The sequence below is a fragment of the Parasutterella muris genome (assembly GCF_943193095.1).
In the GTDB taxonomy this organism is placed as follows: Bacteria; Pseudomonadota; Gammaproteobacteria; order Burkholderiales; family Burkholderiaceae_F; genus Parasutterella; species Parasutterella muris.
Genome location: NZ_CALPCV010000005.1, coordinates 57672 through 112708, shown reverse-complemented (window position 1 = coordinate 112708; position 55037 = coordinate 57672). Strand labels below are relative to the sequence as shown.

Genomic DNA, 55037 nt, shown 5'->3' with positions numbered 1-55037 from the left:
TCCGATTCCGTCCCTCCGTGCGGAGTTTCTCTAACTCTGGAAAGAAGCCTTGCCCTCAGACTCTCGTCCGCTTCAGCCTCACTTCCTCCGCCAAGCTTAATAATTGTGACCTCGCTGTAGACACCGCTAATAGGCGAAACTAAGGTCAAAACATCGTCCTCCAGCTGATTGCCGGATATACCTTCATTTAACGCTTCTACAGATGTGCTTCCATTGGAGGCTGTCGGCCCTGTGGTCTTGTACTGGATGCCGTCATCGGACTGAAGTATGGTACCTTCAGGTATATTGACAAGGTCCGCGGAAAAACGAAAGATAACCTCGCCGGAAGCTTTTGTCGCCTTCTTTCTGGTCAATCCATAAATAGAAGCCCAGCGATCCAAATAATCACTCTCAGCCGTATCAAAAAACTGCTGTCGGTTCAAGTACTCGATATAGCCATAGAGTGAGTGGGCCGCACCAGCCAGTACTCGATCAAAGACTTTGGCATTAGAGCGCCTCATCTGCGGAACCGATAACCGGCTTTGGGTGTCTCCGTCAAGCCTTTCAATGATCTCTTTTAGTGTTGGTCTCTCAAAACTCATAACTTACTCCATACGTCAACAAAGCGAGCGGTAAGTGTTTTCTGGTTAGGACGAACAATTTCAATGAGCAGGTTAAGACGATCGATCCCGTCAAGCTCAGCCTTTGCGATCACTTCACTTGCAATATTGTCTTCAATCATCCACTGAAGCGCCTCCTGAGCGTATTCTTCTGCCAGGGCCAACGTTTCAGTGGTAAGGCTTGAGCGCATCAGCAGCCAAAGCCGTGAACCGAACTTATCTCCCTCTTCAGAAAAAGAATCCGCCCACCAACCCATCTTGGATTCAGTCGGTCTTTCGTCATCGTCCTCTGCTCTCGCCCAAGAAAAAAGGCTGTTCACCACAGCCCTCGCTAAATCATCCTTGGCAAAATCCGTTAGAGTTGCCTCGGCTCCGTTTAAATAAAATTGCATTGCCCCTCACTTAAAGGCATCTCTTATCGCCTTTACCGCTTTTGCTATTGTCCACACCGCCAGCCCATAACCAATTAAGTAAAGAGGCAGTGCGGCATACCAACTTAATGAGTCCGCCATCTTCAACATTCTCGCTAAATCTTGTAAAATATCCATATTGCTATAGTTTTCACGTTGTGAAAGAGCCCGCCTGAGTTCGCTGCTCAAACGGGCTTAATTTTTTGTTCTGCATTACATCTTTTGGTCCGGAGTTGCTCCGCCGTTATGCGTATGACCGTTGTAAGTTCCTCTCATACCGGCCATAGAGTAAGCGCCTCCTTTATCTTTGATGTCGCCTTTTGCAACGATATTGCCTCCGACTTCAAGATTTCCCGTGCATTTTGTCAAAGGAGCATCTACTGTCACCGAGGCCGAAGTGTTTACCAAGACCGGACTGGAAACGCCCTCTACCCTTATCCCGTCGCGAGAGAGATAGATTTTTCTTCCAAGATCATCAAAAACACAAACCTCTCCATCTTTCAGATCAGTCGGGCGATAGCGGCGATCCGTAACAACGACGGCAAGAGTTTGATCACGATCCCCGCCTAAAGCTAATCCAATAGCTTCAGCTCCGACATGAGGCTCAGAAGTAAAACCGTATGGTTCAAAATGCTCTACCGACTCTCTGATATCTCCACCCAGAAGCTGAATCTGCAGTGTTCGAAGTTTTCGAGCTCCGTTCTTGGCTGAGAGCGTCGCTCTGTTTATTAAAGCTTTTAAATTCATTTTCGTTAGGCAAAAATAAACCCGCCGAATTGGGCGGGTGAGTCTATAAAAGATGCAATTAGAATCTGCGCGGTTTACCAGCCAAGATTTCAGCAAGGGCTCCTGCATCGTCTAATCTAAAATCTTGGGACTTACGTATGGTTATCTCTGCTTGCAGTTTTTCGCGGAAAATCTTTTCTTCCATCTTTCGTTTTTGCTCCGGGCTGACGTAGACCATACCCTTCATATCTTCTTCAGTGGCATACAAGGCCGGATCCTTCCATCCTGGAATATGTACACAATTAGTTTCGTAGCCTTCAGGAGTGCGATCGCATTTAGTACCCGCAAAAGAAGGCAGTACGAAACAAAGAGGAACTAAAGCAAAAAGAATCTTTTTCATATCTACCACCTCGACTTTTAAGTCTTTCCACTGTCTTTCTTTATATCACTATTCTCCTCAATTCTAATCTTTTTTGCGTCAGGTTCAGAAAATAAATTAAAGCGAGATTTTGTACTTAATGTCATTACTGACGTTGTTCCACTACTACTCAGAGAGTATGTGATTTGTGTTGTGATCCACGAAGCGTTCTCAAATGGTCCCAGCATCGGATCTTTAAACCCAATAACTGAGTTAACCCTCCACAACTCTCCATTGCTCTGTCTCCAGCCCTGAACCTTGTAAGTTAGAGTATCCGACTCTCCCGCATTCACTTCTTTGATAATCTCCGCCTTTTTCTGAAGAATCTCCGTCGAAGCGTTCCAGGCTCTTGCTTTACAAACCACCTTGCACGCTTAACCCACCCATCTTAAGCTGTTCCTTTAAGATGATTAGCTGATACCGGAAGCTCGCTTGTCGGATTAGCGGTTTGGCAAAAACAAAACCCGCCGAATTAGGCGGGCGACGTGCATTTTTCAACTCAGCGGACTTTCCTAGGAACGCCAGAAAGAATATCTTTGATAGCCTGTTCTCTTGTTGCAACTCGATCCTGATACATTCGAGCGGTGATCTCATTCTCCAGAGCTTCTTTGAAAATCTTTTCATCCATCTTTCGTTTTTGCTCGGGACTAACGTGCACCATACCTTTCATATCTTCTTCGGTGATATGAAGCGCTGGATCTTTGTAATCCGGGTCGAAGACCCAGTCTTGCTGTCCTTTTTCATTAATGAAATAACGAACATCAGCTGATGCACTGCTCGCGACTGTCAGTAAGAAAAACACGAACAACAACCGAATCGACATATCAACCTCCGAAAGATAAATTAAATTTTACCAGAGCCAATCTTTATTTCGGACAAGTTCGATGTTTCTCCAATAGTCTTACTGTCCTTCTCTTCCAGCAGTCGAAATGCTTGAGGTGAAATGCACGTGAGTTCGACGGTTGATCCTGCAGACGACAAACTGTATCCAATTTTGCTAATCAATAACGGTATATTTTTTATTTCCAGTAAAGAATCGAAAATACTAACCTTGGTATTAACCTTCCACAGCTCGCCGTTGTTCTGCCGCCAACCCTGAACTTTGTAGGTTAATGTATCGGACTCCCCTGCGTTCATATCTTTGATAATCTCCGCCTTTTTCTGAAGAATCTCCGTCGAAGCGTTCCCAGGCTCTTGCTTTACAAACCACCTTGCACGCCGAACCTCTGGATCTCGGGCCGTCGCTTTGAGATGATTAGCCGACACCGGAAGCTCACTGGTCGGGTTGGCGGCCTGTCCTAAGGTAACGTAATCACTAAACCTCTTCGACGCATCCTGAGTACGTTTACCTTCAAGAATATTCTTCCCTAGTTCCAGAGTGTCGTGTGCATTACCTCCGGATCCGGCTTGAGCAATAACCAAGTTACCCGCCTCATCATCCGTAAGCAGAATTCCGTTCTTCTGAAGATATCGGGTCACGGCAGCACCTACAGTTTCCGTCGGGGAAAACTCTAAATTTCTCCTATCCACCGATTTCACTTGATCCACAACGCCAATTCCAAACGGAGCGCACACCGCCTTTAAGTTCTGCTCATGCGTCTGATTCTTGTAGGAGTTCGCCATCCCGTGCGGCATGCAGCAGTCCTGTAAGTCGACCGTCTTACTCGCGCCCGAGATAGTAATGCTGATTCCGGAGGCAGAATAACTTACCTCCCGCTTAGTAACGTAACCGGTCAGAACAAGATCGTCCCCAATAAATACCTTCACCTCATCCTGAGGCTGAATACCTATAGTCAGGTCTTCTTTACTTCTGGTTGACCTAACGGAGAAGACTCTGGCCAAGCTTTGAAGCGTGCAGGTAATACTCACATCCAACCAGTTCTCGTATTTTCTGCCGTTGACAAAAAGAGTTACGGTGTTATCTGAGATTTTCTTTGGCATGTCGCTCCTTCTCCCAAACCGCTATTTTGTGCTCCCAATACATTTGAGATTCGATCTCCTCCAGCACATCATTTCCTTTCCATGTAAGATTCGGACCTTCTATTAACTTTTCCCTGCAAATAAGATCCAAGTGGTATTTAAATTCTTCTTCTGAATAGCCTCGCCCGGGGTAATACGTTGACCACTCATACCCTTGTGCGCATACATTCAGAATATCGTACAGAATATTCCGATCTCTCCTCACTTAGCTTTCCTCATTACTCATTCAACAATTTCAGCGGCACCGACGGCACAAAACCTGAGTGCCGGATCTTATTTCTCCCGACAATCTCCGGCTCTCTGGTTGAGTCTCCGTAATAGTCATAAGCTAAAACCAGCGCCGGAGTCACCGCCGAAGGCGTAAACGTTACGAGCCTTGCCTGATTCTCCGCTCTTTGCGTAATTGCCTCATACACTGCGGAATGAGCCTGATTTAACGCTTCATAGACCGCATCGTTTCGGGTTCTAAACATCTCGGAATCAATCGCCTCAAGAATGTTGTCCCGAACCAAAATCAAATCGTCGTACGGAGCTGTTTGAACCGCCACAGATGTATCTGCTCTATCGTTTTCGGAGCCTACTTCAGAAGCGGCGAGCACCGCGTTTGAAATAGCGGACTGCCTTACAAGCGTTTGGATTGCCGCGTTGGCCGCCTCAATTCTCTCGCTTGTTGTCCTGGAAGCAGCTACTGCAGACTCCGCGCTGCTCAAAGATGACTCCTTCGTAAGCAGGCTGAATCTATTGGCGACATCGCTCCAGGCATGAACAGTAGAGGCAAAGCCCTGAAGTCCAAGAACATCCATAAGCCTTTGCCCCAATGAGCCCGGAGAGCCGCTAACTAATGTAATCGCATCGTTAGCTAAATCAGCCAAGTCATCAGCCAAATCGAACGCTTGATAGATTCGATTCAAACTTTCTGCTGAAAGAAGCTTTGTAAAATCCTCTCCCACCGTCTTCTTAACAAAGTCCTGAGCTCCGGCAATATCAAATTCTTTGATAAATTCGTCAAAGGCGGAATTGCTTAACGCGGATGCGGCCTTTAAACAGCGCGAACCCGCGTCAACAATCGAATTCGGAAACTCTAACTTGCCGCTTTCAACAAAGTTAAGTGTGACGGTGGAGAGGCGGTTGGATTCAAACTTCGGGGAGGTAAGATCAACGGCCACCACCTCCATGGTACCAAGCCACGGATGAATAAGCCTGCCCGACCCTTGTTTTTCACAAGCCGCAATCAGACGCTTCATCCGGGTAATATAGTCGGCTCCTATCACATACGCAGTCAGCGTAATAGTCCTTTTAGAGCGTCCCAAATCTTCGGTAAACGGCGTATCTCTTTGCGGATACTCAAAAGTCTGAGTCCGCCTGCCCACCTTAAAATCTGAACTTGTAACCTCAAAGGGCACCCCTCTAAAGGAGGCGCGTCTTAATTCCGGCGCGTTCATCAGTCAGCTCCCACAAAAGCATAATTTCCGGTCTCTGCTCTCATATTTCCTCCATTGGAGTCTGTTTTTTCTACCTGAGCGTTCAATCCCTGCGGAACCTCGACTCTGACAGTCAGCTGGTTATCAATCTCAGTCCTAGGCCCCATCAAACCTTGAGTCATAGAAGAGACTTGAGAGGAGTCCAGCATCGGAGCCTGCGCCTGATGATTCTCCTGAGCAGAAAATCCGAGCATTTTCTTTGCCGAGCCTTTGATTCCTTCCCATGAAAAAGTGTTTTTAATACTGTCCCATGTCGCGCAAAGACCGTCCCAAAGTGCGCGGATGTTCTTACAAGCATTGTCCCAGGCGATAGAAAACCCTTCAGGCAAACCGCTTAAAACCTTTGATAAGTCCGGGAAGGTTTTCTCAAACCAAGCCGTGATTTCATCCCAGTTCTTCCATAAAGCCACACCGGCAGCGACTGCACCGGCAAGAATCACGCCCCATGGACCGAACGCGGAGACGAACGAAGCCCCCACGCCGTAAAGCGATTGACCGAGGCTAATCATATTCCCGGCAAGCATTAGACCGATGGCAGCGCCAAATCCCTTGATAATCGTGTCCCATCCGCCGATCGAGTCCACAAACTTCATGAATCCGTCGATACAGTTGAAAATACCGTTTACCACTGCCTCAAAGTTAATTTGAGCGATGGCCGAAGAGATCTTTTCAAAGATCTTTTCCAGCCTCTGAGCAATTAAATCTTTATTGGCAACTATCCAATCCTGAAGCCTCTTGACAATGCTCTCGATGATCGGAGCAAGCGAAGCGCCGATGGTGGCCGATACACCGTCTAAAACCTGAGAAAACTTACTCAGTGTGTCCGTAAGATGGGCAGAATCAGCCACCATCTTATCGGACATGACAATGCCAAGCTTCTCTGCCTCGCCGCCCATGTCATCGAGCCCTGCCGCTCCGCTCTCCAATACCGGTATCAGCTGTTTAGCCAAATCATCGCCGACAGCGGCCGTTAGAATTCTGAGCCTTACCGCAGGAGATTCATTGTTCTTAACCGCCTGAGCAAGATTGCGCATGACATCGGCCGCATCGCGAATGTTTCCCTTAGAATCCTTGAGAGAGACACCCAAGCGCTTAAAAATAGCTGCGAGCTCCTTATTTTCTCCTCTGGCTGCTTTCCCCATGTTGTAAGTCAGCTTAACCAGAGCTTGATCCATCTGCTCAGCTGACATACCTCCGAGTCCGGCAGCATAGCGAAGTTTCTGTAAAGAAGCGGCGCTCACGCCGGCTCTTTTACTGGCCTTATCGATAGAATCGCCCAGAGAGGTGAACTTATCCATTGCCGACTTTAGACTGAAGCCGCCAACTCCGCCTAAGACTGTCAGGGGCAAAGCGAACTTACCGGCCAAAGCGGCCGAGGATTTGCCTAAGGCGGAAAAGGAGCGCCCGAGCTTTCCGAAATTAGAGTCTATCTTCTTGAGCGCGGGGCTTATCTTATCCGTCGCGGAAAGGATGGCCTTGAGGCTGTACTCTTTTCCCGCCATTTTTTATCTTCCTCCATAATGCGAAGAGCCTCCTTCGCAAGCTCAATCACTCTTGAAAAAGGCTCTCTTGAGAGCTCCGTGGGTCGTTCTCCCCAGAAGCGGGCCGTGTTGTAAAAAACTTTCACGGCCGTTTTCTTCCGCGCTAGTCCGTACTTGTAAAAAAATCAGACACCTTACCGATTAGGGCCATGGCGTCCCTAATCCCCAGTGCGCCGACAGCTTCCTCCGGAAGACCTGAACAGACCACAAGGTATTTGCGAAGCAATTTAAGCTTTCCATCCGGCTCGGTTTGATCACCGGGCAGGCCAAGATCGCAAATTTCATTAAAGGTCGGTTCACGCAGATCCACTTTTTCTATCCTGTTGCCTGAAACAGTGATAGGCGTCTTCAGTACGTACGAAGCCATTACGACCACCTCCCGTTAGTTCCCACAAATTTCATTGCGACAGTTCCCGCGTCACTGTCATAGTTCATCTCTCCTTCAATGAAGGCCTCTGAGAGCGTATAGCTCTTGCCGTTAGCCAATTCAGCCACCACCGTTGCCGTGTCCATAGTGGACAGTTCTTCAATCGGGAAGTCTTCATCCATTAGGAACGTTCCGTCAATGTACGGCGCGATCGGCGTCTCCTTGTAATTAACGGAGCCGTTGGTCGACACAATGCTCTCTTTTGTGGTTTTCGAAAGCGGAATGGTCAGCCCTCCGGAGATATCCATCGTTCTGCCGTTGACAGTAATGTGGCAGATTCCTGCAATTCTTGACATTAAATCACCTCTTATTCGTTAAACTGAAGACGGAACTGAGCCAATACAGCAAAGACTCTTAACTGGTTAACCAGGTCAGGCGGCAGCAATACGTCGATTCTGTTGGGGTCATCTGCGTTTCTCTCCACGACAAGATACTTAGCAAACAAATCAGCGTTTTCTACAATCGCCTTGTCCTCGAGCTTGGTATACATAGCGATAAGTTCGCCGCGGATAATGGATGGTGTAACCACTGCCTGACCGGCTCCGAACCGCGTACCGTCACTTGCGAGCTTATGACGCGGGTATTTACTTGTAATACAGCTTCTCAAAGCTCGAATGATGTAGGCAAGCGTGTGCAGAGTCTCGGAATCCAGATACGAGTTATCCTCATCACCAAAACGATTCTTTTGATACGTCGTGACGGCTCTTTCCACTCTCATGTAGCCGGATTCCGTGTACTCGGTGGCGATACCGTTTGTGAGAAGTACTTGGCGCTCACTCATGGTAAAGCGCTTGCCGTGAGGCGCTGAAGTGATGCCGATCAGCTCTAACGTTTGAGTGGGACGAGCCGGATCAATAGACAATTTAGCCGCGTTCTGCGCCCCGTAGGCCGCTAAGACCTCAATTGCCATAGAAGGAACATCCGGCTCAATACCAATAATCGTAGCGTGCTGATCATTGCGGGCCGCTCCAAACTTCTGCAGCTCGTTAATCGAACCTCGTCTGCAGGTATAAACATGACCGTACATCTGCTTGTCATACGCCCACCTGCCGCTCGTATCATTCATGACCTCTCTAAAATAGTCCAGAGATACGGTATCTGAGTACGGCATCAGGATGAAGTCGTACTGATCATCTCCCATGATGCGGGCAATATCCAGCGTCTCGAAATCAGGAGCGCCTACACCTCCTGCCATCGGAGTGATCTTTACGCTTAATCCTTCAGGCGTCTCTTCGCCTGCTCCGTAGCCCTGAATGTTCAAGCCTAAAGCGATGTCATTGCCGTTTGCGCCCTTATTCTTAGCGCTGACGGTTACATATCCTTCTTCGACTTCCGCGTCCTCTGCGCTGGAAGATGCTTCTGCCGTAACCGGAAGATCCGGCTTGCCGTTAATGACCGAAGCAATAGCCGAAGCGACATCAGCCGGAGAATCATCTACACCAACCGGAACCTGAACGCGGTCAGCTCCGATATAAACACTCAAAATGCCGGCTAAAGTAGGAAGACCCGATATCGTATACGTGCCCGAAGCCGCAGCGGCCGCTTCCGGATCACTTAACGGAATCGCCCAGACTTGGCCCGCAGGGTCGTTTTTGCGATAAACGGTATTCATTCGGGCTAATTCAGAACCGCGGCCGAATAAATCCTTACCCTGACTTTCTCCGGTAACCAGAACCGGCACAAGCGGCTCTGCCTTACCTTCGGTCATTTGACCAATAAGAAGGGTCGTTTGAGTCGAAGTGGCTAAGTTAGCCATCGAATTATCGACTTCCGCATAAAAAAGCGGCGTTCTCACGTCGCTCGGAATGTTGTTAAATGAAATGCTCATTTAGTTTTCTCCAAATCAATTAAAACTTTTGCTTCAATTCTGCCGTCGGGATGTCCCTTCTCGGCAATCACGTCAATATCGGTGTACATCCTCAGGAATCTGCCCAAGCGGTCAATATCTGCACCATGACGAGTCTGCTCATCCTTGATTTCATACTCGCAGGAAAAATCAAGCTGAAGGGTCAGAGCCGCCCGGTTTATCTCCGCAATCGACAGCCCTTCAAACTGAATCCAGTCTTTGCCCGCCTTAATGTCATCGGAACCCAGAATCGCTCTGAAGACTTCCTTTTTTAAGTCATCGGCCGCTTCCCACGCCGTCAGACCCTGCTCGTCTTCCGTATTGGAGACCATGACGAGAACGGCAAACCTGAATCTCACAACCTGCCGATATCTTGAAGATGTCGCAGGATCTTGCGGATCCTCTGAAACAGGAAGAACAAACGCGGCTGGCATCGCCTCGGTTGACACTGATTCGCTTAACTGAGAAAAAGCCCCTATTCCGTAGACCCTTTGCTCAAAAGACGGGCAGTAATTTCTGAGTTCCTCAATAATGGGTTTTAACTTCACTTCAATAAGCTCCCTATAGGTCCGGGCTTGAAAGCGTTCTGCAGAATCTTTGAGACTTCGCTTTGAAACTGAACTCTGCCGTAGGATTCAACCGCTGCCGGAATCGGGTTTGCTCTTGGCTTGACGAGCTTTCCCGCAGGAGACTGCTTAGCATGCCCCTTCCCGCGCTTGGATTTTTTCGGGGCGGCATGCCCATAAACGACAAAAGCCGGATAAAAACCCCGACTTTTGAATGCTGCGGACACCTGCTTGCCCTTTAAATATGGTTTGATCGCCACCGAAAAACCCGATCGCGACACCTTGTAGCTTAGCGACTTCTGAAAAATCCCCGTTTGCTTTCCCGGATACTGGCCCGGCAGAGACACTCCTTTCTCTGCGGATAATTTCTTCGCAATTTTTGAAACGTCCTGCCCGATCTTTCTAAACCCCTTGCGCATTGCCTTCTTATCAAAGTCAGCAAAATTCAAGGGCCTGGCAAACTCGGCTTCAATTCTTAACGGCTGCATTGAGCACCTCGCATTCAAAAAGAGTAAAGCGACCTGCGCTATTGCAGTCAGTCACTCGTTTTGCTCGATACCAAACTCCCTCGCACTCGATTTCGATCAATCTCGGAAGATCCTGCGGGCGAGTCTTTCCCTTGACATATCGAACAAAAATGCGATGAGTAATCGACTCTTCTGTTTGAACGTTGTCCCAATAGACCGATCCGCCTATCACTTCAACTTTGCACCAGCACCGCCAAAGCGGTGTGCGTTCGGTTAAGTGATCGGACTTGCCGTTTGGAAGAAGCTTGGATGAGTAAATTGAGCAGCGCCGGTTCAGATCTCCGGATAAAGGTTCAATCATTTATAAGCTCTCCACGGATCTATTAACCTTTCGAAATAGGGTGTACTCGTGAAGGACTTCTCGCTGTCAGACTCTCGGTTTGTATAAGCAAAAGCAACACTGGCGCCCACCCAAACGCGAAGAGCTGCCGGAACACTTTCTTTATCCGTACATACGGCCTCGGAATCGGATGAGTTGCGAGCGATGACATGTCGTTTCAAACGATGCTCCAGATTCTCTGTTGCAGCTCGTCCCAATTCTTCCAAGAATGCATCTTCTGAGTCGTCATCAATCCGTAAGTACCGCCGAAGATAGTCTGCATCGACAATTGATACTATTGCCTTTGATTCATACATGAGCTTACGAGCGGCCTTTCGGTCGCCCGCCTCAAAGATAACAATCTGTTATTCGGTCGTATTTGTCTTTGTTAAGACAAGGTCACCTCCGACGATACCGCTCGGACGTTCGATCGCAAAAGCCAAACGGCGGTCAGCTTTGATCGTTACCAGCCCCTTTCTAAAGTTATTGCCGTCTTCATATCCAAACTCCACGACTGTTTCCTTACGGTCATAGATCATGCAGGCCATGTTGGTATCCAGCGTCAGAAACTTACCCTTGGGCATTGCGGAGCTTTCAACAACATAGGTATCCCAGACCGGACGGTTAGACGGACCCATCGGATCGCTAAACAGATAGCGGCCGTTCGAATCCTTCAGACAGCGAAGCTTGAAGTAGTCCACCGGATTCATGATCGTCACATTTGGAGTCAGACCAACAGACTTAACTGCCAGAGCCGCAAAACCGATCAAATCAACCTGATTCGTAATTTCCGGATTAGCTGCCGGATCAAAGCCGTGTGGCGTGTAGTTTCCGGTCATCAGAAGACCGCTTAAGTTAGCATTAGTACCATCACCATTCAGAAGCTGACTTTCAACGCGCTGCTTAACGCCGTACTGGACTCGGAAGTTAATGTAATCAGCAAGAGCCTGAGAATCCTCCATGAGGTCCTTAGTCACAATGAAGCAATTCCCAATATCCTTCACGTTAGCCGTCTGGGTATCGAACTCGATTTCAGACTGCGGAATTAAATCAACGCCGTTAATTACTTCTGCAGCATTGTTGACATATTTCTTCTCACGAGAGTAGACAATCGCCTTAGAACTCGTCGGAGTATGGTGAATTGTATCTTCGAGCGTTAAAGGAGCCGCTCCGATACCAATAATGCCCTGAATACGCTGATCCGGATAAACCTTTGAATCAACCGTACTGCCCGTGCCGACAGGATTCGGATCCGTCAGTGTGACAGAAAAACCTTTACCTTTGCCAGCCGCAAACTCCAGATAGCCAGCGTCGGCTACCACTCTGGCTCCGAGAGTAAGAGGCGCTTTAACAGAATCAGAGCCTCCCGGCTGCTGTTGTTTGAGGCGACGGATTTCTTCTGCAAGACCAAGCTGCTTTTTACCAAGTTCAGCAAGCTCTGCCTTGACTTTTTCGGTTTCTTCGGTCGTAGACAGCTGTCCTAATCTGTCCTCAATATTGGTCATTGCGGACAAGAGTTTTTCAATTTCTTCGTTCATTTAAATTTTCCCACTGAGTACTTTATCGATTCGCTCGGCAACCCCGAGCACCTTGTTTAATGCTTCAGCCAAAGCAGCGTCCCGCCGCTCTTCGCTCAGCACCTTCTTCACGCGAGAAACAAGCGACAAGGCTTGTTTCCGGCTAAAGCCGCAAGAATCCCTCAAGCAGGCTTCAAAATCTCTTAGCGTCTTGATCTTCTCGATGGTTTCGTCTAGAGAATCCTTCGAGAGAGTTTCTGCAATCCTTGCCTGGCCGTCAGCAGGGAAGCTGCAGATTGAAATTTCGTAGAGCGCTGCAATGCTCAAAACCTTGATATTGCCGTTGTCATCCTCGACGTATTCACCCAAACGAATGCCGACGGATAAACCGTCTAAAGTTCCGGCTTTGAGCGCCTCATAAATATCGGCGGCAGCTCCGACTCCGAGTGTGAGTTCTCCTTCAACATAAAGACCTTTATCGTCTTCTTTGAGAGAAGTCCAATGACCAACCGGAACTGCAGAATAGTCGTGATTGAAGAACATCTTCGGGGTAGAAGTCAAGCTTTTCAGTGCTGAACTATAAGCTCCTTGAGCTATATAGAACCCATAGCAATTCAAGTTGTCATAGACTGAGGCGTAGCCCTTGATCACTCCGATCTTCTTGTCATCGGATAGTTTTACCTCCACGCCTTCTAATCTTACGGATAAGGTCTGATCCTTTTTCAGCTCTTTAGACACTATCTGGCTCCTTAGTTTTTTGGTCAACCGTTGCTTTGGCCAATGCTGAAATAGGCCTCAGCGCCGACTGCGCAAAATTGACATCGCCACCTTCCACTGGCGGCAAGTTTTCGTATTGACGTGCTTCATTAACGGTTTCAACACCGTACTGAATGGCTTTCCCGTGGATTTCCATGCGCTCCTTCATGGTTGCTCGAAGCAAGTTATCCATAGAAATTTCCACTGTGTAGAGCGTGAATTCCTCCGGCGTCATGATGCGAGCTCTCACCGCCTGCTCAATTCGCCGGCATAACGGCAACAAAGTGAACTTTTGGAAACCCAAGATAATCTGCTCAATACCGCTGCCCCATGTCGTAGCCGAGTTTGATCCAACCAGAACTGAAGGAACGCCAAACCAGCGGCAAATTTCTTCCACGGAAAAGCGTCTCGTTTCTAAAAGCTGAGTTTCAGCCGGCGTAAGCGTCAGAGGCGTATAACTCAGACCGCCTTCGAGCACGTACAAACCGGATTGGCTACCGTTGGCCATTTCGTAGAAAGTTGTTTGAAGGCGCTCTCTCTGCTCTTTGTCGAGCGTGCCTTCCGAACTCAAGATACCGCTCGGCTTATTTGCATTGCCGAACAGTGTTGAGGCAGTCTCTTGAGCATCAGCTGCTTCGCTGATCGTGGCTGCCATCATATCCAGCTTCGATGCTTTGGCAAAACGGCCGCCGACACCCTTCAGGTGAAACATAAACTCTTTAGCGATCTTCTCAGATTCACCGTCATGGAGATACTCGTATCTCAGGGTCGAGCCGTCATAAATCGTTTTCACTTGCTGAGCGTTGAGCGGCATCATCGAGAGCACTTGTCCGGACGGATCATTGGCCTCTCGTTTGAGCCGGGCGTATCCGTTGCCTCGAAGCACCATATTGAAGATAACCTGAGACCAGAACTCGACTGGCGTCATGAACTCATTCGGGCCGTCGTGCAGCAGTTTCCAAAGTTCCGTTTCCCGGGCTAAATCCCTGTTTCCGCTGTCATTGCGGTAAACGAAGATCGGCATGGAGGCCACCGTTTCAGCCAAAAGTGTCGTGCATGCCATCACAGAGGAAATCTGCAGCGCCGTTTCTTCCGAGGTCTGCCGTTTCCTTGGAACCAGCTGCAGCATCGGTTCTGTCCGCTGCACCCCTTTACTGTCGCTGAACGGATTGCCGATCGAAGAAAAAAATGAACTCAAAAACATAATTTACCAATTGAAAATGAGCGGAGAATCAAGCATCGGTGTCAGATCCACCGGCTTTTCAATCTTTCCGCCGCCGATCAGGAATGAATAGAAAGCCATGATTAAGGCCACCACTAAGTCGATCTTGTTTTCATTCCTCAGCTTGTTCGGATAAATGTTGTCTTTCGCATCGCGATGACAGACGACGTTTGAAACGCACCAATTAAAAATCGGATCATCCGGATGATGAAGCCTTCCGGACATCACTAAAGCCTCGATGGTTTTCATCGGTTCGGAGAAGTTCTGGACACTGTTGCGAACCTCGACCATGGGACAGCCCTGATCGGTTAATTCACTGGCAAGTTGTGTTGCCTGCCACGGGTCGTAAGCGATTTCCTTCACGACAAAGTCTGAGCAGCTTCGCCGGACATACTCCTTGACCTCTTCAAAATCCACAACAGAGCCTTCCGTGACCTTCAAGCGAGCCTCATACTCCCACCCGCAGTAAGAAGCGTTTTTCGCCGAATTAACAGTATCCCGAGGAAGCCAAACCTGCGGAAAAACAAAAAAATGCTGGACGCCGTTGATCGTTTTAGGAAAGAGTCTGACAGCTGCCGTCAAGTCAATCTTGGATGCCAAGTCAAGCCCCAACCAAGATTCCCGACCGTAGAAATCTGACTCTTCCAAACTCGGTTCTGCACACTCATTCCACTTTGTCAGATCCATCCAAGCCGCATCCGCATTACACCAGACGTCCAGATGCTTGGTCTTAAAGTTGTTAACCGCACTTGTAACCGTCAGTGCCTTATCTCGCAATGATTTAATCGTTTCCGGATGGACCGAGACGCCCCAGTTCGGATTGGCTTTGATCAGCGCACTGTCGCTTGTCCACTCATCTTCTTTATCAATCGAGTAGATAATTCCGAACTGATCATCCCCGCCGGCACTTTTTCCGGATAAAACTTCGATCACGTAGTTCCTTAGCTCGTAACAGATTCCGGATAAGTTGAATCCGGCTGTCGTGATAGCAAACAACAACGGCTGCAGCCGCTTACCGATAGACGTTTCAACCACGTCATAGACTTCGCGTGTTTTATGAGCATGGAGCTCGTCAATACAGGCAAAATGTGTATTGAGTCCGTCTAACGTGCTGCCTTGAGCGGATTTCGCAACGAATTTTGAATTACTGGCAAGCTGAACTATCGAATAATCCAACGCCTTAATGCCAAGTTCTCGACTTACATCTGAGCAACGCCGGACCATATCACGAGCAGTATCAAAAACTTCTCTAGCCTGCTCACGGGTAGTCGCAAATGAATAGCAATCAGCACCTCCCTCTCCGTCAAGCGCCATCATGTACAAACCGATGCTCGCTGACAGCGTAGATTTCGCGTTGCCGCGAGGCACTTCTACATACGCTCTCTTGAATCGGCGCTTTCCGCTGTCTTTACGCAGCCAGCCGAAGATTGTTGTAAGAATGAAACATTGCCAAGGCTCCAGAGTGATCGTCTGCCCTGAAAGCGGACCTTTCACATGCCTAAGATGCTCGATAAACAAACAGACTCTGGTTGCCGCCCTCGCATCGAACCGATAAGGCCAATCTTCCCGCGCGGAGCGCTCTAAATCGGATTTTTGGCGGGTACATGCCTGGCGGACATACATACAGGCAGGAATATCTCCCGACAAAACCTTGTCGATGTACCAATTAGCCTTCGCTACGTAGTTCGTCATGTCACCGTCCTGTAGTCAACCTCTGAGAGACAATCGTCCACGGCTTTATCATCGAAAAGAGACAAAGTTTTTGTATCAACCTGTCCCGGTGTTTCTCCGGTTGCAATCACCCGAGAACGAGATGACGGCGTAAAGCCGAGCTCAGAGGCAACTGACTTGAAAGGCTGTATGCACTTCACAATCAAGTTAGCCAAAAAGTTATCCCTCTCCCAGAGTTCATCCCGAAACTTAATCATGGAAATCGCACTACTGTATTTCTCCGCTACGCGGAGCTCTTCGATTTTTTTCTCCGCCTCTTCGATCTGCACGCGCAAGCGCTTTCTTTCGCGCCGATAACGGACTAGTTCAGCCCACTGTTCGCAGTATGTTTCGAACATTGCGAGGTCACATTGCTTAACCCAGCTGCCACCCTCATGCTCCAAAATAAATTTCCAATGGCATTTAGCCTCTTCGGATAAATAGTCTGGCGCCCCCGGCATATCGGTAATCCGCCCGTTCACCTTCGGTTCAAATTTATTAATCCGGCACGGCTGAGCGGTACCCTGTAGTTTCTTGATTTCGGTCGGGGTCCGTTTTCTTCCTTTCGTCACCAGAGAACTCCCTAAACACTAAACAGACAAAAGTTAAAAATTTTCCAATTTTGCACGCTCAAAAATTTGACTGAGGGCGCGGTCTCAAATGATCTCGTCATTTCACTTTTTCACCACCCCTCCCTATTAGGGAAAAGACCTTCTTTTTTATAAAATCCGAGTATTAACAGACAAAAGAAAAATATGACTTCAAATAAATCTCACGGTCCCGCTCCTTCGCAGCTTTCACAAACCAACTGGAGGGGGATAACTGCCTCTTCTTCACTATTGTTTCAAGAATGGGATAAGCTCTTCGACTCGTTATCGAATATCTGCGAAAGTTTGACAAAACCTTTAACTGACTTTCATTCAAAAAGTCAGAGGCTTTTTCATTACCTTGAACAAATCAATAAATCAGAGGAGCTACCTGATTTAGATGTTTTTTTAGGAACATCCAAGCTTCAAAAAGACATCTCGCAACTGTTTCAAAAAGTTGCTGACATAGACAAACAGTTATCTCAAATTGGCTTAGACCAAGCAAAAATTTTCCACTCTCTTGAGTCATCTATTGTTAAGAGTTTAAAACCCTTTTCAAACACCAATTCTTTACTGAATACCATTGTAAATCGTCCCATTAAACTTCTGAACACCCCACGCACTGAAGAGCTGCTCTTTAACCTTCGGAGGCTTGAAAAATGCAAGGCATATTTTGGAAAGATTGACTCCAAAACTCCTATACGAGAGATTCTTAAATCCTTAGAAGGCGTCCCGGAAGAAGAGTATGGGAATGTACTGTTAAGCAAGTTCGGGCGGTCCAAAAAGAGAGGCAATGCAAGAAGAGTCAAAAGACAGGCAAAGAAAATCTTTAATTACATCCTTTACCTTTATAGTCTGTATACATTCCTAGCTTTCCTTGGAATTCCTCTTCCTGCTTCCTTTCCAGAATTTATTGAAGTAATTTTTCAACAACCAGTACAAAGCATTCAACAAACAAAGCAAAATCCACCCATAAGCAAGGGATTTGACAAACAGCTGCTCGTAGCGTCCTCCAGAAAGCGTAAAAAACGCAGCCACAAATATCGTCGTAAATAAAAAAGCTGTATCTATTTTCATAGCATCCTTTTGGTTTCCTTCGATAAGAACTTATGAATAGCGATTGGTGTTTCCGAAGCCGCCATCTTCAGCAGCCGTCTTTAGATCGTGATGTCTTTTGCACAGAGGCTGCCAGTTATTTCGATCCCAAAATAACCGTTTATCCCCCTTATGCGGAATGATATGATCTACTACCGTAGCCAATCGTGGAAAACCTTCGGCCTCGCATCGGACACAGAAAGAATGACGAGCCAGAAAACTTTCCCGGGCTTTTCTCCATGCAGAGGAATATCCTCTAGAGGCTGCTGACCCTCTTTCTTGATCGAGCTGGCGACGGCGGTCTGATCTTTCGTCCTGAGCAATTTGCTTATGCTGCTCGCAGTAGGAACCGGAGTTACGGAAAAGTGCACCGCAGCCGGGATAGGCGCAGTGCTTTAACGGAAATACTGGCATAAATTCACATTAATTGGCCCGGTTGTTAGGCACAGCCGGGAAAGCCTTTCCTTTATGATTAAGTTTCCACACATAATCAAGGAATAATTCAATGCAAAAACCTTTAACAGATTTCTTCCAAGACCTCACTGAAGAACAACGTTCCCGAGTTTTAGACCTTATTGATACCCTCTCTGAAGATGTTCAATCTGTAGTGTTTCCGCCGGTTACTTATATGTCCGTCATGTCCCCGGTAAATAGCCCGGTCGCAACTCATTGGGTTGACATGGAAGCATTTAAAGTAATCAAAAACGCGCATATTCTTAATATTCAATTTCAGAATTATTATGAATTTTTTGCTTTACATGAAATCATCCTTCTCTTGAAAGGGGAAAAACCTAAGGAATACATTGCCACTCTCAATAAAAACCTTCCATTAAGCCAAAAAGCAAAAAACACGGCTAAATTCATTCTTATCCAAGCTTCCACAGCAACAATTTTGATTGAGCTTGCCAAACTCCTTAAGGTTCTTTCGCAATAAAGAACGAAAACACCACAAATAGCGAAATAACTATTTTCATCGGAAGGGGAGCCGGAATCACCGTCTCAATAAAATGATCGACGCCTCCGGCTAATCCGATACCTGCAAAGCAAACGAAAAATTTATACAAAAAATTTCGCTTCGTAACCTTAGTAAACTTAAGCATCATTCCTCCAAAGAAAATTAACCCGATTAAAGGCTAAACAGCCGTTTGTTAAACGCTTGATAAGAAAGGTACAGGAGGATGATTGAGAAGTTTTAAGTGCGCTAGCGAGGCTCTTAATGCACTCACTGCCAAATTTTATGAAATTATGCCCTTTTTTCGAGGCAAATGGGACATAGGGAATTTTCCTAATACTATTCACGTGATTTCTCCGTTTTCTCTAATTCGGCCTCAATCGCCTGATCCGCGGCGCATAAATACCGAAACAACGTTCTGCGGTTAATCTGCAGCCGATTCGCGGCTCTTGTCATGCCGATCCATTCACGGCCGCCGTAAAGCGCATAGACAGCGTCACGAAGCGGAGAAGGCAGTTCTCTAATTATTCTTTCCAGCTGCATCATCCGGAAATCAATTCCTGACGCGTTGATCAAATCATTCGAGCAACGGGTCTTATCAACGCCAGTACAGTTGTCTACAGCCAGCGGACAATGGAGTCTGCCGCGAATCCTGTTTCTCCACTGAAACCACAACGTTAAAAGCCTTTTGATCCACTGGATGCGATTCATATCTTCTTACCTGATTAGTTTTTCTTTGCTTTTTTCAATATTTCTTCACTGTTCATACTTAACAGTGTTTTGTTCAGACCCTGTTCATACCTTTTGTTCATACCAAATTTTTAAATATTTATTTGTTTTTATCATCTTTTTTACTAATCTGTTCATACTGTTCATACCTTAATTAACTCTCATACGCGCGAAACACTCTTTACACATCCGTTTATTCCTCTCGCGCGCACGCGCACACGTAGGAGTTTGGCTATAGGTCTGAACAGTATGAACACAGCACAAATAACTATCTGTTTATAAATCAAAAAAGACTGTTCATACCTGCCAATCTCCCCGCCTGAACAGGGTATGAACATCGGCAGGGTATGAACATTAAAATTAAAGGGGTTCATAGTTTCTAAACCTCTCTCGGGCCTTGTAGATTGATCTCTGGAACTTCAGTACACCATCCTCGAATTTTTGCTTCGGCACTTCCGACCACGACTTTCCATCCACGATTGTTTCAGGCCAATAAAGCTGTTTTTGCATCGTGACCAGGTTCGTGAAGACGGATGTATCAGGAGGCCCGTCATAGAGACTGACGCGCCTTCGGGCAGACCCAAGCCGATGCTTGCAGTAAGTTGTAAAGACCTCGCGGTTCACAGGACGCTCCCCAGACGCCTTGCACCACATCTGATAGGCGTCATAAAGGTGCCAAGCGACCGCAGGCACAGCAGGAAACGGGGTGTCTCCCGCCTGCCATTCCTCAATAAACCGAATGCTGTTGTTGCTGCCTAACTTTTTCAGCTCAGCTCTTGCTTCTGTCTCCAGCGGACGAGTGTTTTCATCAAAATCTTCAAGGTCTAAGGTCAATAACCAACCATACAGAGCGGCCGCGCCTCCATTGTTGATTTCTTTAGCAAGCGCCTGAAAATATTCAGGCGGTGAATACTCTTCGAACCGAATCGCCATATAGCGCCGATCTTTCGGGTCCAAAATACCCGGCTGCTGTTCGTTGGACAGAAAGACGATATTTGTCTTATTAACCTCAAACCGAGCGGGATAGCCCTTCTCATTGATCGTGTGCGTCGGATTCGTGACTAGGTTTTTCAGCATCCCCTTCAGAGTCCGCTTATCCTGATTCGTCACAACCTCTTCGCCAACCATAAACAGCTTCTGAGATATCCAGCCATTGAAATCCGATTGGATCATTGTCTGGTTAACTGAGCAGCCATACTTACCGTAAATTTTGGCAATGACATTGAAGAAAATACTTTTACCGGTACCTTCTCGTTCGCCATAGATCATTAAGCCGGAAGCCATCTTGGCACCCGGATGCTGCAGAGGATAGGCAAGCCAAGAAGAAATCCAATTAAAAATATTTTCGTCTTCGCCGCAAATCTTAAAGAGGTGTTCGATCAGGAGATGGCACTTACTCGTATCGTACGTTGGAACCAGAGGCCAGCCCTCAAACATAGAAATCGAGCCTTCAGGAACCTTTTTAGGGTCCGGTTCAAAAATGAGCTGTTCCGGCTGAATGATTCTTCGGTTTCCAAACAGTCCTTGTAGCCACGATGAAACGAGTCTGCTGCCGTAGTACTGTTTGATAAATGAGATTTTTGCCAGACGGTGATAAACGAGGTCCCAACAAGTGTCCGTATTGTCAATCGCAACGTAGCGATCAGCCAGTACTCGGAGAATCGTCTTGTCGTTTTCCGTAATCTCGTTCGTCTTGGAAGTGCTTCTACCCCTTTTTGCCGCCCTCACGGGCGTCGCAGACGAATACTCGAGCTGTTCGCGAACAACATTAATGCCTTCTTCAGAGGCGAGATCGTTGAAATCCGTACCCCATGTCTTCTGATTTGAAAACCTCGGAATGAACACGCAGGCGTTGACTCTAGCCGCGGCAATGTTGGCCTTGACGATGCCGGTATTGTTCAGGGAACGATGAGAGGGACGTGTTCTGTCGCCGATCCATTCCTCATACTCGACGCACGCTTCTCCGTCCTTTTTTGACCACCACGCGCGCACACGGCCGCCGTCAAAACATTGATCCTGAGCGGCGCTTCTGGATGAGTGCACCTGCAGATCGATGCCGAATCTGGAGGCGCATTCCTCGCGCAGTTTTCTCAAATAGTGGGCGTCATTGTCTGCGGCGATACAGATTTTTGAGTCAGGGTATTTGGCCCGCAGCGTTTCTGCAACAGGCAGCAGGTTGCCGGCAGAAAAGGCGACGATGACCGGTTGACCGACTGCCTCAAAAATTGAGCATCCTGTAGCCCAGCCTTCTGTTAAAAAAACGACCTCCGGTTTCTCGGGCAGAGTCCCCAGAACTGCAAACGAGCCTTTAGTTTCGGTACCGGAGAGAAATTTCTTCTGAAAAGCGTGCGTGCCCTCAGCGGTATCGTCGGGGAAGATTGTCTGCAGACCGACGAGCGTCTCTTCTTTCCACACAGGAACTAAGATTTGATTACGTAACTGGCGAGCTCCGATCGGACGGATTTTTTTTGATCTCACATACGGATGAGAAGCGGATACAGAGTCAGCTGCCCTTTCCCACATCTTTGCGGCTTTCTCTCGGGCAGATTTACGACGCTCTTCGAGCGCCTTATCGATAACCTCCTGATCGGCCTTTTTACGGCTTTCGAGTTCTGTCCACTCTTCGCGAGTCCAGCCCTTCCTCGAGTGTTCGATTTTGTAGGTTTGGCTGCCGATTCCAAAAGTACCAAAATAATAGATTTTGCCGTTTGACAGCGATTGCTCCCAAATTCCATACCAGGCATCCTTTCCGCGCTTGAAATTTGAGTTATTGGGCTTGAATCGCCTCCAATTCCGACCGTTGACGATCAGGTCATGACCAGGCGGCAGATCAATACCGACTGCCGACATCTGTTCTTCAATTTCTCTGAGATTGTGAGCCATATCAGACCTCGTTTAGACCTCATTATTTTTAAAAGGGTGCGGACCTGAGCGATGGAGGAGGTCTATTCTCCAGCCGTTGCAATCGGCCGCCGTGTCCGCATTGATCGGTATAAAAACAGTTAAGAGGCCTTCCCCAAAGCGTGAGAAAATAAAGGTTCCAAACTAAATTTCAAAACGCTAGGGAGAAGGCCATGGAAAGCGATAAATTGGTTGAAATACTGAAATTTCTGTTGGGTAAATGCACTGTGGTTTTTAAATTTCTTACTAATGCAAGAGGACCGAGCCTGAGAGGCTCTCTGGATCATCCGATCAACTTTGGCGGCAAAAAGCTTTATCCCGTCTATCTGACTCTCACGCCGGGGTCGGTCAACTTTACCTTCCATAGAATTCAATGCAATTGCCCTATGATTCTTCCTACCGAGCCGTACTACCCGGAAGTCTTCTTCGCTGTAGGCTCTGAACCAGAGAAGTACTACCCAGGAAAGCAGGCGCCGAACCCGTACTTGAAAACCATTACTCTCGTTAAAGACGGCGCACCCGCATACGAACTTTTCTTTGTAGACGCCGAAGGAAAAGACCTCATTGAGTTCACGATTGACGAGGGCAAAAAAGCGAGTTGGTTTCAAGTTTCTCTCAAATGGCGGCAATCGGTGGTTTAGATAGTTCATAGCAATCTCACAAGTTCATCCAAAACCAACCAATCGCATAGATGCCGCCGAGAAACAGGGCGACATACCAAATTAGAGACAGCACCAGCGTCATCAGAATTCCGATTACGGTAAAAATTTCATCCATAACTACCTCTCCAGATAAACGAGCGCTGCGCTCAGAGCAATAAACAGCACAAGCAGCACCAGGCAAAATTTCATCGTGCGCTCTAACGAATACGAGCCATTGATGCGATCCAGTCGACGCGCATCCAGCTCCTGCAATTGCCTCTCTAAGCGTCTGCCTGCTTGGGTTCTTTCTTCTTCTGTCATTCGTTTTCTCCGGATTCGCTTTCGTCTGCCGAAACGGCCTGCTGTTTGTCTCATGTTTCTCTAGGGATTTAGTTTTGATTCTGTTACTGGCGATGTGCCGGACTCAACGGCATTGGTGCGGCATCGTCCGGCAAACTCCGGCAACTATCTCTACCTCTGCCGGAATCGCCCAACAAATGCCGTAACGTTGCCGTGTCGACGCCGTGGAGTTCGTAGTCCTGAATGCGTAAATTGAGGGCATCACGTTTACGGAGGTCTCTCATGACTCGTTTTTTTGCCCACGCATCCATTACGTCTCGAATAATCGAGTTCTGTGATCGGTCCGGATCGTCTGAAACGATCTGGCGAATAACCGACATCGTTACGTCAGTGAGCATCGCCCTGACCTCGTTTGTCCCTTTGTCTCTCATCGTTTTTTACCAACTCCCAGGCCTGTTCTGGCGTGATTTTTCCGAGGCGTATGGCTGCGCCGATAACTTCGTCCTGCTGACGAGTTGTCAGTTCATTAGGCCAGTTATGAATTGCGCCACGAGTTAAACCCAACGCTCGGCCCAATGCGGCTCCTGTTTTGAAAATTGCGATTGCTTTTTCTTTCCTCATACATAAATTGTATATGAGCATAGACACGCTTTGTCAAGTCGATTCGTCCATCCTCATACACAATCCAATCAATAAACTATCCGTATGAACACTGTTGCTGAAAGACTTGCTTATGCACTAGCTATCAGAGGACTTTCTCAGTCAGAATTGGCCAGAAGAGCGGGAATTACTCGAGGCACTATCTCAAATGTCATGAAAGGCGTTGCAAAAACCTTTACGGCAGAGGTAGCGTTAAAAGTTGCCCGGGCTTTAGATGTTGATCCATATTGGTTAGTTCTTGGCGAGGGTAGAGCGACCAACGACACTATCCAGAGAGGAATTCCGGAAGAAGCCAGTGAAGTAATTAGAAAATTGTCTGATGATTCGCAACAAATTGCGATAAACATCCTTAGACAATTGAAGTAATTTTAAAAAAAAGTATATCTGAATAGACATTCTTTAAAAAGTCTATTACCATAGACGCATCTCAACACGAGGTGCGTTATGCAAAATCAATCAAAAACCACAGTATTTATTTTCTTCTCAGAGTCGCAGGCCATTGCGTTTTCTGAGGCCGCCCGCACGCTGCTGACGTGGGCCGGCACATGCTGCATGACAACTCAGCATGCACAGCCAACCAGAACGCTCTGGAGCGACTGCGTTCGCATCCTCTCGCAACGAATGAATGACATGCCGGAATAAAAATGTCAAAGCTCAGCAAGATATTCAACAATGCGATAGAGGAGATGGCCGCAGAAAACAGCTTGAAAACTGCAGTCCCCGGACCCGTCGCAAAACTCAACGTATCAATCAATCTGCCAGACGACCAATCGCTCAGTGTTTCATTTGTGAGTTTGATCAGCCAACAAACTGAGGGCGATCAGAAATTCATCACGATTCTGACCAGCGCTCAGGCACAAACTCTGGCAGCAGAAATTCTCAAAGCGCTAGCTGAAATCAAGGAAGAAAATGGCATCAGTCAATAAAGTCATTCTGCTCGGGAACCTCGGCTCTGATCCAGATGTCGACACCCTGAAAACCGGAACCAAAATCGCTAAATTTTCTCTGGCCACCACCCACGTCCGCAAAAACGATCGGAACGAGCGAGTCGAATCAACCGAATGGCACCGAGTGACGTTTTTCGGCCGACTGGCCGAGATCGCAGAGCAATACATGATGAAAGGCTCCAGCTGTTACGTCGAGGGACGCCTCAAAACTGACCGTTGGGAGGATTCAAACGGCCAGACACACTACTCAACGCAAATCATTGGTGAAACGCTGCAGTTACTAGGCAGCAATATGCGGAGGTAAGCATGGAACAAAAATCCAAAGCCTGGCAGAAGATAACGGGCATAAACACAGAAATCGTTCGTAAAACCTTGTCTGTCAAACAAAGCATCGCTCAATCAGTCGATCTTCCTGCCGATACTACTCTTATTGACCTGATAGAGGGCAGCAGGGTGGAGCTAGCGGATGGCTCTGGGATGAGCTTTGCTGTCCTTCATTTTGTTGATGCCAATGACAATCGGTTTGCATTCCTGGCAAGTCCGCTGGAATTGGAGGCTGTGCGGAACATGTGCATGGATATTTTGAAAGACATGAACCGTGGCGCCGTCAGCACTCCTCAATAAAAACACACGGAGGTAATTATGGATAGGAACAATCGAATTTTTGAAAGGGTCAAGGACTCATTAAAACAAAACAACAAAAATCTTTCTCCCGAGGATTTGGAGGTTGTGAAATGCATCTTTGCCGCGCTTGTTACAGGGGCGGCTGCAGGTAACGAGCGAGACACATACAGCACTGCCTCCAAATTGTTAAAAATCGCAGAAAGCTTCGGGCTTATCAAGAATCCGCCTTCTTGCGATTAGTTCTTTTGGTTCCCAGATAAAGCAATTGATTATGAAAACAGGCGAAAAATTCACATTCATCCTCAGCGAACGAGAGGCCGGCATCGTTCTGGCAGCGCTCGAGTTCGTTCTGAAATTATGGGTCCTCGTCCCGTTTAGAGACGAGAAGAGTGAGCTGGAAGCAGTCAACACCCTCGTTCATCGTCTCATGACTGAGGGCTGTCAGATAAAAACGGAACTGGAGAAAAACAATGCTCAGCGACTATAAAAAATCTGTTCATTTTGTCCTCGACATTGAGACACTCGGAACGCGCCCTGGATGCCCAATCCTGCAAATTGGCGCTGTCAGAGTAGAGTCCGGCATCGCAACCAGACAAAACGAATTTTTTGCCTCTGTCGGATCAAACATGAGGATCGGACTGAACACATTGGAGGCGGCGACACTGCAATGGTGGCAAGCGCAGCATCCTCAGCAGTTCGAGGAAATACTCGACAACAGTGAAAATCACGAGATTGCAGATGCTCTGGACGGCCTCATTGAGTTCTGCACTCCCGTGAGACGAGGAGAGTGTCAGTTTTTTTGGGCCAAACATCCGTCGTTTGATTTTCCGATTCTCGACGCTGCGTTTGAAAAATTCGATCGACCGACTCCATGGAGATTCTGGCAAATCAGAGACATTGCCACGCTGGAGGACGAATTGTTTATTAAAAACGAGCCTGCCAAAAACGACCACAACGCACTATTCGACGCAATCAACGAGGCAAACGTTCTCATCGATGCGGTCTGGGGAGACGAATATGATCGTTAATTTTAAATGTACAGATCAGGATGCAGTGCGTATCCAGAAGTGCCTCTGGCACGGATTTCATGATTTCTGCGATGGCGGATTCAGCGGAGGAGGCATGCTCCACGAGTTTCAAGGCTCATGCAACATCCTGGACCAAGCGTTCCGCGAGGCTGATCGCATCGAAAAGTCTTCCGACGGTGGAATCTATATCACGGAGCAAGATGCTTACTGGATTCTGGGACTGATGAAACGAGTTGAACGAGCAGGAGCCGAATTATGTGGAAAAGGCTCTGTTGCCTGGCAGGGCGGCCCTAAAAATCTTCAATACTATCTAAAGGCGACGCTGCAGGCGCATGAAAAATGCAGAAAAGACCACAAGACGGAGGCGAAAAATGATTGAAAAACTCACATTCCCTGAGGCCGCCAAATACCTACAAATCTCAGTCAGCACACTTGAGAATTATGTGGCTGGCGGTTATTTTAGAAAAATCAACGGAAAACGGATATTTGTCGCTAAAGACTATGGTTTTCCACGCCCGTTCTTACGAGGTGGCGTTCGTTGTTTCAAACGATGCGACCTAGACAAATGGGAAAAGCAGCAGATGTCTGCGTAGACATAGAATAAGGCCCTGCGGGGCCTTTTACAATTTTAGGCCAATCTTTTCCATAAGTTGTGTAGCTCATGAGACCAAATCAGCAATTAATTTGTCATATTCATCCTGCTCTTGCAGGGATTTCATGATTGCGTCTGTTTGTCGTTGATCCCGACCGTGATTCCTCAAAATATCTTCAATTTTAAGCGGCAGCCTAAATTTCCCAGGGGGGTGCCACTCAGGGCAATGTTCAGTGGTATGAGTCAGCTCTACTAAGTCAAATGCATCATAGTGACCATACTTCTCATAAACCTTATCAAGGATCTTAATTGCAGCATCACTTAAGTGGTCGAAAGAATTTATGGTGAAGTCCCCCTTCTTAAGAGAGAACATGTTTTGCGCATTGCATTCAATCCATTTTGACCAGTAAGGATCTAAATCTATTATGTGGAATCTGTCTAAAGTGTTGGAAAGAACCGGCCCACACGGTAATGAAAAAAGCTCATCCCCAGTAAGTCGGCTTCCATGACTTAAAAGAAATTCTCGCTCGGAAAAGTACATAAACTTCATAATGTTAATGTACCTTACCGGTTGCTTCGCCTTCCAAAGGAAGTAAGCCGCAACTTGAGCCACTGTCTGCTCCTTGTACATATGCCTCCTCTTTTTTTAAGAACGAAAACAACAAAGCCACAATGCACAATGAGTTAGTTTTCCATTGTTTTATATTGTTGTTTTAGTCTGTTACAGACTCTCATAGACTTTCTTGAAACAATAAGTTGCCCATTCGTTCATCATTTCCCTGCGGCGCTTGAAGTGTTCGTTTCTCTCGTACGCTCCGTTATAAATGTCCTTCACCTTATGATGCAAACAGAGTTCTGCAATTCTTGGATCAAAGCGCCTATCGTTTCCTAAAGAATCATCTTGAGCCCACGTTCTGAAGGTTGCTCTGGCGACACCGTGCAAGGTTGGTCGTACCGATTTTCCCAACTTTGCGGTCTGCGCTGCATCGATCCAGTCCTTCCCTGAATCTTTAATAAGCCGGGAAACCATACTGTCAGACAACGCTCTTCCCAAACTATTTTGAAAGATCAGTCCCGACGCATTATCCGGTTTGAAGCCTTCCAGCCAATTAATCACAATTTCCGGAAGCGGTACGATGAGAGAACCGTTTTCAGACATTTTCAACTGTTCAGGCGGAATAACCCATTCTCGATTCTCAAAATCAATCTGCTCCCACGTTGCCAAACGAGCAGTTCCGGAGCGAGTTGCGGTGAGTACGGAAAACAAGAAACAACGGCCTGAAGCAGTATCTCCAAAACGGTCATAAATGCAGCGAAAAAGAGACGGCAGCTCCGCAACGGAGATAGCGCCTCGATTTTTAGTGACATGTCTCTCTCGTGGCAGCAAATACTGAAGAGGGCCGGTCCTATCTGCGGGATTGGAAATCGAAGTTAAATTTTTAGCAATTGACCAATTAAATACTTGACGGGTAAACCTCAAGCAGCGATCTACCGTATCCGGCATATGCCAAATCGGCTGAGCAATCGAAGCGACCAATGCCGGCGTTACCTCATCCAGAAAACAATCCCCTATCACCGGAAAGACATACATTCGCATACGGCCATTAAAAACTTTATGAGCCTTATCCAACTCCTGCCAATTCCCTACTTCAATATTCCAGGCAGCGAATTTTTCTGCCGCTTGACGGAATGTAAGTCTGGTTGGAGACTCTCCGGTTGATTTTTTTCTTTCAATAAACGCTAGAAATTCCTCGTCGTTCATACCAGAGAGCTGAGCAGCGCTTTTTCGTGCCTCAGCAATTGAAACCTTAGGGTATGAGCCGAGAGCAACCTCTCTTGCTTTACCCGAACAATATCGTCGAAAAATCCAGTTACGATATTTTCCTCGGACTCGAAAACACAAACCGGGAGAGGCTGCATCTGTATACTTCCCATTCGGCAGCTCACAATCCAGCGCTTTAACCGTAAACCTCATTTCTCTGCCCCCAAAATTTCCCCTAAACAATTTTATATTTTTTTCTATTGTTTTAGTTTATTTTGAAAATTTAGAACAATAAAAAAATCCCTGAAGACGTAGCATCTTCAGGGGTTTTCATCGTTTTTTATATTGGTTTACGTTGTTTTCTATTGTTTTCGTTTATGGTGTTTTGGTGGCCCCAACAGGACTTGAACCTGTGACCAAGCGATTATGAGTCGCCTGCTCTAACCAACTGAGCTATAGGGCCTTCCGGAAGTTAAGAATCGCTTCCGCCTTCCATGAAGCTCTTAAGTTTATCAGATCTGCTCGGATGACGCAGTTTCCTCAAAGCCTTGGCCTCGATCTGACGAATTCTCTCACGAGTCACGTCAAACTGTCTACCCACCTCTTCCAAGGTGTGATCCGTGCTCATCTCAATGCCGAAACGCATTCTCAGCACCTTCGCCTCTCTCGGGGTAAGGGAGTCAAGAACCTCTTTGGTAATCTCGGTAAGACTGGACTGCTGCGCGGCTTCCGCAGGCGCAACGGTTCCAACGTCTTCAATGAAATCACCAAGATGAGAATCCTCATCATCACCAATCGGCGTTTCCATTGAAATCGGTTCTTTTGCGATCTTCAGGATCTTTCGAATCTTGTCCTCCGGCATATCCATCTTCTCAGCCAAAACCGCAGGATCAGGCTCAACACCGGTCTCCTGGAGAATCTGACGTGAAATTCTGTTCATCTTGTTAATTGTCTCAATCATATGAACAGGAATACGAATCGTTCTGGCCTGATCGGCAATAGAACGCGTAATCGCCTGACGAATCCACCAAGTCGCATAAGTTGAGAACTTATAGCCGCGGCGATATTCAAACTTGTCAACAGCTTTCATCAAACCGACGTTGCCTTCCTGAATCAAATCCAGGAACTGCAGACCGCGGTTGGTGTACTTCTTCGCGATAGAAATCACCAGACGAAGGTTGGCTTCCGTCATCTCGCGTTTTGCCTTGCGGGCTTTTGCTTCACCGGTCGCCATCTGGTTATAGACGTCTTTCAGATCTTTCAGAGGAAGCGTCACAGAATTCTGAATATCCGCAAGCTGCTGCTGAAGTTGCTGAATTTCAGGAAGCTTTCTCTTCACTTCGGCTGCGTAAGGCTTGTCACTGTCGGCAATCGCCTGAGTCCAGGCTTTATTGGTTTCATTTTCCAGGAATTCCTTAAGGAAAAGCTCTCTGGGCATCTTGGCGCGATTGACAACAACATCGTAGATTCTGCTTTCGTACTTACGAACGGTCTCTACCTGATTCTTCAGCATCGTGCACAGACGTTCAACCGTATTGGCAGTGAAACGAAGCGACAGGAGCTCTTCCTGAATTCCGTCCTGAGCCTTGATGAAAGCCGGTGAACGATAGCCTTCAGCCTCGTAAGCACGCTTCAAGTCATCATAAAGCTCTTTGCAGTGATCAAGCTTAGCCAGCACAACCGTCTTCAGTTCGTCGATCTGACCGGCTGTCATACCGGAAGCGCCGATATCAGTACTTTCGTCATCGTCAGCAACCTGCTCTCCGGCCTCTTCATCAAGACCGTCAACCAGACCGTCAACGATCTGATCAATCTGCATAGTGCCGTTGCGAACCTTCTCCGCGTCTTCCAATATCGCAACAATGGTTGTCGGGCAGCCGGAAATCGCATGAACCATGTGTTTCAGACCATCCTCAATACGCATAGCGATTTCGATTTCGCCTTCACGGGTCAGCAGTTCAACCGAGCCCATCTCACGCATGTACATGCGGACAGGGTCGGTTGTACGGCCAAATTCACTGTCCACCGTAGCAAGAGCGGCTTCCGCTTCTTCTTCAGCGGCATCGTCGCTTGCTGTCGGAACAGAATCACCGATCAGAAGATCATCCGCTGTCGGAGCCTGTTCATAAACCTGAATACCCAGGTCGGCAAGTGTCGAAATAATTGAATCAATCTGATCGGAATCAACGATGTTGTCCGGCATGTGGTCATTGACTTCAGAGTAAGTCAGATAACCACGCTCCTTACCCATACGGATAAGAGCCTTTAACTTGTTCAGACGAGTTTCTTTGTCGTCTTCGACGTGATTGGCATAGCTGCGGTTCAAAGCTTCTTTCATCGCTTTGTCGCGGGCTTTGCCTCTGCCTCGAGTCGACGCGGGAGGAACATAAGACTCGGCAATGGCGACTTCTTCATCAATAGAATCGTCGTCAGAATCGCCGACTAAATCGTCTTCATTGTGTTTGTGTTCCTGTTTCGGCTTACGACCCGGACGACCGCGTTTGGCGGCAGGTTTAGCTGCGGCCTTTGTTTTGGCTGCCGGTTTTGCCTTCTCTGCTGCGGCTTCTTCTGTTTCAGCAGTTTTCTTCGCAGCCGTCTTCTTTGTCGTTGTCTTCGACTCAGCTGCGGCTGTTTTCTTCGCTGCTGTCTTTTTTGCGGCAGGTTTCTTAGCCGCAGGTTTTTCTTGAGCTGCTGTTTCAGCCTTTACCTCGGCTGTTTTGGCCGCAGTTTTCTTTGCAGCGGCTGTTTTCTTTGCTGCCGTTGTTTTGGGCTCTGTCTTAGCGGCTGCAGAAGCCGTTTTCGCGGCCGCTGTTTTCTTAGCCGCCGGAGCCTTCTTGGCCGGTTCGGTCTTTACCGTCTCTGCCGGAGCTGCGGCAGCTGCTTTCGTCTTAGCAGCGGCGGTCTTGGCAGGAGCCTTTTTAGCTGCGGCAGCTTTAGTGCCGGTCTTCTTCACTGTCGCGGCTGCGGCAGCGGTTTTGGTTTCTTTCTCAACAGCGGTCTTTTTTGCTGTTGCTGTCTTTTTTACTGCAGTTGTAGTTTTTTTGGCAGTTGCCATCGTTCAACCCTTTTGATGTTCCCATCAAAATGAAATTTCGCGCTGAAGAAACGCAAAAGCCCCTATAATGCACTTCGTCATTACACAGGTTCACATTTATTCGCACGAAAAACCGGAACGAGAAGAGCATGGGCTTTCGTCATAGAGTGCGGCGCTTTTCGCCGATCTTCCCTTCTAACCTCTTCAGCAATCCGGTGTCTTTTAAACGCCTCCGATCTTTCCACGATCTCCTGGGCGTATAAACAATGTTACCGACAAATCGGTGCCTCGATTGTATCATTACCTGCAACTAGTACTTCCACTTATTCGTGAAAAACTGTGCCGAATAATCCCGAAAATGGGAAGAAGAAATAGAAAAAGCGCCGTCACCACGCAGGTCTGAGGAGCCCCGATTGTCGCAACCGGAACCGCTCCGGCAATCGACCACGGCAGAAGCGGAGGAATCACGATCGCAGTATCTTCAAGACTGATCGCCATCTTTTGTCTATCCGGTTCTATCTTTTTGCAAAGCTGTTCTGTAAGGATCACCGCAAGCATTTGATTGCAGGAAATCGCCGCAGTTAGAAATGCGGTAAAAACAATCGCTGTGTATTTTCCGCTTCGTGCGGCAAGCGATGCGACAAGCCCCTCGATATGCTTAAGAAGCCCGGTCTGCTCAAAAAGCCCCGCATAGGTGCAGGAAACCATAATGATCAGCGAGACCTGGACCATCGATACGAGCCCGCCTCCGTCCATAAGGCTTCCGGCCTGCGCATCGCGGCACTGATATCCGTAAACCAGCATCTTTGCCGTGCTCATCCAGTCGGCGCCCTGCACTGTCATAAAAACAGCCGATGCAGCGGCAATCGAGGCGGCGATTGTTATCTTGATATCCTTCTTCAGGGCGACCAGCCCAAACATGACAAAAACCGGAATCAGCAAATACCAATTCAGAACAAACTCTCGTGACAAAACGGAGGAAATATCAACGGAAGCGGACTTTGTGTCGGAGAAAAGACCAACTGCCAAGTAAATCAGAGAGCTGACCGTAAAGGGGAGCCAACCGGTCTTGACCATCAGTGCCATATTCTTATACAGGTCCGTCGACGTCACCAAACAAACCAGCTGAGCGCTTGTCGACACGGGAGAACATCTATCTCCGGTAAAGGCTCCGGCAAGGACCGCGCCTCCGGCCCATAGAGGAGAAACACCCATGGAAACGCACATCGTCATCGTTACCACGCCCATGGTGGCAGCCGTACCGAAGGAAGTGCCAATGAGTGTACTGAGAAGCGCATTAAGCAAAAAAGTTGAAAAAAGGCAGACCTGAGGCGTCACGACTTCGGACGCATAGCTCACTAGAAGAGCGACGGTTCCGGAAGCTCTCCACGAAGCCGTTAATGCGCCAATTAACAGCATGACGATAATAATCGTCGAAACCTTCTTCACACTATCAAGCGAAGCCTTGAGAAGGACCTTAGCCGACGAACCCTTCAGAAGGCCGAAAAGGAAAAACAGCAAAAAGCCAAACAAGAGCGCATATACAATCGAAAAACCTGTCGCAAGACAGAGAATCAGAACTGCAATAAATAATCCGAGAACACCAAGCTCCATTTTTTTACCTTGTCCTAAACGTCAGTTCCTCGTTAATTTTTCTGTCAGTATCTCTTATTTCCTGGCTCAGTTGCTTATTGACGCCAAGCAGTGACTGGAAAAGCTGACGCTGCTCCTGTGTCAGCGAATTACCTGAACACAGCGCCTTTCGCTGCTGCTCCACCTTTTCAAATTCAATCTGCAGAAATATTCTTTTGGTTTCCAGTCGAGCAAGACTTAAAGGTGTGCGCAGAGTTCTGCCTCTTTCAGAAGCGCTTTTAATATCCTTATCTTCGCCGTCAGCAAGCAGGAGTGTCTGGAGAATATTTCTGATTTTCTCCATCTCGGATTCAAACACTTCCTCCTCTGAGGGAGACGGAAGTCCGCCAAGAGAAGACAGAAGCGAATCGCCGTTATCATCTTCCTGACATATCTTCTGCAGTACCTTAAAAATTTTATCTGACGGTCCGAGTTCTCCGGAACTGAGATGCTCGGTAGCAGCCCCCTCAAATTCCAGAGCGAGTTGGGGATAGCGCAGAAAATTCCGCAAAAGCACAAGGATCGGTGTCTCAGGTTTAGGCGGAAGCGTCTTACCCGAACTCGGGGTATTGAATCTTCGCGCACCGAACCCGCCTTTGCCGAATCGGGCTGATGCGCCGTTTCTGAAACCGCTTGGTCTCGGAGCGATCGGCGCGACTTTTTCAAATCCGAAATAGCGTGCCAGCTGATCTGTATCTTTGTATCCGGCAGCCGTTGCAATTCGTTCAATCAGTCCGTCGCGCAGCAGCACGCTTTTTGTTTTACGAATATAAGGAGCGGCCGCATCGAGAAAAGCACCCTTGTCTTCAAGAATAGACAAATCCAATCCTCGGGAGGTCGATTCAATTAAATAACTCGATAAAGGCAGGCCCTGAGATATCAGCTTCTCAAACGCTTCCGGACCCTGATTTTTCACAAGGCTGTCCGGATCTTCTCCTTCCGGCAGGAAGACAAACACCGCTTTCTGAGCGTCTTCCAGAAGCGGAAGACAAATATCCATCGCGCGCAGCGCCGCCTTACGACCGGCCGTGTCGCCGTCGAAAGAAAATATAATGTGGTCCGTCATTTTCAGCAGACGTTCCACATGTTCGGATCGTATCGCCGTCCCCAACGGAGCGCAGGACTCCCCGAAGCCGGCCTGCGAAAGCTGAATGGCGTCCATCTGACCTTCAACCACAATGACGCGTTTCTTTTCCTGAATGCTTCTTCGCGCTTCGTAGAGGCCGAAAACTTCTTTGCCTTTAGTAAAGATCGGGGTGTCGCCCGTGTTGATGTACTTAGGCTCCTCGCCAATCATGGTTCGGGCGCTAAAGGCGATAATTTGTCCGCGAATGTTACGGATCGGGAACATCAGACGGTTTCTGAAGAAGTCATAAAAACTGCCGCCGTTCCCTTCTCTTTGCAGCCCGGCATCGATCAGCAGTTTTCTGTCATCAGGGGAAAAGACCGAGTCAAGGTTATGCCAGCCGTCGGGCGCAAAACCGATGCCGAATTTTTCAAGCGTTTCATCTGTCAGTCCTCGGTCTTTGATGTACTTTTGGGCCGCGGAATTGTCCAGGAAGCGATTACGGTAATACTTCTGAGCCCTTTCCATGATATCCGTGAGTCTCGGTTTCTCCGGATTTCGGTTGAAAGTCGATTTACCGTCATAGACAACCTTCACTCCGCATTCCTGGGCAAGCTTCTCCACAGCGTCCGGGAACGGAAGATTCTCGTACTTCATAATGAAGCCGATCGCGTTGCCGTGTTCTCCGCAGCCGAAGCAATGAAATATCTGCTTATCTCTGCTTACTGAAAAGCTCGGGCTTTTCTCGTTGTGGAAAGGACAGCAGGCCCAGCCGTTTGCACCCTTGGACTGCAGCGGCACTCGGCGGTTCACAACTTCATAGATATCCGCCCGTTCCAAAAGCTCTCGGATGAAGGTCTGCGATATCAATTCAAACTCCTATTTTTACCGAGCACCGTGCCCGCAACCTATCGTTTTGACAAAACAAAAAGCCCCGTCGGCGTAAAAACCTTCGAGGCTTTAATTTATGAGATCGGACTTACTGAGTCAGCTTTGCTTTAATCAAGGCAGATACTCTGCCCATATCAGCTTTGCCTGCGACTTTGGGCTTCACCAAGCCCATTGCCTTACCCATCGCAGCCATTCCGCCGAGTCCGGCGCCTGCCAGAACCTCATCGATAACGGCTTCGAGTTCCGAATCTGAAAGCTGAGCCGGGAGGTAGACCTTAAAAAACTCGATCTCTGCAGCCTCTTTTGCGGCCAAATCTTCACGACCGCCTTTAGTGTACTGCTCAACAGAGTCATTTCTCTGCTTAATCAGCTTTGCGATAATCTGCTGGAGCACGGCGTCATCGGCAACGATCTGCTCATCCACTTCTTTCTGTTTAATTGAAGAAAGAAGCATACGCAAGGCACTCAGTTTTTCCTTCTCATGAGCGCGCATCGCGTCGCGCATGTCAGAAGTGATCTGATCCTTAATACTCATAGCCTTCTCTCAATAAAACTCACTAAAAGCCGATTAGTACAGCTTCTTCGGGAGCATCATGCTGCGAAGACGCTTGTAGTGACGCTTGATCGCGGCAGCTTTTTTGCGCTTGCGTTCAGCTGTGGGTTTTTCATAAAACTCACGAGCGCGGAGTTCTGTCAGGAGACCGCTCTTTTCGATCGTGCGTTTAAAGCGACGAAGAGCGACTTCAAAAGGTTCGTTTTCTTTAACACGGATTGTGGGCATCTAGCACCTAAACTTAAAAAACTGTTTAAAAGATTACTGTGAGTATGCGTTGAGCAAAAATACGCTCCCATACTCGAAAAAGGGCAATTCTAATGCATTTTTAATTTCTTTGCCGCAACAACCGTCCGAAAAGTAACAATATTTGAGCAGTATGAAGGCAGAAAGCGCTCTGTTTTTATGTGCAAAATGGGTTGAAAGTTCCGATGTTCACTTCCTCGGCCGCCAAAATGTACGGCAGTCACTGAATTAGGAGCGTCTGATGGATGATTTAAATGATTACTCATGGTGTGCTTTTTATCCCGCTGCCGCTAAAGCGCTTTGTTCCTATCAAAACAAACGGGCAGCCCTGCTTAAAGAACTCTATGAAGCGCTGCCTGCGGAAACTGGTTATCTGCATGATCCGGAGCGCAAGCCTCTCAAAGACATTGATCCGTTTTCTGTTTTCGGCATCCTGAATCGACACATCAGTCAGGAGAAAAAGACAGAAACCGCCGAAGCCTTTAAAAGGATTTTCGGCTTAAAAGAGCCGGTTCCGCATAACTACCACGGCATTCCGCCGCTCAGCAATGAAAACTCCATATTTTTCGGATTCAAAGACGGACAGACTGAGAAAGACATTGACAATCTTTGGCAGTTTTTTATTTCCGTACTTAACGACGAGAGCTGTGTCGGAGTGCAGTTTGACGAGATGACCGCACATCAGTACGGCATTAAATTCAATCTAACCATCGGCATGTATTGGATCCGACCGGAAAAATATTTCCCTTTAGATACTCCGAGCAGAGCGTTCCTTGAGCGTCACGGAATCAAGTGCTCCTCGACAAGCGTCCCGGCCTTTAAGGATTACGAGCAAATCTGTACCGGCGTACGTGACCTTCTCCCAAGCCTTCCGAACAAGCCGAAGAGTTTTGCGCAGGTCACCAGAGGAATCTATCTCTCGCTTCAGAAATAGCGCGTTGGTCTTTCGATCCGACAGCGAGCGTCTTAGAATGTTTGCTGTCTAACTTCTTACATTGATAAAAGAGATGCTGATACTAGGAATTGAATCTTCCTGTGATGAAACCGGGGTAGCGCTTTACGATCCCGAAAAAGGACTGCTTGCCGACGCTCTGCACTCTCAGATCGAGATGCATCGTCTTTACGGCGGCGTGGTACCGGAACTCGCAAGCCGAGATCACATTCGAAGAGTCATCCCGCTCATCAACGCGGTGATGGACAAAGCCGGCAAAAAACCGTCCGACCTTTCCGCCGTTGCAGTTACCGAGGGCCCGGGTTTAGCCGGAGCACTCCTTGTCGGCAATTCTGTCGCGCACGGCATCGGATTTGCGCTCGGAGTTCCCGTGATCGGCATCCATCACTTGGAAGGACACCTGCTCTCTCCGCTGCTGTCGGACAATCCACCGAAGTTTCCTTTTATCGCGCTTTTAGTTTCCGGCGGTCATACCCAGCTCATGGAAGTCAAAGGGCTCGGTGAGTACAGCGTCATAGGAGAGACGCTTGACGATGCGGTCGGCGAAGCCTTTGACAAGACTGCTCAGGCGCTTGGCAAGGCTTATCCGGGCGGTCCTGCAGTCTCGGCAATGGCGGATATGGGACAGTCCGGCGTCATCGACCTGCCGCGCCCTCTGCTTCATTCGCCCGACTGCAACTTCAGCTTCTCCGGTCTTAAGACCGCAGTCATGAACACCATCCGCAAACACAGCGGTCCTCTGACCGATGAGTACAAGAACGACTTGGCAAGAGCGTTTGTGGATTCAGTGACAGAAGTTTTGGTTGCAAAGAGCCTGCGCGCGCTCAAGCATTACGGGTATAAATCTTTAGTTGTCGCGGGCGGCGTCAGCGCCAACAAGCAGCTGAGAGAGGCTTTAAGATCAGCCTGCGGCAAAAGAGGCGTTAAGGTTTACTTCCCGCCGGCCGCGCTCTGCACGGACAACGGCGCAATGATCGCGGCTGCCGCAGCCGCGCATCTGAAAGAGATTTCGGAAGGCGCTTCCGAAAAAGAGGATGGCTTTTCAATCAAGCCCCGCTGGTCACTTGAAGAGTCCGGCAGGGCATGATTTACAACTGAGTTATTTCTCGATGGCGCATTCCACTTGGACTGCGCCAAGTTTTTCTGTTAGCACTGAAGGCTGAATCTTGACATTAAATCCTCTTCTTCCGCCGTTGATATAAATGAACGGCAGATCAAGGATCGTTTTTTCGACATAAATCGGCATGTGTTTCTTTGTGCCGAATGGGGACGTTCCTCCCACCTGATAGCCGGAATTCTTTTCAGCGATATTGGGCTTGCAGGGTTCAATATGCTTGCAGCCAACCTGTCGCGCGAGATTCTTTGTTGAAACTTCCCGATCTCCGTGCATCAGGATAACCAGAGGTTTTTCGTGCTCGTCCTGCATAATGAGTGTCTTCACGACCTGATGTTCATCCACTCCGAAGCATTTCGCAGCCTGTTCCGTGCCGCCGTGATCAATGTACTCATAAACACCCTCTTCGAAAGGGACTCCGTTTTTTTTGAGCCAAACAGTTGCCGGCGTGGCCGATACATGTTCTTTCTTACTCACTTGAAGCTCCACTGTAATGTTTTTCGTGATTCAAGAGCCATAATTTAATCGAAACATCTTCGGCTTTATGGTTAAAGCCGCCCGAATTGCCCTTACCGACCACTCGGTGGCAAGGAACAAAGATCGGCAGAGGATTATCGCCGCAGGCTCCACCCACCGCTCTCGGGCCGGAATGAATTTTCTCGGCAAGCGCTCCGTACGTCATTGTCTCGCCCGGTTCAATTTCAGAGATCACCTTCCAGACTTTCTGTCTGAAAGCGGTTCCACCCACACTCGGCTTCCAGCCTTTTACCGCAGCGATATCGCCGCTCAAATACTTCTGAAGCGCTTTGACTGCCGGATGATTTCCGTACTGATCCAGATTGGTCTCGCAGGGCTGAGTGCTCAGACTGACTCGGGAAAGCTGTCCGTCCTGAAAATCCATTCGAATACTGCCAAACGGCGCGGAGATCTGCGCACTCGGTATTTTTGCGGCATTGTCCACATCTTTCTGCCAGAGTCCTTTGGGAAGCGGAAACTTGACATCTTCAGGCGTTCCGCCAAGCGTTCTCACCTCATCGGCGCCCAAGTCTCTCAGTCTGTCGACAATCTCCTCTACGAGAATTTCCGGAGCGCTTGCTCCCGCGGTAATCCCGACATTTTCCACGCCTTCAAACCATGTTGAATCGATTTCCTCGGCATCATCAAGCAGATAAGCTTTTGCACCGGCGCCTTCGGCAACTTCCCGAAGGCGGTTGGAGTTCGAGCTGGATTTAGAGCCCACAACCAAGACCAGGTCCACCTCTTTTGCGAGCGCCTTAACCGCATCCTGACGATTTTGCGTCGCATAGCAAATATCCGCTTTCTTAGGTTCTACAACTTTAGGGAAGCGCTTCTTTAATTCATCGATGACCCGTCTGGCGTCGTCGTATGAAATTGTTGTCTGGCTGACATAAGAGACTTTTTCCGGATCTTCGACTTTCAGATCCCAGACCTGCTTGGGCTTTTCCACGACTTCAATCGCGGAAGGAACCTGACCGACCGTACCTTCAACTTCAGGGTGGCCGCGGTGTCCGATCATCACGATTTGGTAGCCTCCTCGATGCATTTTGCTGACTTCAGCGTGCACTTTAGTGACAAGAGGGCAAGTCGCGTCATAGATGATGAGATCTCTTGAGCGAGCCTCTTCCTCCACCGCTTTAGGCACGCCGTGGGCCGAGAAAACCACAACAGAGCCGTCCGGAACTTCCGAGACTTCGTTTACAAAGATTGAGCCTTTTTCACGAAGCGTGCTGACCACATGTTTGTTGTGCACGATTTCGTGCCGCACATAGATTGGCGCGCCGTGCACAATCAATGCTCTTTCGACAATCGCGATCGCGCGGTCAACGCCCGCGCAAAAGCCTCTGGGTTCCGCAAGAAGAATCTTCATCTTTCCACTCTGAGTATTCAATGTTCAGATATCATATTCAATCTGACGATCTTTGTTTCGTACCGATCGTCTTTTCTGTCCGCACATCTTTGCAAGAAGATGTGAAAAAAATAAACACCGCTCAGCTCTGCCGACAGGCCTGCCGGCCTTTAAATCGACTGCACAGCGAGAGCTCGCAAAGCATTTTCCTCAGTGCCTTTCAGAGGATATTTCTAACTGTCTTGTGCAAAAAGAGAAAAAAGTCAGTATAATCTCGGTTTTTGGTCCTCCCCGAGCGTATTTTTTCGGCGAGAGGAAAGTTTTATAACAGTTATTATTCTGGAGAGTTAGCGATGGCACGAGTGTGTCAAGTCACCGGCAAGGCTCCCATGGTTGGCAATCGCGTCTCGCACGCGAATAACAAGACCAAGCGCCGCTTTATGCCCAATCTGCAGTACCGCCGTTTTTGGGTTGAAAGCGAAAATCGCTGGGTTCGTTTGAGAGTTACAAACGCTGCACTGCGTACGATTGATAAGAACGGCATTGAAGCTGTTCTGGCGGACCTTCGCGCCCGCGGCGAAATCTAATAGGAGTTCACCATGGCGAAAGGAATCCGTGAAAAAATCAAGCTGGCTTCCACTGCTGGAACCGGCCATTTCTATACAACCACGAAGAACAAACGTAATCAGAGTGGCAAAATGGAAATGTCTAAGTACGATCCGGTTGCTCGTAAGCATGTGATCTACAAAGAAACCAAACTGAAGTAATTCAGACTTTGGGTAAAAACCGAAGCTTCGGCTTCGGTTTTTTTTGCCTTTGAGAAACGACCCTAGGCAAATATTTTGGCGTGCGCTCTGAAAATTGGAATAATATCGTCTGAACTCAGCTCCCGGGCCTCTTCCGAAATTCCTCCTCAGAAGACGCAGATAACAGCAACATGACCGATAAGCCAAAGAATTTCTCTGTTCCGCTTCCAACAGAAGTCGATGTCAAAGTAGAAGAAAATGTTATTCAGAAAGACTTCAGCGGCTACCTAACCAGAGCGCTTGCGTGGACGGCGCTAACTCCGCTGTTCATGCTCGGTTTCATGCATTTCAGTCAGCTGATGAATGCCACAGAAATCAATGATTGGCGTCAGATTGAAATCACTCGGCAGCTGTCCAATCGAATTTCCGAAGAAATTTACAGCCTTGCTAATTTCCTAAAGACAAGCGGAAATATCATCCGAGCTGAAGATATCCCGGTCAGGAGCACTGAAGCTCTTTTCGGAGAGAGCGCTAAATATCAAAAACTTTTTGATATCTCTGTTCTGAATTCAGAAGAGTCTCATGAAATTGAAAGTCCTTCTTCTGCCGATGCAGCTCCAATCGGCAAAAAAAAATCTTTCATCCGCGTCGACGATCGAGGTAATTTTTGCATTCGAGAACCCGTCACGGAGAAAAGCGGAAAGAAGCTGCTTCTTCAGGGATGCATCTCTCAAAAAAAGTTTTCCGAAATCATTGCTGAAACGATTCGCTCCGAGCCTTTCACGGTTCAGCTTTTCACAAATAACAACAGAAGCATCTTTCAGGAATCCCTGAACACCAAAAAACAATACGCTCCGTTCGTTCCGACGGAAGCTTTTATGTCAGTTGTCCGATCTCATCTTCTTTCTCCGCATCCGCTATGGCGAACCGATCAGGTCCGCAACAACTCTCAGGTTTTATCGGCCTCTTCAGTTAAAGCGACCGGATGGCTGCTTGTCGTCGGGCAGCCGGTCGCTGTTAGAGATGAACAGCTCTCATCATCGCTTTTAACCTCCGGAGCTTTTCTTATTCTCGGCCTGATCGGCACATTCGTCGTCGGCTCTTTCCTAGGGACGCGACTTACGCGCAGCGTCGAATGCGTTATTGAGCAGCTTGAGGAATTCAAAAAAAACAACCGAGTGGTTACACCATCTGCGGAAAGATTTAAATACGCACCGCTTGAGCTGCAGACCGTTTCCAAACAATTCAAAAGTTTGGCGCAGGCCGTAGTCAGCAGCCAGGAAAAACTTAAGCTGTCCAACGAAACGCTGACCGAACAGGTCAATCTTCGAACGGCTTCACTCAACAAGAGAAACGAAGAGCTGAAGAGCCTGCAGCAGCTGCTTGCTCCGCTGGAAGAACCGCCAAAAATCGTTATCGGCAAGACGATTGAACGATTCAAAGAAATCCTATCCCTGGAAGTGCTCTATTTCACAGACGCGGAAAAAATACCGAATGCGGAAAACTACATCGCCGTCAAATCTTCGCCAAATGAAGTCCTAGGCTATCTCTGTTTTGCAACGGTTCCGGGGCAGGAACAGGCCTCGGTATTTTCCTCGATTCTTCGTCTTGCGCGTTCGATTTCCATTGTGCTCGACAACGAAAATATGTTTCGTTCCATCAAAGTCGATCACTCCCGCTTCACCGCATTAATGGAATCCATGAGCGAAGGAGTCATCCTTATCGGACAATCAGGCAGTTTTCTTTTCTTTAACAAAAAGGCGGAAAACCTACTCGGCATTACTGAGCAAACGCCGTTAAATAGTGTTGAGGCTTATCTCTCAGAGGGCTTTAGGACCCTTTTTTCAGCAAACGCAGATGAAGCACACCTTATTCCGCATGAACCCGGCGTCACAAGAAGACTCGTCAGCAAGACCGATTCAGACTTTTTCCTGGAGATCTCAACATTCATTGTTCCCCACTTTCAGGGCTATGGTCAGCGAATGGGGCTTATTATTCGCGACATCTCAAAGGAGATGTCAATCGAGCGCATGAAGGGGAACTTAGTGTCCATCGTGGCTCATGAACTAAAAACACCGATCACCACAATGCGTCTTCAGGCAGAAACGCTTGATCGAATGATTTCAAACGGCAGGCCGGAGGACGCAAAAGAACTGATCGGCGATATGCTTTCTGAAAGTACACGGCTGCAGAATCTCATTTCCGACTGGCTTGATGTGTCAAGAATCGAAGCCGGCGCTTTAGTGATTCGTCCGAAGGTCCAGTCTCTGGGCGTGCTGCTGCGCATGGCAGAAAAAGTTGTGAAGCAGCACTACCCGGATCTGAAGATTGAGACCAATATCGACAAAGACGCTCAGTGTATTCTGGTTGACAAAGACAGGATACTTCAGGTGTTCATCAACATTCTGGATAATGCGGCCCGATACCGTTCTTCGGATTCCCCGATCTGTCTTGTCAGCTCCTCTCTGAAAGGAAAAGAAATCGAGGTTTCTTTCTCAGACAACGGAGTCGGAGTCCCGCCGACACATCTGTCAAAGATTTTCGATACTTTTTATCAAGTGGACATGAGCAACCGCAGAAAAGTCGGAGGAACCGGCCTAGGTCTGGCGATTTGCCGAGGCATTATGGCAGCCCACGGAGGAAGGATCTGGGCTGAGTGTCACAGCGGTAAAGGAATCACAATTAAACTACGCTTTCACTTGTAACTCAAATATTATGAGCAGACCACTAATCCTCATCATCGATGATGAAAGCAAAATCAGAAGACTTGTTGCAGCCAACCTTGAGCTGGAAGGATTCGACGTCGTTTCTGCGGGCGACGGTCAGCAGGGTTTGGAAATCTTCCAAAGAGCCGCCGAGAAACCGGACTTAATCCTTCTTGACCTTATGATGCCGGAAATGGACGGAATGACTTTCCTCAGGAAACTCAGAGCCTTCTCCAATACTCCAGTCATTATCCTTTCTGCAAAAGATGAGCGACCGACTGTTATTGAAGGCTTCAGAATCGGCGCGGACGATTTCATCGCCAAACCGTTCTATCTTCAGGAACTGCTCGAAAGAATTCGTGCTGTTCTAAGAAGATGCACTCGATCGACCGTTCCATATACGCATGCGGATTCGCAGACACTTAAGTCAGGGAAAATCCATCTGCAGCCTTCAAAAAGACAATGCTTTGTCGGCGAAACTGCAGTAAAGCTTACGGACACCGAATTTCGTCTTCTTCAGGAACTTGTTCGTCATGAAGGCGAAGTTCTCACTCATGAAAGGCTGCTGCGTCGTGTTTGGGGCGATGAGTACACGGGCGAAGTCCAGTACCTGCGCGTCACTTTTGCACGTATCCGACGCAAACTGGAAGCCGCGGGGTTGGACGGCGGAATCATCTCCTCTTATTCCAGTGTCGGCTACATTCTCTGCAGCTCTGAAGCAGACTGAACCAAGGGAAAATCTCTAGTCTTTGTAATTTTTTTGTAATTTTCCAAAAAGACAAATTTATCGAATTGTAACTTCCTGAGTGAATCATAGAAATTGGAAAGCTAAATTTCCATAACCCTAGGAGAAAACTCTATGACAACTCAAATGATTATCGCTCAGTGCCTTATGGTTCTGACGCTAGTCGTAATGATTACCGGCCTAACGCCTATTTACATTACGGCTATCACCGGCGCAGCCATTTCGGCCATCGTTGCCGGTTTCCCGCTTGCAGGAAACGCTCCGATGACGGTTGCAAAAATGATTAACTCCGGTTTGAATCCCGTCATTGCGGACATGACTGGCATCCTGCTGTTCATCGGCATTATGCAGGCGACCGGCTTCCTTGACGTGATCGTTCGCGACATCGTGCGCTGCGGCAACAAACTTGGCGGAGGTCCGGGCGTTTGTACCGCGGGCGGTATCGCTGCCGGCGTGATCGGCGCATTGACCGGTTTCACTCAGCCTGTTATCACAGCCGTCATTACCGGCCCTGCTGCAGTCCGCCTCGGCGTTGACCCGAACAAAGTCGCCGGTATTCAAGCTCACGCAGGCCACATCGGCAACTTAGCCGGCTTTACACACCCGACCCAAGTCGCCATTTTAGCAACCGCCGGCATTGGTTACGGTCTTTTCAACGTTCTCGGCTTAATCGCATCTCTCTCAATCTTCTTCATGTCTGCCCTTCGTGTCGTTCTCGACATGCATAAGAGAGGCGTTACCGTTTCGGAAGAAGACAGAATCGCAGTTATAAAAGAAATCAACGCGAAGGAATACAAGACGACTTCCTTCAAGGCCTTCTTCCCGTTCCTGATCCTTTTGGTCGGCTTTATTATGGGTCTTCCGATTTTCCTCGTCGGCCTGGTTTCCGCTCTTGTTGTTATGATCCTTGCTCATGAAAACATGAAGACTTCCGAGCAGAACATGATGAACGGTGTCGGCCTGATTGCTACTCCGTTGGTTGCCACGATCGGTTTCCTTTTCATGAGTACGGTTATCAAACAGGTCGGTTTAGTAGACACCATCTCTACCTTTGCCGGCCCGCTGCTCTCCTTCTCTCCGGTCGTTGCGATGTTTGCCGTCGCTTTCATCACCGGCTTTATGACTCAGTCTTATGCCGCTTCTGTTGCTGTTCTAGTTCCGTTCCTTCAGGTTGTTCTCGGTGCCGGCGCTGATCCGTTCGCCGCCGCGTTCGCTGCTGCTTCCGGCGCATCCCTGATCCAGTACTTCCTGACTGGCGGTCCGGTTGCCGCTCTTGCGACAGTCATTCCGGTAGTTCCCGGCTCCAACCTCAAGCAGGCCAACCTGTTCCAGCGTCCGTCCATCCTGTTCGGCTGCCTGGTTGCTTTCTGCATTACGCTTGCTTTAACAGTTTTCTAATTTAAATTACGGGGAGTCTTTTGACTCCCCCATACCGGTCATGACAGCACTTTCTCCATCTAAATCTGCTTTCGGTACCTGCGGTATCGTCGGACATGCCGGCTGCGGACATGCCAACAGTCACCAAGGTTTCGTGCAGGACGATTCCGGCGGTCTCTCATGTGTTATCCGACTGCTTCAGAAAACCTTTGATATTGATCTGCGCATCGATTCGGTAAGCGCGAGAACAGGTTTAAATGGAGCTTATTTTGAAGTCACCACAAAAAGCGGAGGCATAGGAAAAGCCTTTGCAAGACGCGGCATCACGCCCGATGAGGCACGTCTTGCGCAGCAAATTATCGGCGCCGAAGCCGTCAACTCACAAACACTTGCCGTGCGCTGCTTCGGGCGAATTCTCGGACAGGGCGCAATGGAAGTACCGGTCGCTCTGCAGACCGCCATTGCTAACGCTTCAATGGACTCTTTCGCGAAGTCCTTCCCTGATCAATTTCTTTACGGGGAGGAAGAGATTGAAGGCAACTGCGGCAAAATCCTCGGTACCGTCATCGAAGCGGGAGGCTTTCCGACCTCTGTGCTGGCGCTCTCCAACGCGAGCATCGGCGGAATCGGACCGAATGAGGACATTGAAGGCAATGTCAATCTATTCGGCAAAAAAGAAATCATGCACAGACTGCGGCTTGATCAAATTCCGAGCATAGTGATTGAAGGCAAAGTGTGCGCCAAACCGGTCTCAGATGAGATTTCAGAAAATACATTCCTTGTACGCGGCAATGAGCAGGATGACAATCCGATTGTCGCGAAATGCGTAAAAGAAGCTGCCGAGATGCTCGGCTATCCGGTCCTTTATCGGCCGGAAATGCTGAAAAGAAGTCCTGACGCAATGCGAGGGCTCACTCACGAGAACGCTGTTTATATCGGCTCGCTGGCTAAGAAACTCGATGAAAGCAGCAGCGCTTTAGAAAAAGTTCAAATTGCAGCCGAACTCAATCGTTTCTGCAGTGAGGACCTTGGCGGCATCACATTCATGAGTGAAGATATTCACAAAGTAATGGGCGGCGTCGGCTGTATACCCGGAAGCTCCTGCGTGCTGAGTCTCTTCATTCCTCGAGAAGAACTGCAGAAGGTTGTTCAGCCGACCCTTTCACTCGAGGATGTCGATCGCTACGTCCGAATCTGTACTGAATCCGTTCCGATCATTAATCGGAATCTTGAAGCGGCGAGCAGGCTCTACAGCACTGTCGCAGAAAAGTTTTAGTTTGTTTCCCCTGGAGAAAGAAATGTCAGAAAAGAAAAAAGTTATTGTATTTACAACCGGCGGCACAATCGCCATGAAATTTGATCCTGCTGTGAACGGCTTGGTTCCTGCCGTCAGCGGCGCCGATCTGGCTGCGGCCGTCCCCGGTCTGGAAAAACTCGCCGACGTTGAAGTGCGCGAGTTCTCAAACCACGCTTCCTGCGCAATGACTCCGCAGAAAATGTTCGATCTTTCCGCAATGATTGAAAAAGCGCTGGAAGAAGACGGAGTCTCGGGCGCTGTTGTCACACACGGCACCGACACAGTCGAAGAAACCTCCTACATGCTTGATCTGCTGCATAAGAGTGAGAAACCGATTGTTCTCACCGCCGCAATGCGCGGAGCCGGCGATACAAGTCCTGACGGTCCTGCCAACATTTACTGCGCGGTAAAAACTGCCGCTTCCGATGAGGCAAGAGGCAAAGGCGTACTGCTGCTTCTGAATGAAACCATTCATGCCGCGGCACAGGTCCGCAAAACACATTCTGCCAACCCGGCAACGTTCGAATCTCCCTGGTGGGGTCCCATCGGCTACTGTGACGTCGACCGAGTCGTCTTCAGACGTGAACCAATCGGCCGCCAGACATTCAGTCCCAAAGCTTTGACCGCACGCGTTGATATCGTTACCGGACAGACCGGCGTCGGCAGAGAGTACATTGATTTTGCTGTCGCTCAGGGCTGCAAAGGCATCATTTTGGAAGGCTTCGGACGCGGCAACCTCCCGGCAGTTTTAGAGCCCGGCATTAAAGACGCCAGCGATAAAGGCGTTGTCGTCGTGATCTCCACTCGTACTCCCGGCGGACGTCCTTACCAGGTCTATGCCTATCCCGGCTCGGTAACCGACAGCCGCAATAACGGAGCCATTCACGGCGGAGAACTTTCAACGGCGAAGACTCGTCTGAAATTGATGGTTATTCTCTCCGAGCGTCCTGAATTAGCTAACAACAAGCTCGAACTTGAAAAGCTGCTCGACGCGTAAGTTCTTACCGATCAAAAAACTACGGCCCTCCGAAGAGGGCCATAGTATGAAGGTTTAAGTCAGACAGCGACTATTCTTTTTGGACGCTCTCCTGAGCGTCGCCCTCCAAGGCAGGACTCTCCTTCTCCGTCCTGCCCTTTTTTTCATCCCTGCGCTGAAGCACGGCGCCAAAAAAGCCGTCTGTGCCGTTGAGCTGCGGAAGCATCACAAAGTATTCTCCAAACCGCTTCTTCTGATACGGAGAGATTTCAACGCCCTGCTTCTCAAGAATTTCATACGCATCCAGCAGTTCAAATTCCGGATTCTCCTCCAGGAATTCGCAGATGACACCCTGATTTTCGCGCTCCAGAATTGAGCAGGTCGCATACACAAGGCGGCCGCCTTTTTTCACCATCTTCGCAGCGGAACGAATGACGGACTTCTGAATACTGTTAATGCGTTCCAGTTCATCCTCGCCAAAGCGCCATTTCAAATCGGGATTGCGTCTATAGGTGCCGGTTCCGGAACACGGCGCATCCACAAGCACACGATCCATCTTCCCGTACAGGCGTTTAACGCGGCTGTCGTGCTCCGTTCGAATCACTGACGGATAAATGTTGGAAAGGCCCGCTCTGCGCATTCTCGGCTTTAATCCGCCCAGGCGCTTTTCATTCACGTCAAACGCATAGATGCGGCCGGTGGATTTCATCAGCGCGCCCAGCGCAAGTGTTTTGCCGCCGGCACCGGCACAAAAGTCGCAGACCATCTCGCCTCGTCTCGGCTGCACCAGACGCGCAATCAGCTGCGAGCCTTCGTCCTGAACTTCAACCAACCCGTCTTTATAAATCGGCCACTGCGTTAAAGCAGGCTTGATGTCCAGACGAACGCATTCCGGGGAATATTCACCTTTAACCGCCTTGACGTGATGTTTATCCAGCTCGGCTATCACATCGTCAACACCGGCCTTGAGCGTATTAACGCGCAGATCCAACGGAGCGCCCTGCTGCATGGCTTCAAAGAGCGCTTTGTGATCTGTGTACTGCACAACCGCAAGGTCATAGAGCCATTTCGGAACTTCAGCCTGAATCTCTTTAGGTGCTTTGCTGTCCTTGGGACGAAGCATATTCAGGAGCGTGTCTTTTTCCTTTCCGAGAATCTGATCACTGATCTTATCGACGCCGTACTGAAGCGCGAGTACGAGAAGCCCTGTAAGCCGCGGCGCCTTCACGGGCGTGACCGTTCCCATGCGCCAGGTAATCATGGAGAGATGCCGCAGACAGTAATAAATCGCCTCGGCAATAATTGTTCTTTCTCTCGGTCCGAGATGACGCGCTTCTCTAAAGTAAAGGCTCATCAGCACGTCCGCAGGTCCGTCAAGCTTCAGGATCTTGCGCAGCGCGCGGCCGAGTTCATCGACGACCAGGGAAGTGATGCGCACTTCTCCGGGATGCGAACTCAGCATTCTCGGATTCGGTGCCTTGTTAGGATCGTGCGTGTGTCTCTGTTCGGGAGACATCTTCGCGAGACGTTCCTTCGCCGCTCTCTGACGATCGGTTAATTTGCGCTTGGGCGCGTCGCTTCTTCTTCCTCTGGAAAAAGAAAACCGTGATCTTTCTGCTCTTTCTGCCATTTCTGCTCCTATGCGACGGACACGTCTTACTGCGCCAAAATAGCAAGCTCTCTGCTCGCCTCTTCGTCCATCAGCACTTTATTTCCATCCAATTTCACGCGGCCGCTCGCAACAAGGCGCACGGCTCGCGGATAAAGAACATGCTCCTGCACCAGTACGCGGGCGGCTAATATTTCAGGCGTGTCATTTGCCAAAACCGGTACCGCGGCCTGACCGACAATCGGTCCGCCGTCCAGTTCGGCCGATACAAAGTGAACAGTAACACCGTGAACGCGCACGCCGGCCTGAAGTGCCCTTTCGTGGGTATGAAGTCCGGTAAAAAGCGGAAGAAGCGCCGGATGAATGTTAAGAATTCTGCCGCTGAAGCGATCTACAAAGTACGGGGTCAATACGCGCATAAAGCCGGCAAGCACGATCAGATCAGCGCCGAACTCGTCGCAGGCGTCTGCGAGATCCTTTTCAAAAGCGCCTCGGCTTTCATAGCCCTTGTGATCAACCACTTTGGAAGGAATGCCGACGGAGGCCGCGTATTCAAGTCCTTTGGCATCAGCGCGGTTGGAAATCACGCCGCTGATATATAAACCGTATTTTTCAGCCCAGTTCTCACGAACGCTCGCTTCATATACAGACTTGAAATTACTGCCCCTTCCCGAAATAAGGACAACTATATTTTTTTTCATCGCTACGCACCAAGAGTAAAACAGTGAGATTGTGCCACGTTCATAAGCATTTTCACTCACTTTCCGCTACTGACGCTTCAAGTTTATTTTGCTGTTTTTTCAAAGCGATCTCAGCCTCTTTTATAATTGTTCTTTTGTGTGCATTAAAGGGCGGTGTGCGCCTGTCTCAGCAGCGCGCACCCGGAGGTTTGGATGAAAAAAGTTTTTAGAGGGCTGCCTAAGCCGGAAGATCGGCTTGACTGCGCTTTAGCGATCGGCAATTTTGACGGTGTGCACCGCGGCCACCAAGCGCTTCTTCACGAAGTGGTAGATGCGGCTCGTGCTCGTCTGCTTTGTCCGGCCGTTCTGACCTTTGAGCCTCATCCGAGAGAATACTTTAACCCCGACGACGCTCCGCGCCGCATCCTGAGTCTTCATGACAAGGTGGAAGCTATCCAGGCCTGCGGCATCGAACGCGTTTACATTCTTAAGTTCGAACCGCATCTTGCTTCGCTTTCGCCTTATGAATTCGTCCGTGAGATTCTTGTCGACGGACTGCACGCCCGCTGGGTTACTGTCGGTGAGAATTTCCGCTTCGGCGCCAAACGAGCCGGAGATATCAAACTGCTGGAAAGCTTAGGGAAGGAATTTCATTTCGAAGTTCATCCGATGCCGATGCTTTATCACTCTGTCGCGCCGATCTCGAGCTCTCGAATTCGGCACGCTTTGGCTGAAGGCGACATCCCGTCTGCCAACTACATGCTCGGCCGCCCTTATATGATCAGCGGCCGCGTGCTTCACGGCAAGGAAATCGGCAGAACGATCGGCTTTCCGACAATGAATCAGCGCATTTTGCCGCCTTACTCCAAATCGAAACCCGCGATCGAAGGCGTATACGCCGTCAAAGTTCACGGCATCGGGCCGAGACCGATTGAAGGCGTCGCCTGTGTCGGCAGACGTCCCACCGTCACCGATCACGGAGAGTATCTGCTGGAAACACACTTGTTTAACTACCACGGAGACCTTTATGACCAGGTTCTCAAAGTGGAATTTTTTGCAAAGATTCGGGAAGAGAAGAAATTCAATTCCCTTGAAGAGCTGAGAGCTGCGATCGAAGAAGACCAGCGCAAAGCAAAACAAATCTTAGGATTATCCGTTTAACCTTGAAGAGCCCGAGGGGGCCAAGGAATAAAGATGAGTAAAAAAAATGACGCCGCGGCTAAGGAAGCCGCTAAAAAATATCCGCTGAATCTTCCTGATACACCCTTTCCCATGAGAGGCAATCTGCCTGCCCGTGAACCCGGCTGGATTAAGGATTGGCTGGAAAAAGACGTGTACGGGAAAATTCGCGCAGCCAGAAAAGGCGAAAAGCGCTTCCTGCTGCATGACGGCCCTCCGTATGCCAACGGAAACATTCATGTCGGCCACGCTGTCAACAAAATTCTGAAGGACATCATTCTCAAGACAAAGACGCTTGAAGGCTTTGACGCACCTTACGTTCCGGGCTGGGACTGCCACGGAATGCCGATTGAAATTCAGATTGAGAAAAAATTTGGCAAGAATCTTCCTAAAGAAGAAGTCATGCAGAAATGCCGTGAATACGCCAAAGAGCAGATCAAAAACCAGATGGCTGGGTTCCAGCGTCTCGGCGTGCTCGGTGACTGGAGCGATCCGTATCTGACGATGCGCCCTGAAACCGAAGCCGAAGAAATCCGTGCGCTTGGCGTCATCCTTGAAAAAGGCTTTGTTTACCGCGGCCTCAAGCCCGTGAACTGGTGTTTTGACTGCCAGAGCGCGCTTGCGGAAGCTGAAGTCGAATATGCGGACAAGTCTTCTCCGACACTGGATACTGCGTTCCCGATTTCCGCGGAAGACAAACCTCGTCTGGAACAGATCTTTAATTACAAATGCGATAAGCCTGTCGCCGCTGTGATTTGGACAACCACTCCGTGGACAATCCCTGCCAACCAAGCGCTCAACATGAATCCCGAACTGGATTACGTTCTTGTTGATACGCCCAACCGCATGTTCGTTCTGGCGGAATCTTTGTACGAAGAATCCCTGAAGCGTTTCGGCCTCGAAGGCAAACCGGTCGCTAAAGCCAAAGGCAGCGAGTTCCAGGGACTGCGCTTTAAACATCCGCTTTGCGAGATGGACCCCTTCTACGACCGCTTCTCTCCGGTATTCCTCGCCGATTACGTCGACGCCACTGCCGGTACCGGTATCGTTCACTCTGCGCCTGCATACGGTGTGGATGACTTTGTCTCCTGCAAGGCAAACGGAATCACTAATGGCGACATCCTGAACCCTGTGATGGGCAACGGCAGCTACAGCGAGTCTCTGCCGCTCTTTGGCGGACTGAACATTTGGAAAGCCAAAGACAAGATCCTGGACACGCTCCAGATTACCGGCAACCTGCTCTCCCGCGGCAGCATGGTGCACAGCTACATGAACTGCTGGCGTCATAAGACACCGCTGATTTACCGTGCCACCAACCAGTGGTTTATCCGCATGGATGAACCCAATGCGGACACCAAAGGAGTCTTCAGCGCTGACGCTCCTGCAGATCCTCTGCGTAAAACCGCGCTTGAAGGGGTTGACCGTACCGAGTTTATTCCTGCATGGGGCGAAGCCAGACTGCACAACATGATCGCCAATCGTCCCGACTGGTGTATTTCCAGACAGAGAAACTGGGGCGTGCCGCTGCCTTTCCTGATCAATAAAGAGACGGGCAAGCTGCATCCGGATACACTCGCTATCCTGCGCAAAGTTGCTGATATGGTTGAAAAAGACGGCATCGAGGCATGGACACGCGTCAAAGTCGAAGATCTGATCGACAAAGACACGGATAAATACGAAAAATCCAGTGACATTCTGGACGTTTGGTTTGACTCCGGCACAACGCACGTCACCGTTATGCGCGGCTCGCATGCCGACAAGCTGACCTACCCGGCAGATCTCTATCTTGAAGGCAGCGACCAGCACCGCGGCTGGTTCCACTCTTCTCTGCTCACCGGCTCCGCCATCGACGGCAGACCTCCGTATCAGGCGCTTCTGACACACGGCTTTACAGTTGACGAGCAAGGCCGAAAGATGAGCAAGTCTCTCGGTAACGTCATTGCACCGTCTGAAATCTCTGACCGTTACGGCGCTGAAATTCTTCGTCTTTGGGTTGGTCTCTCCGACTACACCGCTGAAATCGGTCTTGGCGAAAGAATTCTCAAAGGCACCGTAGAGGGCTACAGAAGATTCCGCAACACCATCCGCTTCCTGCTTGCCAACGTCTCCGACTTTGACATTAACAAGGATGCGGTCGCAATTGAAGACATGGTTGAAATTGACCGCTGGGCAATTGCGCGCATGCAGCAGCTTCAGCAGGAAATCCGCGAACGTTATTCGAAGTATGAGTTCCATACCGCTTGCTCAGCGCTTCTGCTTTTTGCGAGTGATGACTTAGGCGGATTCTATCTTGATATTCTTAAAGACCGTCTCTACACGACCGGAGCCAACGGACAAGCTCGCCGCAGTGCACAGACCGGTCTTTGGTACATCACTGATACGCTTCTGAAGCTTCTCGCTCCGGTGCTGTCCTTTACCGCGGAAGAAGCCTATGCCTGCTTCAACCCGAACAATAAGGGCTCGATTTTCATTGAGAAATTCACCGATCTGCCGCACGTTAAAGAAAGCGCCGAGCTTCTCAACAAGTGGGCTTTGATTCGAGCGGTGCGCTCTGACGTTCAGGTTGAACTGGAAAGACTGCGTGAAAAGGGTCAGCTTGGCTCCTCACTGCAGGGCGAAGTCTCTATGAAGCTTCCTCAGCCCGAATACGATGTCATTTCTCAGCTTGGCGATGAGCTTTCCTTTGTCATGATCACCAGCAAGGCAACACTTGACGGTGTCAGCGACAAACGCGAAATCACGGTCAAACCGAGCTCCGCGCCGAAATGCGAAAGATGCTGGCAGTACAAGGAAGACGTTGGTTGTGACAAGAACTATCCGACTCTCTGCTGCCGCTGCATCGGAAATCTTTTCGGAACTCCTGAAACCAGACGTTTCGCCTGATGAAAAAAAATACCGCTATCAACAGCGGCTGGAACTGGCCGGCCCTTTTGGGCTGGCTGGTTTTTGCAGCGCTTCTGTTCGGACTTGATCAGTGGACAAAGGATTGGGTCCAGCATCAGATGATTGTCGGCGACAGCCGCAAAATCACTGATTTCTTTAATCTTGTCGTTGCCTACAACAGCGGCGCGGCATTCTCTTTCCTTGCAGACGCGGGCGGCTGGCAGAAACCCCTTTTTGCCGGACTCGCACTCGTCGTCAGCTTTGTTATTTGTATTCTGATCGCAAGAAAAAGCCAAGAAAAACTGCTTTGCCTCGGACTCTCGCTTGTTATGTCCGGCGCGCTTGCGAATGCCTACGACCGACTCACGATCGGAGTCGTCGTTGACTTTCTTGATTTCCACCTCGCGGGCTACCATTGGCCTGCGTTTAATGTCGCCGACATCTGCATCTGTGTCGGAGCCTTTATTGTTGTCCTTGTGGAATTTTTCTTTTCTAAGAAATAGCACTTAAAAGGAATAACATGTCCGTCTTAAAAAACAAACGGATCCTGCTGGGCGTCAGCGGCGGAATTGCCGCTTACAAAGCCTGTGAGCTCGTCCGTCTTCTTGTGAAGTCCGGTGCT

63 protein-coding genes, 1 tRNA gene and 1 pseudogene (2 of these 65 cut by a window edge) are annotated in these 55037 nt (G+C 48.8%); 25 read left to right on the top strand and 40 right to left on the bottom strand.

Features of this window, described 5'->3' with window-relative positions; genetic code table 11:
* The 22 genes from NFR90_RS03460 to NFR90_RS03365 all read right to left on the bottom strand — a co-directional run.
* On the bottom strand, positions 1 to 581 hold the 5' portion of the coding sequence (locus NFR90_RS03460; RefSeq protein ID WP_251450730.1) for a baseplate J/gp47 family protein. The gene continues 460 nt to the left of window position 1, outside the view; 581 of the gene's 1041 nt are visible here — the first part of the coding sequence; it begins with the start codon at positions 579 to 581; its stop codon lies off the left edge, out of view.
* Complete coding sequence (locus tag NFR90_RS03455) at positions 578 to 991, bottom strand: phage GP46 family protein (protein WP_160336442.1); 414 nt, start codon at positions 989 to 991, stop codon at positions 578 to 580. Before NFR90_RS03455 ends, NFR90_RS03460 begins: the two co-directional genes overlap by 4 nt.
* Positions 992 to 997: 6 nt before the next feature.
* Positions 998 to 1147: a hypothetical protein gene (locus NFR90_RS03450; protein ID WP_251450729.1), complete on the bottom strand. Its 150-nt coding sequence runs from the start codon at positions 1145 to 1147 to the stop codon at positions 998 to 1000.
* A gap of 75 nt (positions 1148 to 1222) precedes the next feature.
* On the bottom strand, positions 1223 to 1756 hold the full coding sequence (locus NFR90_RS03445) for a phage baseplate assembly protein V (protein WP_251450727.1): 534 nt from the start codon (positions 1754 to 1756) through the stop codon (positions 1223 to 1225).
* Positions 1757 to 1814: 58 nt separating this feature from the next.
* Positions 1815 to 2135, bottom strand: coding sequence for a hypothetical protein (locus NFR90_RS03440; protein ID WP_160336395.1), 321 nt, complete (start codon positions 2133 to 2135; stop codon positions 1815 to 1817).
* Positions 2136 to 2152: 17 nt separating this feature from the next.
* Entirely contained in the window at positions 2153 to 2518 is a 366-nt protein-coding gene (locus NFR90_RS11655) for a phage baseplate assembly protein (RefSeq protein WP_371873845.1), read from the bottom strand.
* 134 nt (positions 2519 to 2652) lie between these two features.
* Positions 2653 to 2976 carry a hypothetical protein gene (locus NFR90_RS03435; protein WP_160336396.1) on the bottom strand — a complete coding sequence of 108 codons (324 nt, stop codon included), beginning with the start codon at positions 2974 to 2976 and terminating at the stop codon, positions 2653 to 2655.
* Positions 2977 to 2996: 20 nt separating this feature from the next.
* Positions 2997 to 4094: a phage baseplate assembly protein gene (locus tag NFR90_RS03430; protein ID WP_160336397.1), complete on the bottom strand. Its 1098-nt coding sequence runs from the start codon at positions 4092 to 4094 to the stop codon at positions 2997 to 2999.
* Between the two features lie 257 nt (positions 4095 to 4351).
* The gene (locus NFR90_RS03425; RefSeq protein WP_251450725.1) at positions 4352 to 5575 is read right to left on the bottom strand and encodes a DNA circularization protein; all 1224 of its coding nucleotides are present in this window, start codon (positions 5573 to 5575) and stop codon (positions 4352 to 4354) included.
* Positions 5575 to 7116 carry a phage tail tape measure protein gene (locus NFR90_RS03420; RefSeq protein WP_251450722.1) on the bottom strand — a complete coding sequence of 514 codons (1542 nt, stop codon included), beginning with the start codon at positions 7114 to 7116 and terminating at the stop codon, positions 5575 to 5577. Before NFR90_RS03420 ends, NFR90_RS03425 begins: the two co-directional genes overlap by 1 nt.
* 142 nt (positions 7117 to 7258) lie before the next feature.
* The gene (locus tag NFR90_RS03415; RefSeq protein WP_160336386.1) at positions 7259 to 7522 is read right to left on the bottom strand and encodes a phage tail assembly protein; all 264 of its coding nucleotides are present in this window, start codon (positions 7520 to 7522) and stop codon (positions 7259 to 7261) included.
* On the bottom strand, positions 7522 to 7878 hold the full coding sequence (locus tag NFR90_RS03410; protein WP_251450720.1) for a phage tail tube protein: 357 nt from the start codon (positions 7876 to 7878) through the stop codon (positions 7522 to 7524). Before NFR90_RS03410 ends, NFR90_RS03415 begins: the two co-directional genes overlap by 1 nt.
* 11 nt (positions 7879 to 7889) lie before the next feature.
* Positions 7890 to 9410, bottom strand: a complete 1521-nt coding sequence (locus tag NFR90_RS03405) for a phage tail sheath C-terminal domain-containing protein (RefSeq protein ID WP_251450718.1) — start codon at positions 9408 to 9410, stop codon at positions 7890 to 7892.
* Entirely contained in the window at positions 9407 to 9976 is a 570-nt protein-coding gene (locus NFR90_RS03400) for a phage tail terminator protein (protein ID WP_160336408.1), read from the bottom strand. Before NFR90_RS03400 ends, NFR90_RS03405 begins: the two co-directional genes overlap by 4 nt.
* Entirely contained in the window at positions 9973 to 10482 is a 510-nt protein-coding gene (locus NFR90_RS03395; protein ID WP_160336407.1) for a hypothetical protein, read from the bottom strand. The genes NFR90_RS03400 and NFR90_RS03395 overlap by 4 nt, the downstream gene beginning before the upstream one ends.
* Complete coding sequence (locus tag NFR90_RS03390) at positions 10463 to 10822, bottom strand: phage head completion protein (protein WP_251450716.1); 360 nt, start codon at positions 10820 to 10822, stop codon at positions 10463 to 10465. Before NFR90_RS03390 ends, NFR90_RS03395 begins: the two co-directional genes overlap by 20 nt.
* A complete protein-coding gene (locus NFR90_RS11650; RefSeq protein ID WP_160336001.1) occupies positions 10819 to 11157 on the bottom strand; it encodes a head-tail connector protein in 339 nt (112 codons plus the stop codon). Before NFR90_RS11650 ends, NFR90_RS03390 begins: the two co-directional genes overlap by 4 nt.
* Positions 11158 to 11205: 48 nt before the next feature.
* A complete protein-coding gene (locus tag NFR90_RS03385) occupies positions 11206 to 12378 on the bottom strand; it encodes a phage major capsid protein (protein ID WP_251450714.1) in 1173 nt (390 codons plus the stop codon).
* On the bottom strand, positions 12379 to 13095 hold the full coding sequence (locus NFR90_RS03380; RefSeq protein ID WP_251450712.1) for an HK97 family phage prohead protease: 717 nt from the start codon (positions 13093 to 13095) through the stop codon (positions 12379 to 12381). It lies immediately after the preceding gene.
* Positions 13088 to 14317 carry a phage portal protein gene (locus tag NFR90_RS03375; protein ID WP_251450710.1) on the bottom strand — a complete coding sequence of 410 codons (1230 nt, stop codon included), beginning with the start codon at positions 14315 to 14317 and terminating at the stop codon, positions 13088 to 13090. The genes NFR90_RS03380 and NFR90_RS03375 overlap by 8 nt, the downstream gene beginning before the upstream one ends.
* Positions 14318 to 14320: 3 nt before the next feature.
* Positions 14321 to 16027: a terminase large subunit gene (locus NFR90_RS03370; protein WP_160336005.1), complete on the bottom strand. Its 1707-nt coding sequence runs from the start codon at positions 16025 to 16027 to the stop codon at positions 14321 to 14323.
* Positions 16024 to 16617 (bottom strand): P27 family phage terminase small subunit, encoded by a 594-nt coding sequence (locus NFR90_RS03365; protein WP_160336006.1) that lies wholly within the window; start codon positions 16615 to 16617, stop codon positions 16024 to 16026. Before NFR90_RS03365 ends, NFR90_RS03370 begins: the two co-directional genes overlap by 4 nt.
* Positions 16618 to 16800: 183 nt before the next feature.
* On the opposite strand from NFR90_RS03365, the gene NFR90_RS03360 reads away from it, so the two are divergent.
* A complete protein-coding gene (locus tag NFR90_RS03360; RefSeq protein WP_251450708.1) occupies positions 16801 to 17688 on the top strand; it encodes a hypothetical protein in 888 nt (295 codons plus the stop codon).
* Positions 17689 to 17739: 51 nt separating this feature from the next.
* Here the strand turns inward: NFR90_RS03360 and NFR90_RS03355 are convergent, their stop codons facing one another.
* The gene (locus NFR90_RS03355) at positions 17740 to 18141 is read right to left on the bottom strand and encodes an HNH endonuclease signature motif containing protein (protein WP_160336008.1); all 402 of its coding nucleotides are present in this window, start codon (positions 18139 to 18141) and stop codon (positions 17740 to 17742) included.
* 91 nt (positions 18142 to 18232) lie between these two features.
* Between NFR90_RS03355 and NFR90_RS03350 the strand changes: the two genes are divergently transcribed.
* On the top strand, positions 18233 to 18661 hold the full coding sequence (locus NFR90_RS03350) for a hypothetical protein (RefSeq protein ID WP_251450707.1): 429 nt from the start codon (positions 18233 to 18235) through the stop codon (positions 18659 to 18661).
* A 357-nt stretch (positions 18662 to 19018) separates the two neighbouring features.
* On the opposite strand, the gene NFR90_RS03345 is transcribed toward NFR90_RS03350, so the two are convergent.
* Together NFR90_RS03345 and NFR90_RS03340 are read right to left on the bottom strand one after the other, a co-directional pair.
* Entirely contained in the window at positions 19019 to 19390 is a 372-nt protein-coding gene (locus NFR90_RS03345) for a hypothetical protein (RefSeq protein ID WP_160336010.1), read from the bottom strand.
* 378 nt (positions 19391 to 19768) lie between these two features.
* Positions 19769 to 22291, bottom strand: a complete 2523-nt coding sequence (locus NFR90_RS03340) for a DUF5906 domain-containing protein (protein WP_251450705.1) — start codon at positions 22289 to 22291, stop codon at positions 19769 to 19771.
* A 191-nt stretch (positions 22292 to 22482) separates the two neighbouring features.
* Here NFR90_RS03340 and NFR90_RS03335 point away from each other — a divergent pair, with 191 nt between their 5' ends.
* Complete coding sequence (locus NFR90_RS03335; RefSeq protein WP_251450703.1) at positions 22483 to 22950, top strand: hypothetical protein; 468 nt, start codon at positions 22483 to 22485, stop codon at positions 22948 to 22950.
* Positions 22951 to 23088: 138 nt separating this feature from the next.
* Here the strand turns inward: NFR90_RS03335 and NFR90_RS03330 are convergent, their stop codons facing one another.
* Positions 23089 to 23271, bottom strand: a complete 183-nt coding sequence (locus NFR90_RS03330) for a hypothetical protein (protein ID WP_251450701.1) — start codon at positions 23269 to 23271, stop codon at positions 23089 to 23091.
* A gap of 366 nt (positions 23272 to 23637) precedes the next feature.
* The gene (locus NFR90_RS03325) at positions 23638 to 23826 is read right to left on the bottom strand and encodes a hypothetical protein (protein WP_251450698.1); all 189 of its coding nucleotides are present in this window, start codon (positions 23824 to 23826) and stop codon (positions 23638 to 23640) included.
* A 129-nt stretch (positions 23827 to 23955) separates the two neighbouring features.
* On the opposite strand from NFR90_RS03325, the gene NFR90_RS03320 reads away from it, so the two are divergent.
* The 9 genes from NFR90_RS03320 (at position 23956) to NFR90_RS03280 (ending at position 27102) form a co-directional block, all read left to right on the top strand.
* Positions 23956 to 24276: a helix-turn-helix domain-containing protein gene (locus tag NFR90_RS03320; protein ID WP_251450696.1), complete on the top strand. Its 321-nt coding sequence runs from the start codon at positions 23956 to 23958 to the stop codon at positions 24274 to 24276.
* Between the two features lie 78 nt (positions 24277 to 24354).
* Complete coding sequence (locus NFR90_RS03315) at positions 24355 to 24552, top strand: hypothetical protein (RefSeq protein WP_251450694.1); 198 nt, start codon at positions 24355 to 24357, stop codon at positions 24550 to 24552.
* 2 nt (positions 24553 to 24554) lie between these two features.
* Complete coding sequence (locus tag NFR90_RS03310; RefSeq protein WP_251450692.1) at positions 24555 to 24836, top strand: hypothetical protein; 282 nt, start codon at positions 24555 to 24557, stop codon at positions 24834 to 24836.
* The gene (locus NFR90_RS03305) at positions 24820 to 25161 is read left to right on the top strand and encodes a single-stranded DNA-binding protein (RefSeq protein WP_251450690.1); all 342 of its coding nucleotides are present in this window, start codon (positions 24820 to 24822) and stop codon (positions 25159 to 25161) included. Before NFR90_RS03310 ends, NFR90_RS03305 begins: the two co-directional genes overlap by 17 nt.
* A 2-nt stretch (positions 25162 to 25163) precedes the next feature.
* Positions 25164 to 25481, top strand: a complete 318-nt coding sequence (locus tag NFR90_RS03300; RefSeq protein ID WP_251450688.1) for a hypothetical protein — start codon at positions 25164 to 25166, stop codon at positions 25479 to 25481.
* A gap of 271 nt (positions 25482 to 25752) precedes the next feature.
* On the top strand, positions 25753 to 25968 hold the full coding sequence (locus NFR90_RS03295; protein WP_251450686.1) for a hypothetical protein: 216 nt from the start codon (positions 25753 to 25755) through the stop codon (positions 25966 to 25968).
* Positions 25952 to 26509 (top strand): 3'-5' exonuclease, encoded by a 558-nt coding sequence (locus NFR90_RS03290; protein WP_251450684.1) that lies wholly within the window; start codon positions 25952 to 25954, stop codon positions 26507 to 26509. Before NFR90_RS03295 ends, NFR90_RS03290 begins: the two co-directional genes overlap by 17 nt.
* A complete protein-coding gene (locus NFR90_RS03285) occupies positions 26499 to 26888 on the top strand; it encodes a hypothetical protein (RefSeq protein WP_251450682.1) in 390 nt (129 codons plus the stop codon). The genes NFR90_RS03290 and NFR90_RS03285 overlap by 11 nt, the downstream gene beginning before the upstream one ends.
* Positions 26881 to 27102, top strand: a complete 222-nt coding sequence (locus NFR90_RS03280) for a helix-turn-helix domain-containing protein (RefSeq protein ID WP_160336022.1) — start codon at positions 26881 to 26883, stop codon at positions 27100 to 27102. The genes NFR90_RS03285 and NFR90_RS03280 overlap by 8 nt, the downstream gene beginning before the upstream one ends.
* 66 nt (positions 27103 to 27168) lie before the next feature.
* Here NFR90_RS03280 and NFR90_RS03275 read toward each other — a convergent pair whose 3' ends face one another.
* The 8 genes from NFR90_RS03275 to rpsU all read right to left on the bottom strand — a co-directional run bounded on the left by NFR90_RS03275 (position 27169) and on the right by rpsU (position 36267).
* Positions 27169 to 27714: a Panacea domain-containing protein gene (locus tag NFR90_RS03275; protein WP_251450680.1), complete on the bottom strand. Its 546-nt coding sequence runs from the start codon at positions 27712 to 27714 to the stop codon at positions 27169 to 27171.
* 108 nt (positions 27715 to 27822) lie between these two features.
* Entirely contained in the window at positions 27823 to 29076 is a 1254-nt protein-coding gene (locus tag NFR90_RS03270) for a tyrosine-type recombinase/integrase (RefSeq protein ID WP_251450678.1), read from the bottom strand.
* Between the two features lie 173 nt (positions 29077 to 29249).
* Positions 29250 to 29326 (bottom strand) — tRNA-Ile (locus tag NFR90_RS03265).
* Positions 29327 to 29335: 9 nt separating this feature from the next.
* Positions 29336 to 31918, bottom strand: a complete 2583-nt coding sequence (gene rpoD / locus NFR90_RS03260; protein WP_251450676.1) for an RNA polymerase sigma factor RpoD — start codon at positions 31916 to 31918, stop codon at positions 29336 to 29338.
* Positions 31919 to 32197: 279 nt separating this feature from the next.
* A complete protein-coding gene (locus NFR90_RS03255) occupies positions 32198 to 33511 on the bottom strand; it encodes a Na+/H+ antiporter NhaC family protein (RefSeq protein WP_160336027.1) in 1314 nt (437 codons plus the stop codon).
* A gap of 4 nt (positions 33512 to 33515) precedes the next feature.
* Positions 33516 to 35465 (bottom strand): DNA primase, encoded by a 1950-nt coding sequence (dnaG, locus tag NFR90_RS03250; protein WP_251450674.1) that lies wholly within the window; start codon positions 35463 to 35465, stop codon positions 33516 to 33518.
* Between the two features lie 109 nt (positions 35466 to 35574).
* Entirely contained in the window at positions 35575 to 36021 is a 447-nt protein-coding gene (locus NFR90_RS03245) for a GatB/YqeY domain-containing protein (protein WP_251450673.1), read from the bottom strand.
* 33 nt (positions 36022 to 36054) lie between these two features.
* A complete protein-coding gene (gene rpsU, locus NFR90_RS03240; RefSeq protein WP_008811706.1) occupies positions 36055 to 36267 on the bottom strand; it encodes a 30S ribosomal protein S21 in 213 nt (70 codons plus the stop codon).
* A gap of 259 nt (positions 36268 to 36526) precedes the next feature.
* On the opposite strand from rpsU, the gene NFR90_RS03235 reads away from it, so the two are divergent.
* Complete coding sequence (locus NFR90_RS03235) at positions 36527 to 37219, top strand: AAA family ATPase (protein WP_251450671.1); 693 nt, start codon at positions 36527 to 36529, stop codon at positions 37217 to 37219.
* Between the two features lie 73 nt (positions 37220 to 37292).
* Positions 37293 to 38324 (top strand): tRNA (adenosine(37)-N6)-threonylcarbamoyltransferase complex transferase subunit TsaD, encoded by a 1032-nt coding sequence (gene tsaD / locus NFR90_RS03230; RefSeq protein ID WP_251450669.1) that lies wholly within the window; start codon positions 37293 to 37295, stop codon positions 38322 to 38324.
* 12 nt (positions 38325 to 38336) lie between these two features.
* Here the strand turns inward: tsaD and ybaK are convergent, their stop codons facing one another.
* The 3 genes and pseudogenes from ybaK to ispH form a co-directional block, all read right to left on the bottom strand.
* Positions 38337 to 38828, bottom strand: coding sequence for a Cys-tRNA(Pro) deacylase (gene ybaK, locus NFR90_RS03225; protein ID WP_160334972.1), 492 nt, complete (start codon positions 38826 to 38828; stop codon positions 38337 to 38339).
* On the bottom strand, positions 38821 to 39252 hold the full coding sequence (locus NFR90_RS11605) for a methylated-DNA--[protein]-cysteine S-methyltransferase (RefSeq protein ID WP_255453139.1): 432 nt from the start codon (positions 39250 to 39252) through the stop codon (positions 38821 to 38823). Before NFR90_RS11605 ends, ybaK begins: the two co-directional genes overlap by 8 nt.
* A 63-nt stretch (positions 39253 to 39315) precedes the next feature.
* Positions 39316 to 40239, bottom strand: a pseudogene (gene ispH / locus NFR90_RS03215) (4-hydroxy-3-methylbut-2-enyl diphosphate reductase); the annotation flags it as partial.
* A gap of 332 nt (positions 40240 to 40571) precedes the next feature.
* Here ispH and rpmB point away from each other — a divergent pair.
* The 7 genes from rpmB (at position 40572) to NFR90_RS03180 (ending at position 48085) form a co-directional block, all read left to right on the top strand.
* A complete protein-coding gene (gene rpmB / locus NFR90_RS03210; protein ID WP_008811700.1) occupies positions 40572 to 40805 on the top strand; it encodes a 50S ribosomal protein L28 in 234 nt (77 codons plus the stop codon).
* A 12-nt stretch (positions 40806 to 40817) separates the two neighbouring features.
* Complete coding sequence (gene rpmG / locus NFR90_RS03205; RefSeq protein ID WP_160334970.1) at positions 40818 to 40985, top strand: 50S ribosomal protein L33; 168 nt, start codon at positions 40818 to 40820, stop codon at positions 40983 to 40985.
* A 170-nt stretch (positions 40986 to 41155) separates the two neighbouring features.
* Entirely contained in the window at positions 41156 to 43669 is a 2514-nt protein-coding gene (locus NFR90_RS03200) for a sensor histidine kinase (RefSeq protein ID WP_251450667.1), read from the top strand.
* Positions 43670 to 43679: 10 nt separating this feature from the next.
* Positions 43680 to 44396, top strand: a complete 717-nt coding sequence (locus NFR90_RS03195; RefSeq protein WP_160334968.1) for a response regulator transcription factor — start codon at positions 43680 to 43682, stop codon at positions 44394 to 44396.
* Between the two features lie 132 nt (positions 44397 to 44528).
* A complete protein-coding gene (locus tag NFR90_RS03190) occupies positions 44529 to 45812 on the top strand; it encodes a citrate transporter (RefSeq protein WP_251450665.1) in 1284 nt (427 codons plus the stop codon).
* Between the two features lie 40 nt (positions 45813 to 45852).
* Positions 45853 to 47067, top strand: coding sequence for a hypothetical protein (locus tag NFR90_RS03185; RefSeq protein ID WP_251450663.1), 1215 nt, complete (start codon positions 45853 to 45855; stop codon positions 47065 to 47067).
* 22 nt (positions 47068 to 47089) lie between these two features.
* Positions 47090 to 48085 (top strand): asparaginase, encoded by a 996-nt coding sequence (locus NFR90_RS03180; protein ID WP_251450661.1) that lies wholly within the window; start codon positions 47090 to 47092, stop codon positions 48083 to 48085.
* Positions 48086 to 48155: 70 nt separating this feature from the next.
* Here the strand turns inward: NFR90_RS03180 and NFR90_RS03175 are convergent, their stop codons facing one another.
* Positions 48156 to 49694, bottom strand: coding sequence for an RsmB/NOP family class I SAM-dependent RNA methyltransferase (locus NFR90_RS03175; RefSeq protein ID WP_160334965.1), 1539 nt, complete (start codon positions 49692 to 49694; stop codon positions 48156 to 48158).
* A 26-nt stretch (positions 49695 to 49720) separates the two neighbouring features.
* Positions 49721 to 50374 (bottom strand): phosphoribosylglycinamide formyltransferase, encoded by a 654-nt coding sequence (gene purN, locus NFR90_RS03170; RefSeq protein WP_251450659.1) that lies wholly within the window; start codon positions 50372 to 50374, stop codon positions 49721 to 49723.
* 192 nt (positions 50375 to 50566) lie between these two features.
* Between purN and NFR90_RS03165 the strand changes: the two genes are divergently transcribed.
* The 4 genes in view from NFR90_RS03165 to coaBC are tightly spaced (at most 33 nt apart) and all read left to right on the top strand, a layout consistent with a single transcriptional unit that may run on beyond the window.
* Positions 50567 to 51514, top strand: a complete 948-nt coding sequence (locus NFR90_RS03165; protein ID WP_251450657.1) for a bifunctional riboflavin kinase/FAD synthetase — start codon at positions 50567 to 50569, stop codon at positions 51512 to 51514.
* 33 nt (positions 51515 to 51547) lie between these two features.
* Entirely contained in the window at positions 51548 to 54415 is a 2868-nt protein-coding gene (gene ileS, locus NFR90_RS03160; RefSeq protein ID WP_251450655.1) for an isoleucine--tRNA ligase, read from the top strand.
* Complete coding sequence (gene lspA / locus NFR90_RS03155; protein ID WP_160334961.1) at positions 54415 to 54918, top strand: signal peptidase II; 504 nt, start codon at positions 54415 to 54417, stop codon at positions 54916 to 54918. Before ileS ends, lspA begins: the two co-directional genes overlap by 1 nt.
* A gap of 17 nt (positions 54919 to 54935) precedes the next feature.
* Positions 54936 to 55037, top strand: partial view of a bifunctional phosphopantothenoylcysteine decarboxylase/phosphopantothenate--cysteine ligase CoaBC gene (gene coaBC, locus NFR90_RS03150; protein WP_251450653.1) — the 5' end (the start) only. The gene runs 1122 nt beyond the window's last position; the window shows 102 of its 1224 coding nt (coding positions 1–102); the start codon lies at positions 54936 to 54938; its stop codon lies off the right edge, out of view.

Coding starts and splice junctions, on each gene's coding strand:
- NFR90_RS03455 (WP_160336442.1), bottom strand. CDS start 991: ATGCAATTTTATTTAAACGGAGCCGAGGCAACTCTAACGGATTTTGCC.
- NFR90_RS03450 (WP_251450729.1), bottom strand. CDS start 1,147: ATGGATATTTTACAAGATTTAGCGAGAATGTTGAAGATGGCGGACTCA.
- NFR90_RS03445 (WP_251450727.1), bottom strand. CDS start 1,756: ATGAATTTAAAAGCTTTAATAAACAGAGCGACGCTCTCAGCCAAGAAC.
- NFR90_RS03440 (WP_160336395.1), bottom strand. CDS start 2,135: ATGAAAAAGATTCTTTTTGCTTTAGTTCCTCTTTGTTTCGTACTGCCT.
- NFR90_RS03435 (WP_160336396.1), bottom strand. CDS start 2,976: ATGTCGATTCGGTTGTTGTTCGTGTTTTTCTTACTGACAGTCGCGAGC.
- NFR90_RS03430 (WP_160336397.1), bottom strand. CDS start 4,094: ATGCCAAAGAAAATCTCAGATAACACCGTAACTCTTTTTGTCAACGGC.
- NFR90_RS03425 (WP_251450725.1), bottom strand. CDS start 5,575: ATGAACGCGCCGGAATTAAGACGCGCCTCCTTTAGAGGGGTGCCCTTT.
- NFR90_RS03420 (WP_251450722.1), bottom strand. CDS start 7,116: ATGGCGGGAAAAGAGTACAGCCTCAAGGCCATCCTTTCCGCGACGGAT.
- NFR90_RS03415 (WP_160336386.1), bottom strand. CDS start 7,522: ATGGCTTCGTACGTACTGAAGACGCCTATCACTGTTTCAGGCAACAGG.
- NFR90_RS03410 (WP_251450720.1), bottom strand. CDS start 7,878: ATGTCAAGAATTGCAGGAATCTGCCACATTACTGTCAACGGCAGAACG.
- NFR90_RS03405 (WP_251450718.1), bottom strand. CDS start 9,410: ATGAGCATTTCATTTAACAACATTCCGAGCGACGTGAGAACGCCGCTT.
- NFR90_RS03395 (WP_160336407.1), bottom strand. CDS start 10,482: ATGCAGCCGTTAAGAATTGAAGCCGAGTTTGCCAGGCCCTTGAATTTT.
- NFR90_RS03390 (WP_251450716.1), bottom strand. CDS start 10,822: ATGATTGAACCTTTATCCGGAGATCTGAACCGGCGCTGCTCAATTTAC.
- NFR90_RS11650 (WP_160336001.1), bottom strand. CDS start 11,157: ATGTATGAATCAAAGGCAATAGTATCAATTGTCGATGCAGACTATCTT.
- NFR90_RS03385 (WP_251450714.1), bottom strand. CDS start 12,378: ATGAACGAAGAAATTGAAAAACTCTTGTCCGCAATGACCAATATTGAG.
- NFR90_RS03375 (WP_251450710.1), bottom strand. CDS start 14,317: ATGTTTTTGAGTTCATTTTTTTCTTCGATCGGCAATCCGTTCAGCGAC.
- NFR90_RS03370 (WP_160336005.1), bottom strand. CDS start 16,027: ATGACGAACTACGTAGCGAAGGCTAATTGGTACATCGACAAGGTTTTG.
- NFR90_RS03360 (WP_251450708.1), top strand. CDS start 16,801: ATGACTTCAAATAAATCTCACGGTCCCGCTCCTTCGCAGCTTTCACAA.
- NFR90_RS03355 (WP_160336008.1), bottom strand. CDS start 18,141: ATGCCAGTATTTCCGTTAAAGCACTGCGCCTATCCCGGCTGCGGTGCA.
- NFR90_RS03350 (WP_251450707.1), top strand. CDS start 18,233: ATGCAAAAACCTTTAACAGATTTCTTCCAAGACCTCACTGAAGAACAA.
- NFR90_RS03345 (WP_160336010.1), bottom strand. CDS start 19,390: ATGAATCGCATCCAGTGGATCAAAAGGCTTTTAACGTTGTGGTTTCAG.
- NFR90_RS03340 (WP_251450705.1), bottom strand. CDS start 22,291: ATGGCTCACAATCTCAGAGAAATTGAAGAACAGATGTCGGCAGTCGGT.
- NFR90_RS03335 (WP_251450703.1), top strand. CDS start 22,483: ATGGAAAGCGATAAATTGGTTGAAATACTGAAATTTCTGTTGGGTAAA.
- NFR90_RS03330 (WP_251450701.1), bottom strand. CDS start 23,271: ATGACAGAAGAAGAAAGAACCCAAGCAGGCAGACGCTTAGAGAGGCAA.
- NFR90_RS03320 (WP_251450696.1), top strand. CDS start 23,956: ATGAACACTGTTGCTGAAAGACTTGCTTATGCACTAGCTATCAGAGGA.
- NFR90_RS03315 (WP_251450694.1), top strand. CDS start 24,355: ATGCAAAATCAATCAAAAACCACAGTATTTATTTTCTTCTCAGAGTCG.
- NFR90_RS03310 (WP_251450692.1), top strand. CDS start 24,555: ATGTCAAAGCTCAGCAAGATATTCAACAATGCGATAGAGGAGATGGCC.
- NFR90_RS03305 (WP_251450690.1), top strand. CDS start 24,820: ATGGCATCAGTCAATAAAGTCATTCTGCTCGGGAACCTCGGCTCTGAT.
- NFR90_RS03300 (WP_251450688.1), top strand. CDS start 25,164: ATGGAACAAAAATCCAAAGCCTGGCAGAAGATAACGGGCATAAACACA.
- NFR90_RS03295 (WP_251450686.1), top strand. CDS start 25,753: ATGAAAACAGGCGAAAAATTCACATTCATCCTCAGCGAACGAGAGGCC.
- NFR90_RS03290 (WP_251450684.1), top strand. CDS start 25,952: ATGCTCAGCGACTATAAAAAATCTGTTCATTTTGTCCTCGACATTGAG.
- NFR90_RS03285 (WP_251450682.1), top strand. CDS start 26,499: ATGATCGTTAATTTTAAATGTACAGATCAGGATGCAGTGCGTATCCAG.
- NFR90_RS03280 (WP_160336022.1), top strand. CDS start 26,881: ATGATTGAAAAACTCACATTCCCTGAGGCCGCCAAATACCTACAAATC.
- NFR90_RS03270 (WP_251450678.1), bottom strand. CDS start 29,076: ATGAGGTTTACGGTTAAAGCGCTGGATTGTGAGCTGCCGAATGGGAAG.
- rpoD (WP_251450676.1), bottom strand. CDS start 31,918: ATGGCAACTGCCAAAAAAACTACAACTGCAGTAAAAAAGACAGCAACA.
- NFR90_RS03255 (WP_160336027.1), bottom strand. CDS start 33,511: ATGGAGCTTGGTGTTCTCGGATTATTTATTGCAGTTCTGATTCTCTGT.
- NFR90_RS03245 (WP_251450673.1), bottom strand. CDS start 36,021: ATGAGTATTAAGGATCAGATCACTTCTGACATGCGCGACGCGATGCGC.
- rpsU (WP_008811706.1), bottom strand. CDS start 36,267: ATGCCCACAATCCGTGTTAAAGAAAACGAACCTTTTGAAGTCGCTCTT.
- NFR90_RS03235 (WP_251450671.1), top strand. CDS start 36,527: ATGGATGATTTAAATGATTACTCATGGTGTGCTTTTTATCCCGCTGCC.
- tsaD (WP_251450669.1), top strand. CDS start 37,293: ATGCTGATACTAGGAATTGAATCTTCCTGTGATGAAACCGGGGTAGCG.
- NFR90_RS11605 (WP_255453139.1), bottom strand. CDS start 39,252: ATGGATTTTCAGGACGGACAGCTTTCCCGAGTCAGTCTGAGCACTCAG.
- rpmB (WP_008811700.1), top strand. CDS start 40,572: ATGGCACGAGTGTGTCAAGTCACCGGCAAGGCTCCCATGGTTGGCAAT.
- rpmG (WP_160334970.1), top strand. CDS start 40,818: ATGGCGAAAGGAATCCGTGAAAAAATCAAGCTGGCTTCCACTGCTGGA.
- NFR90_RS03200 (WP_251450667.1), top strand. CDS start 41,156: ATGACCGATAAGCCAAAGAATTTCTCTGTTCCGCTTCCAACAGAAGTC.
- NFR90_RS03195 (WP_160334968.1), top strand. CDS start 43,680: ATGAGCAGACCACTAATCCTCATCATCGATGATGAAAGCAAAATCAGA.
- NFR90_RS03190 (WP_251450665.1), top strand. CDS start 44,529: ATGACAACTCAAATGATTATCGCTCAGTGCCTTATGGTTCTGACGCTA.
- NFR90_RS03185 (WP_251450663.1), top strand. CDS start 45,853: ATGACAGCACTTTCTCCATCTAAATCTGCTTTCGGTACCTGCGGTATC.
- NFR90_RS03180 (WP_251450661.1), top strand. CDS start 47,090: ATGTCAGAAAAGAAAAAAGTTATTGTATTTACAACCGGCGGCACAATC.
- NFR90_RS03175 (WP_160334965.1), bottom strand. CDS start 49,694: ATGGCAGAAAGAGCAGAAAGATCACGGTTTTCTTTTTCCAGAGGAAGA.
- purN (WP_251450659.1), bottom strand. CDS start 50,374: ATGAAAAAAAATATAGTTGTCCTTATTTCGGGAAGGGGCAGTAATTTC.
- NFR90_RS03165 (WP_251450657.1), top strand. CDS start 50,567: ATGAAAAAAGTTTTTAGAGGGCTGCCTAAGCCGGAAGATCGGCTTGAC.
- ileS (WP_251450655.1), top strand. CDS start 51,548: ATGAGTAAAAAAAATGACGCCGCGGCTAAGGAAGCCGCTAAAAAATAT.
- lspA (WP_160334961.1), top strand. CDS start 54,415: ATGAAAAAAAATACCGCTATCAACAGCGGCTGGAACTGGCCGGCCCTT.